This is a genomic window from Clostridium sp. DFI.1.208 (assembly GCF_024463855.1).
In the GTDB taxonomy this organism is placed as follows: Bacteria; Bacillota_I; Bacilli_A; order Erysipelotrichales; family Erysipelotrichaceae; genus Clostridium_AQ.
In genome coordinates this window covers 1-40,699 of record NZ_JANGCA010000044.1, presented here as the reverse complement: position 1 = coordinate 40,699, position 40,699 = coordinate 1, and the positions used below count along the sequence as shown (strand labels likewise).

Below are 40,699 nucleotides of genomic sequence, written 5' to 3'. Positions count from 1 at the left end.
CATCAAAAAATTCAATATATCCTTCAAAATATACAAAAAAAGACAATTTCATTTCGAAAATTGCCTATATACAATAAAAAGCCTATGTCCTTACGAAAAGGTATAGGCTTTTGTCAACAATCTGAAGCAGGATAATCAATAAAATTATCCTGCTTTTTTTCGATGAATGGATTCTGTTTGATCATTGTTCTTTCATTTACTTCTTGATTGCGTCTATCGGACGCTGACGGGCAATTCTTGTTACCGGAAGGATACAGGCGATAAAGGTTACTGCCGCAACGATTACCAGCATCAGCAGCGGCTGACGCAATGTAATGATGACCGGTGAAATCAGAACACCGATTTCCTCCTTTGCGAACGTATTGGTGATCAGTGACACCAGCTGCAGACCTATCATGGTTATCACATAGGAGATCACCGCCAGCATGACTCCTTCCCAGATAAAGATTTTCAAAACATCTGTGCTTCTTGCACCGATGGCACGAAGGATTCCGATATCCTTTTTACGATAGGAAATCGACACAATGATGAAATTCATCATCAGCACTGCCGCAAAGATGAACAGGGCAATGCTTGCATAGAAGAATACCTTCGTAGCAAAGCTCGCAAAATCCTTGATGCTCTTGACATCCTGCGTAGCTACCGTGTTGGCATACAGATTGTTGCCGATATCGTATTGTTCAAGAAACGGCTTCAATGTGGTATCATCAAAGCTTCCCAGCAGCTCACTGACATACAGCGTATCCGGAATGTAAGCGGCAATCAGCTCCTGATTGACCATATTATCATTGATCTGATAAACATCCTCCATACTGAACTTTCCCTCCGGCATCACTACACCGGCAATGCGTACCTGCTGCTTCAAAAGCTCACCGCTGTTTCCAAAGCCCTCCTGTACATGCAGCTCCACACTTCTTCCAATCAACCGTTTTACACTGTCCTGCAGAACCTTGCGAATCTCTTCTGTAGATTTCTTCGCCATGGCATCACTATAGAAGCTCTCCGATTTCCCGAGAATCTGCATCAGCATATCCGGCGTAAGAAGGATTTCATCTTTTTTCACGCTCTTAGTGGAAACCATTTCCGTACCATTGAAATAGGTAACCGTCTGCGCAGGATAAGCCAGTGAGGACATGCCCATATCCTGCTCATTCACACGCAGATATAATGTATGCTTACTGCTGTCCAGAACCGTTCCCTTCTGCTGCTTCACTGTGTTTACAAAGCCCTCTTTCACATACAGCTTATTACAGCTTATGCTTGCTATATTTCGGAATTCACGAACCAGCTTGTACGTTTCACTGTCGATATTATTCGCACTGACCTTCTTCAGGGATTCATATTTGCCGGTATCCTTGACTACAATCCCACTGATGCGCATCCATGTATCTCCGATTGGAAGCTTTACGTTTTGTAGAATATCATCATATGTCTTCGGAAACTGCAGCTTTCCTTTCTCATCTGCGATTCCCTGTGAAAGGATGATATCCGCCAGATAGGAGGAAATTGCCATTTCCCTGTAATCCTTGGGAAAGGATCCCTTGATATCCTTGTAGCCCAGAGTATCAAAGCTGCCCATTTCCGTCAGCTTATACTGGTCGACGGCAGCGGAATACGCCGTGCTGTCCAGCTCTTCGATTCCCAAATCTCCCAGACGCAGCGGCATCGTGTCCCAGGAATAGACCTTTGCGAACTTCTGCTTTTCATTCTCCTTTAAAACAGCATGGATATCCGAATCCTTTATCTGCGTATCCATGCCGGTATAGATGGTATTTCCATTCTCATCCAGGTACTGATAACGAACACCGGCATACGGTTCCTGTAATTCCTCAGCTGCCTTATACTGGGCATTGACCGAGCTGAAATTTCCAACAGCATCCGAAAGTGCCAGAAGCAGCAGTGCGAAGCTGGTCAGCAGAATGGTGAATACCATTCGGATCTTTTTGTGTCCAAGACAGGAAAATCCAAGCCGGAAGCTGTCTTTGAACGGCAGATGGGAATGAATAGCTTCAAATACCTCATGCTGCTCATCGACATCGGGTGCTGTATCACATTCCACAACACCGTCCTTGAACTCAATGATTCGATCCGCATAGGCTTGTGCAGATTCACGGTCATGACTGACAACGATGACCAGCTTTTCTCTACTCAATTCCTTTAGTGTATCGAAAATTTCTTTCCCTGTCGCAGAATCCAAGGCCCCCGTCGGTTCATCCGCCATCAGGATTTGCGGTTCCTTGATCAAGGCACGCGCGATGGCAACGCGCTGCTTCTGTCCTCCGGATAATTCATTCGGATATCTCGTCGCATAGCCGCTCAGACCCAGACGTTCCAGCAGCTGCTCGATTTGTGCAGAAGACGCTTCCTTCTGCTGCAGCTGCAGCGCCATGGCGATATTTTTCTCGATGGTGTATTCCTCCATCAGATTGAATTCCTGAAAGATAAATCCCACATACGTATTGCGGTAGGAATCATAATCCGATTGCTTGAAATCCGCAGAGCTTTTTCCGTTGATGATGATTTCCCCTGTATCTGCCTGATCCAGCCCGCCGATGATATTCAGCAGGGTGGATTTCCCAGACCCTGATTTTCCTAATACGAACACCATCCCGCGCTGTGGAAAGCGCAGATTGATATCCTTCAAAGCCTCAGTCCTCACTCCCTTTGTTGTTTTATACGTCTTTGCTATATGTTTAAGCTCCAGCATAGTATTCTCCTCCCTGTACAAAACGATAACTGTACTACTGTATCTATTACACTAATACACTATAAGAAATAGCTGGATTTGTCAATATATTCATAGAAATGTGACCATTTTGTAAGGTTCAGAGCTTTCCTTTACATTCTCATTAAGGAAGACTGCACATGTATACCCGTAAACGATCACACACAGCAGGAAATTTCGTACAGCTATTGTTTATCCTATTTGCAAATTCGTAAGCTTTCTTCTAAAAAAAAGACTTATCAGCCGCAGATGTGTAACTACTTCGCTCTGCTTTGATAAATCCTGATGTGTGCTTCCGATTCTGTACCATTTGGCGATTATTTATAGATTTCAGATATGCTTTAATCAAACTGATCCACATCCTTTTTCCGATATAGTCTGCGGGAAACAATAAATCCCTTGTGACTTTTAAACTGCTTGTTTAAAAAATCATAATACGCTCCCGGAGATATAATACCGCTGAGGTCAAACAGATTCAAGCCGATGGAGCTCAGCAGGTTTCCCAGAAAAAATACGCAGTTGCTCGAAACGACAAAAAAGGTTTTCAGCTTTCCTTCCCGTATCTTATAAAATCTGGCATCCGGTGATGTTCTGGTTACACGGCTCAGATAGTCATCACACGCTCCCTTGCAGGGAAGTCCTTTCTGTTTCAGCTGCTCGTCACACTCGAAATCGCAAAAGGTCTCAAATACCTCCAGAATGCGGTCATTCAGCCTTTTTTTCTGTTCCTCATTCAGAGATACACCAAAGCCGATCAGTGTCTTATTCTCATTCTCCAGACAGTTTCGGATATAGGTATCCTTTGGTGCGATAATGACGACACCATCTCCCAGTGTTCCAAACAAATGTCGATTATGCGGATCATAGCAGCCATAGGATATGACCAGTCCGCGATACACGACATCCGCATGTCCAAACATAGCGGGTCCACTTGGCGCTAAATGTATCAGTACCTCCATATCAACGGGAATATCCTCTTTTATGGCATCAAAGCGTTCCTTGATTTCATCCTCTTTATCCTTGTTCAAAAGGGTACTCATCAAATGCGGAGGGATAACGGCAGATAATACCGGAGGTACCGAGAGCTGAATTTTCTGATCCAGCTTATCCCCGCTGCCGCTCGGAAGAATTTCCCGTATCAGATCAAGCAGGGTGTTTCCTCCGTAAATAAGGAAATAGGCACCCAGAAAAAAGCTGATTACATCCTCATGTGCGCCCGGATTTACAATCAGAAAAAAGGCTATGATCAAATCGCCGCATAGAAAAATCACCTTCATAAACGGAATCGGCAGCCGATCCTTGATTTTGATATAGAAGACAATGATTTTGATAATGGCATGCAGCAGAATCCAGCAGCCGATCAAACGCGGAAAGATGGCGAAAAAGGTTTCCGGTATCGCCAGTGATATGATAATCGCAATCAGCCACACGATGATATCCAGAAACTGTCCGCCCTTGTGCTTCAGCTTGCGGTAATTCAGAATCATATTGAAAATACGAATAACACCGGCGACGGATATACCGATAACAAGCGTTGTATACAGCCAGTTCCAGACAGCAAGAGAATCGAAGATAAAGGAAAAACCGAGCACACAGAAAAACAGCCCGGTCGCAAACATAGTAAAATAATTAAAATTTTTCTTCAGCATGCCCTCATCTCCCTACTTCCTATAATTATAGCGAAAAGAAAAAATTCCGCAATCTATTTTTCTGGATAATACAAAGAAAGAACCATAGCGGACATGTGTTGGATACATATTCATGCAGCATAAAAAAATATACATACGTTATATGCCTGGTCTGTGCTTCAATAGATATTCCCTGTTCTCCTGAAATTGGTACCGCCTGTCCACGTTAGACCGTTTCCAAGCTTACGTAATACTCAAATGCTTACCCTTTCAGAAATACAGGCAGTATGATCAACAGCTGCTTTTGCACGCATTGTCGAAATGGATATGAATTTCTGTTTCCCCAAGTATGAAATCAGAATCAGGTATGCCTTTGCTATGTGAGCCTTTTTCACCACAAGATCCATCAGCCAGTTTAGAGAAAAACGTAGTTATGTTATCCTGCAACGTCTAGCCACAGCCTTGTAATGGATAACGCAGACTGCTGCAGGAGTCAGATAGAAATTATTTTTGTCTGGATCCAAAGTCATTGGAATGGATACCGTGGCTCCTATTGGAAGCAGGGAGTGCCAATAGCCTTAACCATCATTTCAAATGGAAGGTTTTCGGCGCCAGACGATATACCAGAAGAAGCGCAATCGGGATATATAGAAGTGTAGAAGCCAAAACACCGCTGACAAACAACAGACTTCCCTCCAGCTGCATGCAGAAATAGCAAAAAAGATACACAAGACCGTTGAGGATGGACATAAACGGGTTTTTCATATCAAACTGCTCATTATACGGCTGAAAGATATAGTAGACAAACAGATAATGAACACTGAAAAACACAGCCAGACAAAGCAAAGCAAAATCAAACAGAAGAAGCGTGGAGAGAGTATAGGGCAATCCAACAAGCACAACGGTGCTATTCATATACAGGCAAAGCACCATGATCAGCAGGAGATTATAGAAGCAAAGCTTTTTTAAGCGAAGTCGGAAATTCACCAGCACCGCCTCCCTGCTACGATAATAGCTGTAATGCAGCAGCGATACATCACAGTTCATAAACATCGCCTTACAGACACGCTGTGAGATGCTGAGAATATAGGAAAGGAATACAAATGGCGGAAGCAGCTCCAGAATATCCTTCGTGAGTTTCATTTCATCCTTCAGCACGATCAGCAAACATGTACCTGCAAGCCAGAGCACTGTCATGACAGCCAGACGAAACCTTACCGGCTTATAAATCAGATGCTTATGACGGCGGAAGAATAGTTCATTTAAAAAGGCATAGCCCGTATTCTTTGTTCGATATTGCAGCTCCTCACTGGTATAGCTATTTTCATCCACCGCTACCTCCATCTGCTTCATCTGGCTGCTGTCCAGCTTCAGTATTTCATAATTCTCCACAAGCAGGCATGTCAGCAGCTCACTGTAAGCATGATAGCTGTTTTCAAAACGCCGATAGGGAATAATGGCTGCTGCACACACAAACGAAGTGATGCAGAACAGCCATGGAGCAAAGCTGAAATCCACATTCAGCCAGTATAGCGCATACAGCAGGAGCAAGGAGCCAAGTGGAATGAGAAGCTTCCATGTATTCGCATGCAGATAAAAGCTGTTTTTCCTTTGAAAGTGCCGCATCTGCAGCATGTCCATACACTGATGGGAGCCCAGATAGCCAAAGCCGGCCATACCTGCATACCAGAAGGGAAACGAAAACATAAAGGACAAAAGCAGGCATGCCAGAAAGAGTCCGATGGCATTCATGCTATAGCTGTACCAGCTGCGGGAGCACAGACAGCGTCTGGCCTCCATATGCATCTGGCGGCTGAGAATAAAGGTTTCATCATCCGCTGTAAGAAGCTTGCTGTTGCTTATACTTCCTGCTACAAGGCTTAACAGCACAAAGCCAAACAGAAACCCATTTGTAATCTGCCCATCATCAGCATGCTTTTGCAGATTGATCAGCGGTACAGCAATCACCACAAACAGATACAGCAGATTTTTCAACAGGTTCATCAGGATATCCACAAGGAAGGAGAAGACACTCAGCACTCCCTTTAGATTTACAGCAGCATAACAGGATTCCTTCAATAGCCTGCCAATCAGGGGGAGTCGTTTCACATAATAGAAAAATCCGTTCACCTTTCTGGTCATCCGAATCCGAAACAGCAGCAGAATATCACCCAGCATGCTTTACTTCCTCCTGCAGCAGCGAAACGATGCGATCCTCAAAATCATTCTGTTGCAGCAAAGCATGATCGAGCTGTTCCAGTATCCCGTTATGCAATAGCACGATTTCATCACAGAGATCACTTGCCAGCTGCAGAATATGGGTAGAGAATATGAGAATGTGTTCCGCCTTCATTTCCAGCAGCAGATGCTTCATTTCATTTGCCACAACAACATCAAAGGAAGTCAGCGGTTCATCCAGTAAAATGACCTTCGGCCGTGAAATCAGAAAGCCCAGCATCTGCAGCTTGTTCTTCATACCGTGGCTGTATCCCTTAATCAGACGATGCCGGTCCTTTGGAACGATGCGCATCAGATCAAAATAGGAATCTATAGTCTTCGCAGGATCAATTTCCTTTGCATGAATATCCATATAAAAGCGTATATATTCAAAACCAGTCATAAATTCAGGCAGAATCGGGCTGGAGTAAGCATACCCAATATCTCTGTCCTCTACCTTTCGCAATTCCCCGTGCTCCTCAATCAGAACATCCCCCTCACAGGGGATCTCATGGGAAATACAGTTAAACAGCGTCGTTTTGCCGCTTCCGTTTCTCCCCAGCAGTCCATAAATCTTTCCCTGTTCAAAAACAGCACTGCTATTTTTCAGCACTTCCTTCTCATCATAGGTCTTCTTCACATTCTGTATATGCAGTTTCATAGGTATCCTCCCGGTAGTTCTTCTCTTATGCAGACGCTGTATGCGTGGTTTAAACACTTGTTGCCACAGAAGCACCACATCAATCATGCAGTCGTCCTTGGTAGCTGTAAGTTCAGAATACCTGTACGAAAATCATTTGTCAATGAAAATCAGGGATTTGCGACATGATATTGTCATCCTGCAGGACACTTACTATAATGAAGATAGAAGAACAGGAGGCGATTGTATGCGCAATCATGAGGTTACACAGCGTCATCCTCTGCTGGATGAGCATGGCAGGCTGAAAGAGGCAGGCTGGTCCCGTTCCTTGCTGCAGGAATATCGCAGAGAGGATATCAAAGCAAAGCGCTGGAGAATCAAGGAATGGGATTATTATCTGATACTCAACGATCATTACGGTGTCGCCTTCACGATTTCCGATGACGGCTACATTGGACTGCAATCCGTTTCCCTTCTTGATTTTAAAAGAGGCTGGGAGCATACCGAAACCATTCTGAACGCATTCCCAATGGGAAAGCTGAAGCTGCCGACCAGCTCAGAAAGCGGCTCCTGTAAATACAGGGATAAGCGACTCGATATGGAATTTCAGGTCATGAAGGGCAAACGCATCCTTCGCTGTGATTTTCAGAGCTTCTATGAAGGAAAACCATTTCATTGTGAAATCACGCTGCATCAGCCGGATATGGACAGTATGGTAATTGCGACACCGTGGAAAGAAAAAAAGACCGCGTTTTACTACAATCAGAAAATCAACTGCATGCGTGCTGAGGGAAGTGTCAGCTTTGACGGTAACACGATACGCTTTGATCCACAGAATGCCTTCGGAACACTGGATTGGGGGCGTGGGGTATGGACCTATGACAACACCTGGTACTGGGGGAATGGAAACGGCCTTGTAGAGGGAAAACCGTTTGGCTTCAATGTCGGCTACGGCTTTGGCGATACGACAGCGGCCAGCGAAAATTTACTGCTGTATGATGGTGTTGCCCACAAGCTGGAGGATGTCACCTTTCACATACCGCCGGACAGCTATCTCAAGCCTTGGCGTATTACATCCAGCGACGCACGTTTTGAAATGTCCTTTCAACCGATTCTTGATCGTTGTGCGAAAACAAGTGCGCTCATCATTGTAACGGATCAGCATCAGGTTTTCGGCTACCTCAGCGGAACAGCGGTATTGGATGATGGAAGAGTATTAAAGGTTAAGGATATGCTTTGCTTTTTTGAGAAGGTTCACAACCGCTATTAAATTGAAAAGCCCAAAGGATGTAAGCACTGTATATATCCATAGAAAGGTAATGGAAGGGGGACAGCCATACCTATCAAGCTCAGAATGAAATCACATGCGCTTCTATGACGATATCAATACGAGTGCATGGATGGAAGCTGCCGCACTGCACCATGCATGATATATACCATCCCATATGTGCGGGAAAAGCTGTGTAAGACTTATAAATCATGATGTTCAATGCTTATGTTATATGCATACAGCAGTAAATTTCAAGAAACCATTCGTTCTGAAAGCTGGATAGGTCATGTATATATTACGGGAGATAAGAAAATGAAAGCAAAAATAAGGTTGCTATTTATAATCGCCTGCACAATCATGTTGTCTGCATGTAATTTCAATAAGGATACGGTTGATCCAAAGGATTATATGGACAATACTTATAAAAATCATGAGCAATTAAATGTTATAGAAGATAAGCAAAGCTTACTATATTTATTAAAACAAAGGGACACCTATCATGTGTTGATATTCAAGAAGGAGGGATCCTCCTATTCCTATGAAGGTGGCGTAGAATCTACTGTACCTTTCGGCTATATGAAGGTTGGAACGCCCGATAATATCCATATCGTCGTCTTTATCGATAACAGTATCGTGAAAGCAGAGCGCTATGAATTTGATTTGCGTGCTTCCAAGAATGATAAAGATAAGCTCACTATATCGCTGGATGGATTATCAGAGCTGGATACCTATCTTATCAAAAGTTATGACTTCCTTCCGCCTTATTCAAGTATTTCGCAATTACGTTTTTATGATAAGCATGGAAAACGCATAGATGAAACAGTGTTTATGGATTGAAAAATGCCCCGGTGCGATAGCCGGGAATTTTCCTATATAGAAAAGGATTTCTACTGTGTCATAAGGCATCCATCGAATGAAAGACGCCGATTCATGGGTGAGAAAAAGACGCCACAGTACGTGACGTCTTTTATATTTGTATGACTTAATAAATAACCTTACTGCTCCATCCCTGATATTCACCATGATGCAGCTTCGCTTCTCCGGCAATATACAGAATATTTCCCATCAGCTTGACATCATCAATCGGTGTGATATGCAATACGATCAGCTCCAGGTCTTCATCCCCTCTTGTGATGACGAAGCCCTTATTGATAACCTCATTTTTAAAGCTGTCCATATCCTCGGCCGTTTTGAATACCACGCTGTGCTGAACCGGACGCTCGTTTTCATGCACGTCACCTTCCTGCAGCATGTCATCCATCAATTTCTTTGCCTGCTCCTTCAGAGCTGCCGTTTCACTCTTCAGGAGAGACGGAAAATCCGTATCAAATTCCTCTGCAGCATCCACTACAATATCCTTTGCTTCTGCTGCTTTATCCTTGACAGCATCCGCAAAATCCTCCGCTGCTTCTTTTCCTTCTTCTACAGCATCCATTGCCAAATCCTTTACATCCTCTGCAGCAGCTGCCGCCTCTTCTTTCACAGACTCCATACAGGAAGCAGGATCACTAATCGGACCTTCTTCTATTTCATCGTCCAAATCCATTTCATTCAGATCTTCCTCATCCGCAAGAAGTCCCTGATCCAGATCAACGATCTGTTTTTCCTCATCCTTTTTCAGCTTGTAGGCAACCAGTGCCGCAGCTCCGGCAATTACCGCCAGTGCAGGTATTATCTTTTTCATAGTATCACCACTTTCTTGTTTCTATTGTATCACAAAACATGCAAAATGATACATGAAATAGCTTAATTTCAGGAATAGTTTCCTTCCTGATTCCACAGGCTATGCCGTTTCCTTCTGCTACATACTCACACTTTTTTCCTGCTGATTCCCACACCGTCTCCAAAATCATAAAATTGTGTATCATAATCCTCACGCTGCTTCAGATACTCGACAAAATTTCCGATTTTACGTACCAGACTTCGCAGATTGCGGCTTTTAATCGTTTCCGGATGCTCCACTAGACCATGAAAATTCAGATTATCCGTTATTACATATCCGTCCTTTTTCAGCAACGGCTCATAGCGCTCAAAAAACTTAGTATACTGTGCCTTTGCCGCATCGATGAACAGCATATCGTAGCTGCCCGCAACGACAGTCTCCAGTGCATCGCCAAACAGCAGTGTAATCTGATCCTGCAGGCCGCTTCGCTGTACATATTCCACTGCCTGATCATAGCGCTCTTTGTCCCGCTCGATTGTCGTAATATGCATATCCGTATCCAGCATTGCCATACGGATTGCCGAATAACCGATGGCACTTCCGATTTCCAGAACATGCTTCAGATTATGCTCCCGCAGAAAGGAACACATGAAATCTATCCCCTCCTTCTGCATAATCGGCACATCATGCTCCTGTGCATAAATCTCCATTTCTTCAATCAGTGTCATTTCGCATCCCCTTTTCCTATAACAGGTATTTCCGTAATCACCTTTTTCGTACGTGCGTACAGATCCTCAAGGCGAACCCGTTGTCCGTCCACCCCATTTAATCCATGCTTCTCAGCCAGCTCCTCGCTGTAATCACGCAGCTTATAAACGGTGAAATTCTTTCTCGTATTCATGATATCCGCAGCATCCCCTGTATAATGCGTTATCAGCGGCTCCCATTTCACATTTTGAATAGAAATCTCCTTGCTTTTTGCATCCCTGACAAAATCGAAACGGATCATACCGCCCAGTACATTGTTCACATCCAGCATACCATTTAAAAAATTTCCGAGTGAATAGATCACCAGCGTCTTATTCCCCTCTTTTCCTTCCATCCATGTGACCGGCTGTATTACATGCGGATGCTCACCGACAACGACATCTACCCCCAAGTCTGCAAACAGCTTCGCATATTTCTTTTGAAACTCCGTAGGGGCTGAAACATTCTCATCTCCCCAATGCGCAGATACGATCACGACATCACTGAGCTTCTTTGCCTTTTTCACATCCTCACGGATCTGGTCCTCATCGAAATAGGCAACGCTATAGGGGTTGGGCGGCTCGATTCCGTTTGTTCCATAGGTATAGGCAAGGAAGGAAAATGTGATTCCCTTACGTTTGATTGTCCGTATTGTATCCCGATCCTTCTGGGAGGTATAGGTTCCCGCCGTAATAATTCCCTTTTGCTTTCCCCAGATTTCATGGGAATAATCAATTCCCTCCTGATATTTATCCAGACAGTGGTTGTTTGCCGTGTTCACGATATCAAATCCGGTATCTGCAACATTCTTTGCGATATCAGCAGGCGTATTGAATGTTGGATAGCCACTGATGCCAAGCGCATCTCCTCCGACAATGGACTCCTGATCGATATAGGCAAGATCGGCTTCCTGAATATCCTTCTTTACATGCGTATACATTTCCGTAAAATCATATGTTCCATCATTCATCTCACCGGCAGCAGCATCTGCCTGCTTGTAGATCATTTCATGAATCAGATTATCTCCGACTCCGACAAAGGATACCGTTGTATGTTCATTTTCCGGATCCTTTTCCGGTGTTTCTTTTTTCTTATTCTCTGATGTACTGCATGCACACAGCAGCAGGCTCAGCATTACAACCATAAGTTTTTTCATTTCTGCACATCCTTTCTGGCGATATATTCATCCAGTGTAAGCCCCTGCTTCACGATTTCCTTTGCGACATCCTTTCCAACATAGCGCAGATGCCAGGATTCATACTGATATCCGGTCACATCCACTTTATCCTCCGGATATCGCAGGATAAAGCCATACTCTGCCATATGCTGAAGCAGCCAGTCATAATGCTCTGATTTTTCAATTTCATTGAAATTTTCATCATTGATCGTCACATCTACGGCAAGGGCACTGTTATGCTCACTCTGTCCCGGACGGGCATAGTATTTGTCCGCATACTCCGTTCCCTGACTCTGTGCATAATAATCGTACAGATTTTTCTGATAGGCAAAGCTGCGATAGCTCGCAATTGCCTTAATGTGAATTTGCTCTGCTTCCCCTGCCTTCACCAGCTCGGAAAATGCGTCCGCAACCTCCTTACGCAAATACTGAGGCTCACTCTGACAGGAGAAATCCTTTCCTATCACACAGGCATTTGGTGTTTTCACTAGATTTTTCGGCTCATAATCATCAGGCAGCCGGTGATATTTGTTAATCAGCAGGAGGATATCATCAGTATCCCGGATAATATCAACATTGGTGAAATACGGCTGATCCAGACCGATATTGACATAGGTCACAATATCCTGTACATCCTTTTTCCCGTCATCATATGCAATATAGCGCTTGGTCAGCTCCTTGTGATAGTATGGAAGCTTTAAAAATGCAGTGATCCGCTTTGCATCATAATCCTTTTTCACAAAGGCAGTCGCCTGGTCGAGATTCTTATCCGTTGTGATGGCGCAGTAGACACTTCCCTTGTCCTTGACAAGCTCGTCACCTGCCTGCTTCACAGCCGCAAGATTGTCACAGCTCTTTGTATCTTCTACCCCATACTGTTTTAGGGCGTCCTCTTCTTCATTGGAATTACAGCCGGCAAGCAGAAGCCCTGCCGTCAAAAGTATCATTAGTTGTTTTTTCATATGTACATCCCTCGCTCCTCAATATTATAACAGTTTCTGTTTATTCGTACAGTGACATTCGCAAAAAGCAGGTGAATCTTCCCTGTTTCTTAAGATTATATATGGATAGCATGCTGTTCCTCCCAGAAGTACGGATGCTTTATGAAGCCATTGGATATACGCAAAAAAAGCGAACTCTATGCTGGCAATAGAGCCCACCTGTTTTCTATGCTTATATATCTCCCAGATATTCCTCCAGCGTGATTCCCTGCGCCATGATCTGAGATGCAATTTCTTTACCAACGTAGCGGACATGCCATGGCTCATACTGGTAGCCTGTCATGCTTTCCTTACCTGCCGGATAGCGAATAATAAAGCCGTAGTCTGCACAATGGGCATGCAGCCATCTTCCATCCGGCGTATTGCCATACCCGTTATCCAAGGCGCCAATGTCAAAGGCAAGTCCGCTTTGATGCTCGGAATGTCCCGGTCTTGCTGAATAGGTATCAGCAAGCGCCTGTCCATCCTGTGCGACATAGCTGTTATACAAGGAAGCCTGATATGCATAGGAACGATAGCCACTAATCAGCGGCATGGAATAACCTGCTGCCTCAGCTCCCGCCTGAAGCTGCTGCAGAGCTGCGTAAGCGTTGGAATCCATTCCTCCGTAATTCTGTGGCAGTGCATGCTTTTTATTCACTAGAAGCACTCCATTGACGTAATACGGCTCAACCGATGCGGCTGTGGCCCCCCCTGACTGTGATGGTGATGACGGTTCATCAGAAGGAGTATTTACCTTCTTCGGCTTCTGCTCCACTTTTTCTTTTACCGTTACCGTAAACTTTTGGTCTGCACGGTTTCCATTTCGATCCTGCGCATGTATGGTGATGGTGTAGCTCCCTGCCTTCAACGTATTCAGCCTGCCATCTATCCAATAGCTTCCGGCTGCTGTTTTCTTTGCTTTCTTCAAGGGTCCGTCGATCGGATCACGAACGCTTTTTATATTATCTGCGACATCGTACGTTTGCCCATATTCCAGAGTAACATGGTTCTCCTTCAGTTTGATTTCCGGTTTCTTTGTATCCTGTACGTCAATCGTATACGGTATGTTTTTCGTCTGCCCTTCATAGCTCAATACATAGGTGATTGTCTGGATACCTGTTTTCTTTGTATGAACGCTCGGATAGGTTTTCACTTCACCAACTGAATGCTTTACGAAGGAGCTGCTGTCTATCTTTTCCCCATATTCCAGAATCTGACGATCCTTATGGAACGTTATCTCCATCTTTGCATAATCCTGTTCCTTTTTTTGGTTTTGTGACCAGATATATCCAACAGTGCCGGAAGCTGCGAGTATCATTGCAATACCGGCAATGAGAACCGTTTTCTTAATTCGCATAAGCTAACCACTCCCTTTACTACACTATAATACTACAATGCAGGTAAAAAGAATACATGTAGCCCTTCTATTCAATGTAAAAGAAATTGCTAGAGTATACCATAAAGCTAGGTTTGTTTCCACGTTCCTCTTTCCCTCCACCTTAGTTTAAGATTATTTGTTTTCTCTGCGTGCATGATTCCTTCTCAAATCTGAAACCGAAGGAACCCCATTGCCGCTTGCACAGCTACGCTTGCAATCAATTCCAGTAGGGGAAGCAGCCAATCTTTGTGGATATCTAAATTATCGCAGGCATAAAAAAAACTGCAGCGTTATTGATTTGCGTTGCAGTTCTCCTGTTATTTATTTAACTAATTCAATGATAGCCATAGGTGCTGCGTCTCCGCGACGTACTCTTGTCTTAACAACACGAGTATATCCACCCTTACGGTCTGCATAAGCAGGTCCGATTTCTTCAAACAGCTTCTGCAGAGCAGTCTGTCCTGTCTCTTCATTGACAACAACATCACGTACAAAGCTTGCAGCCTGACGACGAGCGTGCAGGTCTCCACGTTTTGCCAGTGTGATCAGTTCATCAACAACGGAACGAAGTTCCTTTGCTTTCATTTCAGTAGTTTCAATCTGACCGTAAGCGATCACGGATGTAGCCATGTTACGTAATAAAGCTTTACGGTGGTCAGCTTTACGTCCTAATTTACGATTCCACATTGGTCCATTAACCTCCCTTGCGAATATTTATTCGTATGATTTGAAACTCAGTCCCAAATCATAGATCTTATCTTTAACTTCTTTCAATGATTTCTTACCAAGGTTTCTTACACGCATCATTTCATCCTCTGTTCTCTGTGTCAGTTCCTCCACGGTCTGGATTCCTGCACGCTTCAAACAGTTGTAGGAACGTACGGATAAGTCAAGGTCTTCAATCATCATGACAAGTCCCTTGTTCTGTACCTCGCCCTGTGCTTCCTTCATCACGGATTCCATATCATTTACTGCTTCATGAACATTTGTCAGCAGCTCCAGATGGTCGATTAGAATTTTGCTTGCCAGTGCAACGGACTCTGCCGGACTCAGTGAAGAGTCTGTCCAGATTTCCAGTGCAACCTTGTCATAGTGAGCATCCTGTCCAACACGAGTCGGCTCTACATTATAGGATACCTTCTCGATTGGTGTATAAATTGAATCTGTGTAAATGATTCCCAGAGGCTGATTTGGTGTCTGGTACAGCTGCTTGTTCGTGTCAGCACTTACGTACCCGCGGCCAATACGAGCCTGCAGTTCCATTTCCAGCATTCCGCCCTCTTCCAGTGTACAGATGTGTAAGTCCTTGCTTATTACCTCCACACCTTCCGGGCAAATAATATCAGCACCGGTTACTGCGCCTGGACCCTGTTTTGAGATACGCAGAGTATAAATTTCATCATCCTGAATACTCATCACAAGGGTTTTGATATTTAAAATGATTGCCGTTACGTCCTCTACAATTCCAGGAATTGAAGTGAACTCGTGGTAAACACCATCAACTTTAATTGAAAATACGGCAGCTCCCGGTAAAGAGGAGAGCAAAACACGTCTTAGTGCATTTCCAATGGTTGTACCAAAACCTCTTTCCAAAGGTTCAAACACAAACTTCCCGTAATGTTGAGATTCATCATATTCTTTTACTTCAAAATGTGCACGTTCGAATTTTTGCATAGTTTACCTCCTCAATTACAGTTAATCATTAACCACGTGGTCGTTTAGGTGGACGACAACCGTTGTGCGGGATCGGTGTCACATCGTTGATCAATGTGATTTCCAGTCCTGCTACCTGCAGAGCTCTTACAGCTGCTTCACGTCCTGGTCCCGGCCCCTTTACGCTAACTGCAATCGTCTTCATACCATTCTCTATTGCTGCTTTTCCTGCAGCTTCTCCAGCCATCTGTGCTGCGAAAGGAGTGGATTTACGAGATCCCTTGAATCCTAAAGCACCAGCACTAGACCATGCTACAGCATTTCCGTTTTCATCAGTAATAGTAACGATGGTATTGTTAAATGTTGAGTGGACATGTGCAACTCCACGAGCAATATTCTTGCGTGCCTTACGTTTACCACGTGAGTTCGCTTTTACGTTCTTTGCCATTATTTACTTCCTCCTATCGTCCTATTTCTTTTTGTTTGCTACCGTACGTACTGGACCTTTACGTGTACGAGCATTCGTTTTTGTACGCTGTCCGCGTACCGGTAATCCTCTTCTGTGACGGATTCCGCGATAGCATCCGATTTCCATTAAACGTTTGATGTTTAACTGAACCTCACGACGCAGGTCACCTTCAACCTTGATTGCATCGATTTCGTTACGGATTGCATTTACCTGATCTTCTGTTAAGTCTTTTACACGGATATCTTCGCTGATTCCAGTTTTTGCCAGAATTTTTTCTGATGTGGAGCGACCGATACCGTAAATATACGTTAATGATACTACTACGCGCTTATCGCGTGGTAAGTCTACACCTGCAATACGAGCCATTACATTACACCTCCGTTAGTTTCCCTGTCTCTGTTTGTGTTTTGGATTTTCGCAAATAACCATGACGCGGCCTTTACGTTTGATAATGCGGCACTTATCGCATATTGGTTTGACAGATGGTCTTACTTTCATGCGTTTTCCTCCTTAATTCACGACTTACTTGTGTCGGAATGTTATACGCCCACGTGTTAAATCATACGGTGAAATCTCTACGGTAACACGGTCCCCTGGTAAAATGCGAATGTAGTGCATGCGGATTTTACCAGAAACGTGAGCCAGAATTTCGTGTCCGTTGGCCAGTTTCACCTTAAACATTGCATTTGGCAGAGTGTCTACAACAACTCCGTCAATTTCAATAACATCTTGTTTACCCATTATCTGGACGTTCCTCCTTATTCAGTGTTGTGAGTATTTCATACCCACCGTTTGTAATCACAATCGTGTGTTCAAAATGAGCTGCCTTACTGCCGTCTCTTGTGACGACACCCCAGCCATCCTTCAACATTCTTGTCTGTGGTTTGCCCGCGTGAACCATCGGCTCCACTGCCAGCGTCATGCCCTCCTGCAGAAGGATGCCGCGGCCTGCCGGGCCAAAATTTGGAACTGTCGGATCTTCATGGACAGAAGTTCCAATACCATGTCCTGCATAGTCTCTTGGAATCGAATACCCGTGCGTAAACACATATTCTCCGATTGCATGAGAAATATCAGTTAAATGATTCCCCGCTCTGGCCATGTTTAAACCTTCATACAAAGATTCTTCACTGACGCGCATCAGTCGTTGATCTTCCTCACTGAGCTTGCCAATTCCATAGGTCCAGGCAGAGTCTCCATGGTACCCCTGATAACAGGCACCGATATCTACTGAAACAATGTCTCCATCGCATAAAACGGTATCGCCTGGGATACCATGTACTACGACAGAATTTATAGAAATACAGGCTGCTGCCGGAAAGCCGTACAGACCCTTGAATGACGGTGTTGCACCGTTTTCCAGAATCACATTTTCAATGATTCTATCCAATTCCTGTGTGGTAATTCCGGGCTGCATTGCTGCACTTGCTGCACGATGTGCAAGCGCAACAATTATACCCGCTTTTCTCATCTTTGTCAACTCCTGATTTGTTTTGGCTTTCACCATTCTATTTCTCCAGAGCTGTCAATGTATCATTCCATACGCTGTCAATCGGCTGACTCGCATCAATTCTTGTAACGATTCCCTTGCTATCGTAATAGTCAAGCACCGGAGCCGTCTGCGAGCTGTACTCCTCCAGACGCACAGTTAAGCTTTCCACTGTATCATCCTTACGCTGGAATAATTCTCCACCACATACGTCGCAAACCTTGTCGACTTTGCTCGGCTTGGATTTGATGTGATAGATTTCTCCACATTCTTTGCAAATGCGGCGTCCGGTTACACGGTCTGCCAGCTTTTCAAAGTCAATTTCAAGTGCGATGACTTTGTCAATGGCAAGCTCGCTGCCTTCTGCCAGTGCATCGAATGCTTTGGCCTGGTCAAGTGTTCTCGGATAGCCATCCAGCAGGAAACCGTTTTTCTTGTCTTCCAGCTTTTCCAGATAACTCTTCACCATATTGTTAACGACTTCGTCGGGAACCAGCAGTCCTTTATCCATGAAGCTTTTCGCCTCCATGCCAAGAGCTGTTCCCTTTCCGATTTCACTGCGGAAGATATCTCCCGTAGAAATGTGGTTAACGTTAAACTTCTCGACGATTTTGGCAGACATCGTACCTTTTCCGGCACCAGGTCCTCCCATAATCAGGATATTCATAGGTTCACCTTCTATCGTTTTATCTCTGCAGGAATCCGCGGTAGGATTTCTGTGTCAGGCGTCCCTCGATCTGTTTTACCGTTTCCATTGCCACACCGACAACGATGATGATTCCGGTTCCACCAATACCCATTGACTGTGGAAGATTGATGCCTGGAATCAGAGGCAGTGCATGCGGCAGAACAGCGATAAAGGCAAGCCCGATTGCTCCCAGAACCGTGATTCTGCACAATACTTTATTAACATATTCTTTTGTTTCCGTACCCGGACGGATTCCCGGGATATACGTACCGGATTTTCCAAGGTTTTCTGCAATCTTTTCCGGATCCACCTGCAGCTTCGTATAGAAGAAGGTGAATAGCAGAATCAGAATTACATAGATTACAAGGCTGACCGGAGTCTGCATTCCCATATAGGTTTCCAGTGTTTTGACCCAGCCTGCTGCAGGCCAGACCATTTTGCAGATCTGCAGCGGCGCCACCATGATGGCGGATGCGAAGATAACAGGAATTACGCTGGCAGAATTGATTTTCAGCGGCAGGTAAGTCATATCCTTCTTACGAGTCGTTACGGTACTGGATGTATACTGAATCGGAATCTTACGCTCTGCAGTCTGCATGAAGACAACGAATACGATAATCAGCAGATAGCATACAATATAGAGTCCGTAGGTCAGAATACCATTGAAGGTTGCACTGCTGTTGCTTGGATCAACCAGCGTCTGCCATGCCGTTGTAAACTGATACGGCAGTCTGGCGATGATACCGGCAGCAATGATCATGGAAACACCGTTTCCGATTCCCTTCATGCTGATACGATCTCCAATCCACAGAATGAACATGCTGCCTGCGGTCAGCAGGGTCGCAACGTACAAAATAGAAGCCCATCCGCTTCCATTTACCAGCAGTGAATCGTACTGTGTAGAGAAACTGTAAACCAGTGTAGATGCCTGGAAAAAGCTCAATACGACTGCCAGATAGCGTGTGTAGCGGTCGATCTGCTTCTTTCCGGTTGCTCCGCCCTTTGCCAGTTCGGTAAGTGCCGGAACCACATCCATGGATAACAGCTGAATAATAATGGAGGCAGTAATGTATGGACCAACACCCATTGCAAAAATGGAAAGCTGCTCCAGACCACCACCGCCTAGCATATTGATCATCGCAAACAGTGAGCTGTCCTGTATACCTTTTATCAATTCGGTTACATCTACGCCCGGTACAGTGATTGCTGAACCAAAGCGAAAGACGAACAACATGGCAAGAGTAAAGAATATTCTGTTACGAATATCTTTATTCTTGAACATGTCTGCAAAGGTCCTAAACATGATTAGATAACCTCTGCTTTTCCGCCTGCCTGCTCAATGGTAGCGATTGCTGATTTAGAGAATTTGTTTGCTTTAACGCTCAGCTTCTTCTCCAATTCACCTTCGCCCAGGATTTTAATACCATCCAGTTCTTTCTTTACTAATCCACATTCAATCAGCAGTTCCGGAGTTACTTCCGTACCGTCCTCAAACCCGTTCAGGGATGCAACGTTTACGATAGCATATTCCTTGCGATTGAAGTTTGTAAATCCACGTTTTGGTAAACGTCTAGCAAGTGGTGTCTGACCACCTTCAAAACCTAAACGAACGCCTCCGCCAGATCTTGCTTTCTGTCCTTTGTGACCCTTTCCTGCTGTTTTACCATTTCCAGAGCCATGACCGCGACCAACACGGTAGCTTTTCTGTCTAGCTCCTTCAGTATATTTCATTTCATGTAATTTCATGTTCTAATCCTCCTATTAACCGCGAATTTCTTCTGGTTTTTTACCACGGAGACGAGCAACTTCCTCGATCGTTTTCAGATCTTTCAGGGCAGAGATCGTAGCACGAACCATGTTGATTGGTGTACGGCTTCCCAGACACTTGGAAAGGATATCGTTGATACCAGCCAGCTCCAGGACTGCACGAACAGGACCACCGGCGATAACTCCGGTACCTTCAGAAGCAGGACGCAGGAATACTTCTCCAGCTCCGTATCTTCCAGTGATTGCATGAGGAATTGTAGTTCCTACAACAGGTACTGTGAAGACATTCTTCTTAGCATCTTCGATTGCTTTCTTAATTGCATCAGGTACTTCGTTGGCTTTACCTGTACCAAAGCCGACGCGGCCCTTCTTGTCACCGATAACAACCAGAGCTGCAAAGCGGAAACGACGTCCACCCTTGACTACTTTTGTTACACGGTTAATGGTAACTACGCGTTCTTCAAATTCTTTTTCAGCATCGCGATTTCTTCTTGGTCTACGTTCCATTCGCATAACCTCCTAAAATTTCAAGCCAGCAACTCTTGCTGCTTCGGCCAATGCCTTTACACGCCCTGTGTAAACATATCCACCACGGTCAAATACAACACCTGTGATGTTCTTTTCAATTGCACGTTTTGCAATTTCTGTTCCTACAGTTTTAGCGGCTTCAACATTTCCACCGTTTTCTAACTTTAATTCTACACTACTTGCAGATGCCAGGGTCACACCGTTAACATCATCAATGATCTGCGCGTGAATGTTGCTGTTTGAACGGAAAACGTTCAGGCGGGGACATTCAGGAGTACCGCTGATTTTGGTACGAACACGCACGTGACGGCGTACTCGCTCGTCATTTCTAGAAACTTTCTTAAGCATTGTTCAATTTCTCCTTTCCCACTATTTCTTACCTGCTGTTTTACCTTCCTTACGACGAACATATTCACCTTTATAGCGAATACCTTTTCCTTTGTAAGGTTCTGGTTTTCTCACAGCACGAATGTTTGCAGCGAATTCACCAACGCGTTGTTTGTCAATTCCTGATACTTTGATATCCGTAGCAGAAGAGCATTCTACCTTCAGACCGTCTTCTACAGCGAACTCAACCGGGTGGGAATACCCAACGTTTAAGGTCAGTTTGCTTCCGCTTACAGCAGCACGGAAACCGATACCTACCAGTTCCAGCTCCTTTGTAAAGCCTTCAGACACACCTTCCACCATGTTAGCCAGCAGTGCACGCGTTGTACCATGCAGCTGTTTTACATGCTTTTCGTCGTTAGGACGAGTTACTGTCAATACATTTTCTTCTACCTTGATTCCCAAAGCAGGGTTAAACTGACGAGTTAAAGTTCCCTTGGAGCCTTTAACAGTCACCTCATTCCCGGCAGCGATGGTTACTTCAACGCCGGCAGGAATGGTAATCGCTTTATTACCGATACGTGACATTTTCTTACCTCCGTTAAGCTCTTACCAAACGTAAGCGATGACTTCACCGCCAACATGTTTAGCTTTTGCTTCTTTATCTGTTATCACACCGTGAGATGTAGAGATGATCGCAATACCCAGACCGTTCATTACGCGAGGAATGGAATCCACCTTTGCGTAAACACGTAAACCTGGTTTAGAGATTCTCTTCAGCCCATTGATTACTTTTTCGTTGTTAGGACCATATTTCAGAGTAACTGTGATGGTTTTCTTAACATCACCATCTACTGTGTAGTCTGTGATGAATCCTTCATTCTTTAAAATCTTAGCGATTTCAACTTTTTCTTTGTTTGCAGGAATTTCCACTGTTTCGTGACGAGCCTGAAGCGCGTTACGAACTCTAGTAAGCATATCTGCAATCGGATCTGTCATAATCATGACTGTATTCCTCCTATCTGACTACCAACTTGCCTTTTTCACACCCGGGATCTGACCTTTGTAAGCCAGCTCACGGAAGCAAATACGGCAGAGTTTGTATTTACGTAAAACTGAGTGAGGACGTCCACAACGCTCACATCTAGTGTACTCGCGCACTTTGTACTTCTGAGGACGTTTTGATTTGTTAACCATTGCTTTTTTTGCCATATACGTCTAAGTCCTCCTATTTCTTGAAAGGCATGCCCATTTCTTCCAGCAGTGCCTTTGCTTCTTCGTTCGTGTTTGCTGTCGTAACGATGACGATATCCATACCACGAACCTTGTTGATCTTATCGTAATCGATTTCCGGGAAGATCAGCTGTTCCTTTACACCCAGCGTGTAGTTTCCACGACCGTCAAAGGAAGTGGCACTGACACCGCGGAAGTCACGTACACGTGGCAAAGAGATGTTCATCAGCTTATCCATGAAATCATACATTTTTTCTTTTCTCAGAGTAACCTTACATCCGATCGGCATTCCTTCACGAAGTTTGAAGTTTGCGATAGACTTCTTAGCTTTTGTGATTACCGGAGCCTGTCCAGTGATCTGTGCCAGCTCAGCAACTGCTTCATCCAGCACTTTTGGGTTTGAAATAGCTTCACCGATACCCATATTGATAACGATTTTATCTACGTGAGGTACTTCCATGACTGATTTGTAGTTGAATTTCTTCATCAGGCTTGGTGTTACGACCTCTTTATATTTCTGTTCTAGGCGATTCATCCTTTAGCCTCCCTACTTAACTTCAGCGCCGGTTTTTTTGTAGACGCGTACCTTTTCTGTGTTACCTTTTTTGTCAGTCTTTGTTTCATAACCGACACGGCTTGCCTTCTTCGCTTTGGAATCGTAAGCCATAACGTTTGATACATGGATTGGAGCTTCCTTCTCGATGATTCCTCCATCTGGATTCGCCTGTGTAGGTTTCAGATGTTTCTTCACCAGGTTAACGCCTTCCACAATCACTTTGTCTTCTTTTGGGAAGACTTTGGTTACTTCACCGATCGTGCCCTTGTAAGCACCTGTAATAACCTGAACCTTATCACCTTTTTTGATTTTCACAAAGACACCTCCTTACAGTACTTCTGGTGCCAAAGACACAATTTTCATGAAGTCTTTGTCACGCAGCTCACGTGCAACAGGTCCGAAAATACGAGTTCCACGCGGTGTTTTGTCGTCCTTAATCAGGACAACAGCATTGTCATCAAATTTGATGTATGTTCCGTTGTCACGGCGTACTCCACGTTTTGTACGTACGATTACACCCTTGACTACGTCACCCTTTTTTACAGTTCCACCAGGAGCAGCCTGCTTTACAGCACAGACAACGATATCCCCGATGTTTGAAAACTTACGAACGCTTCCGCCTAAGCAACGGATAACCAGAACTTCCTTGGCTCCCGTGTTGTCAGCGACGCGTAATCTACTTTCATTCTGGATCATGAATGTCTACCTCCTGATTACAGCTGTACAGCTTTTTCGACGATTTTCACCAGACGGAATCTCTTGGTAGCAGATAATGGACGTGTTTCCATGATTTCTACCTTATCTCCCATTCTAGCTTCATTGTTTTCGTCATGCGCTTTGAATTTCTTAGAATATTTTACACGTTTTCCGTATAACGGGTGTGTTTTCTTTGTTTCAACAATAACGGTAATTGTCTTATCCATCTTGTCGGAAACTACAGTCCCGCGATATACTTTACGGTTAGATCTTTCCATAACTTAGTGATCCTCCTTAATCCTGACTACCAAGCTCGCGCTCAGTCATCACAGTTTTGATACGGGCAATTGTCTTTTTCACTGTCTTTAAACGTGCAGTGTTTGTCAACTGACCTGTAGCTTGTTGGAAACGAAGATTAAAAAGTTCATCTTTAAGCGTTTCGATCTCTTGTAATAATTCAGTGTTGCTTTTTTCTCTGATCTCTTTCGCTGTCATAATTACTTCTCTCCTTTTCTAACAACAAATTTTGTCTTCACCGGCAGCTTGTGAGCAGCAAGACGGAATGCCTCACGTGCTACTTCTTCAGGTACACCAGCGATTTCAAACATAACACGGCCCGGTTTTACAACTGCTACCCATCCTTCAGGAGCACCCTTACCAGAACCCATACGTACTTCAAGAGGTTTTTTCGTTCTTGCCATGTGAGGGAAGATACGGATCCAAACCTTACCACCACGCTTCATGTAACGAGTCATGGCAATACGAGCGGCCTCGATCTGACGGTTGCTGACGTAAGCACCAGTGTCAGCCATTAGACCATATTCACCAAAAGATACTTCACGACCGGCTTTTGCACGTCCCTCGTAGCTTAAACGGTGAGGTCTTCTATATTTAGTTCTCTTAGGCATTAACATAAATTATTTTCCTCCTTCCGCTTTTCTAGGAGCATTTCCACCAGCAGAGTTTCTGTTGTTATTGTTTCTCTGGCTGTTGTTTCTGTTTCCACCACGATTACCACGGCGATTGCGGCGTCTGTCGTTCATGTTGTTCTTCGGAGCTTCCGGTTCCTGAACCATCTGTCCTGGCAGAACTTCACCACGGCAAATCCAAACCTTTACACCTAAACGACCGTAAGTCGTAGATGCTTCTTCCCAAGCGTAATCGATATCTGCACGCAGTGTGTGCAGAGGTACAACACCTTCGCTGTAGCCTTCGGTACGAGCCATATCAGCTCCGCCCAAACGACCGGATACAGCAGTCTTGATACCTTTTGCACCGGCACGCATTGTTCTCTGGATTGCTTTCTTCTGTGCAGTACGGAAGGAAGCACGCTGTTCCAGCTGATCCGCGATGCTGCGGGCAACCAGTTTTGCGTCCAAATCAGGGTTTGCAATTTCCAGAACCTTCAGGTAGATGTTCTTTCCACCAGTCAGCTTCTCAACTTTTTTCTTCAGCATTTCAACGTTTTCACCGTTTGTCCCGATGATCACACCTGGACGAGCGGTACGGATCATGATTTCCACACGGTTTTTAGAACGTTCGATTTCAACTCTGGACACTGATGCATTCTTGCACTCAGCGAACAGGAATTCACGAATCTTTACATCTTCTAATAATAAATCGGCATAATCCTTGTCAGCGTACCATCTGGACTCCCAGTCACGGATGACACCGACACGTAATCCGATCGGACTAACTTTCTGTCCCATGAGCTACCTCCTTAATCACGCTCGTCAACCACAACAGTAATGTGGCTGGTGCGTTTGTGGATCGCACTAGCAGATCCTTTTGCACGTGGCATGAAACGTTTCAGAGTTACACCCTCGTTTGCATAGCATGCCTTTACGTACAGCTTTTCTTCATCCATATCATGGTTATTCACTGCATTGGATACTGCAGATTTCAATACCTTACCAACTGCTTCTGCTGCAACGTTCGGTGTGAACTTTAAGATTGCAGCTGCTTCAGCAGCGTCTTTCCCACGAATTAAATCGATAACAATACGAGCTTTTCTAGGTGGGATACGTAATGTTTTCGCTGTTGCTTTTACTTCCATTATAACGTTTCCTCCTTATCTTTTAGCTTTCTTGTCATTATCGCCGTGACCACCGTATTTACGGGTTGGCACGAATTCACCAAGCTTGTGTCCTACCATGTCTTCTGTAACGTAAACAGGCAGGTGTTCCTTACCGTTGTAAACGGCAAATGTATGTTCCACAAACTGAGGGAATATAGTTGAACGACGTGACCAGGTTTTAATAACTTGTTTTTTACCGGCTTTGTTCAGCTCATCCACTTTTTTCATTAAGTGGTCATCACAGAACGGGCCTTTTTTAAGACTACGACTCATTTTTCATTTCCTCCTTTGCCTATTTGCCATTACGACGACGAACGATCAGTTTCGTTGACGCTTTTTTCGCTTTACGTGTTTTCACACCCATAGCTTTTTTGCCCCAAGGTGTCATTGGAGATTTACGTCCTACTGGAGTACGTCCTTCACCACCACCATGAGGGTGATCATTAGGGTTCATAACGGAACCACGAACAGTCGGGCGAACACCCTTCCATCTCATACGTCCGGCTTTACCGTAGTTTACCAGACTGTGGTCTTCGTTACCAACCTGACCGATTGTAGCACGGCAATTAGACAGAATTCTACGAACTTCACCAGAAGCCAAACGAACCGTTGTGTATTTTTCTTCAATACCAAGGATCTGAGCAGATGTTCCAGCGGAACGAGCCATCTGGCCACCCTTACCTGGCTTTAATTCAATATTGTGAATGAAAGTACCTTCTGGGATATCTTTCAGCTCCATTGCGTTACCAACCTTGATGTCGGCACCTTCACCGGAAACGACTGTCATTCCAACAGTTAATCCCTTAGGAGCAATGATGTAACGCTTTTCACCATCTGCATAGTTCAGCAGAGCGATGTTAGCGGAACGGTTTGGATCGTATTCAATCGTAGCCACACGAGCAGGAACACCGTCTTTGTTTCTCTTAAAATCGATAACACGGTAAGCTCTCTTGTGTCCACCACCCTGATGACGGGTTGTGATACGTCCGTTGTTGTTACGTCCACCTTTGCTTTTTAACGGCTCCAGCAGACTTTTTTCAGGCTTGTCTGTAGTGATTTCTTCATAAGACAGACTTGTCATACCACGACGACCTGGAGTGGTCGGCTTATACTTCTTAATTGGCATAGTGTCAATTTCCTCCTTACGCAATATTTAGTCAGGAAATAGCGTGCTTCTTCCTGAACTTATTCAGCCTCTTCGCCGAATAAGTTGATGTCCTGACCTTCCTTGATTTTCACATAGGCTTTACGGACATTCTTTGTAGTACCAACATATTTTCCCATTCTCTTGGTTTTAGGTTTTACATTTACGATGTTCACTTTCTCAACATCGACACCGAAGATTGCTTCCACGGCCTGTTTTACCTGTGTTTTGTTGGTTCCCTTTTTAACTTCAAACGTTACTTTGTTATCTGCGTCCATGTATCTCATCGTTTTTTCAGTGATGATTGGACGGATGATGATATCCTTGTAGTTTTCCATTATGCAAGTGCCTCCTCAACATCTTTCACAGCAGCTTCTGTAAAGACGATTTTGTTAGCATTTACGATATCGTAAACATTTAATCCATCAGCAGTAAGCATCATCATAGTAGGGATGTTTCTCATGCTCAGGAATGCGTTTTCAAAATCTTCACCTTCAGATACTACGAATAAGGTTTTCTTAGGTGCGTTGATATCAGCGATAATCTGATTGAAAGCTTTTGTTTTTGGCGCTTCCAGTTCAAATTTATCTACAACGCTCATTGCGTTTTCCAGCACCTTTTCAGACAGAGCTGATTTCAGAGCCAGACGACGAACTTTTTTGTTTAGCTTGTAGCCATAGTTTCTAGGAGTCGGACCGAATACGATTCCGCCGCCTCTCCACTGTGTAGCACGAATGGAACCCTGACGAGCACGTCCAGTTCCCTTCTGACGCCAAGGCTTACGTCCGCCACCGCGTACTTCTGTACGGTTTTTGGTATCGTGAGTACCCTGACGCATGGATGCTCTCTGCATAATGACAGCATCGAAGATACATTGCTGATTTGGCTCGATGCCAAATACTGTATCTGCAAGAGTGATTTCATTCAGCTCTTTACCAGTTTGGCTTAATACGACCATCTTAGGCATCTTTTATTCCTCCTCTTTCGTGTAATCTACTAATGTTACAGGTTCTGTGTTTCCCTTGGAACATTTAGCAGTGCGTACCATAACCATTCCACGTTTTGGTCCAGGCACGTTTCCTTTGATCAATAAGTAATTGTTTTCAACATCAACCTTAATCACTGTCAGGTTCTGGTTCGTAGTTCTGTAACCACCTTCCTGACCGGCCATGATGGTTCCCTTGATAATTTTACCCTGACGTGAGGTAATACCGTTGGTAGCCAGTGAACCGATGTGTCTGTGGTGTCCGGAACCATGGCTCTTAGGACCGATTTTCGCATTGTTACGAACGATCGTACCATTGAATCCCTTACCCTTTGATGTACCGATTACATCTACTGTTTCTCCGGCACTGAAGATTCCTACGTTTACCTCAGCACCCAGCTCCAGCTCAGCAAATTCGCTATCGCGAACTTCCTTAACGAATCTTTTTGGAGCAGTATTTGCTTTTGCAGCATGTCCGGCTTCGCCCTTCGTACTGCGTGCTTCTTTAACATCCTCAAAACCTAACTGTACAGCTTCGTATCCGTCGTTTTCCACTGTTTTCTTCTGTAATACAACATTTGGACAAGCCTCTACTACAGTTACAGGAATCAGTGTTCCATCTTCTGTGAAGACCTGTGTCATCCCAAGTTTACGTCCTAGAATACCTTTCATGATGTCACCTCCATTACAGCTTAATTTCGATGTCAACACCACTAGGCAGTTCCAGACGACTCAGTGAGTCGATTGTTTCTGCTGTAGGTCCGACAATCTCAATTAAACGTTTGTGAGTTCTGATCTCGAACTGCTCGCGAGAATCTTTGTATTTGTGTACCGCACGCAGGATTGTTACTACCTGCTTTTCAGTTGGAAGAGGTACTGGTCCAACAATTTTTTTAGCACCGTGAGCTTGTGCTGCCTGCACGATCTTTTCTGCGGAAGCATCCAAGATTCTGTGCTCATAAGCTTTTAAGCGAATTCTTACGCTATTTTTTGCCATGAATATATCTCCTTTCGCCTATATGGACTATAGACTCGCTCGATGCGAATTCCCCGACCTCGCCGTCCATGACAACGTTTCTCAGTGGGTCGGCAACCTCGCATGTCCTTGCGGTCGTGATAATATTCTAACACATCCAAATATTGATTACAAGCGTTAATTACGGCTTTTTTTAGTTTTTTTCATAAATTTTTCAGAACCTCCACACTCCTCGAAATATACTGTTTATGATAGCGTTTTCATCGTTTTCCTGGTAAAAAACATGTAAAAAAACTTCTAAATCAATAGAAGTTTCTACATGTAAAGCAATGTGTTCTGCAGGAAGGCTTCACAGTTTTTCTGCATCTGCTGCTCGAGCTGATGATACGGAATATTCCGCATTTCTGATATTTGAGCCATGCTGCGCTTCAATATCGCTCCATGCTCATCCGGCAAAACCTCACGCTGTTCACACCACGTACAGGCGGAAATCCCATCCGTTTCCACAAGCAGACGTTTTAAAGGAACTGCGGCAGCCACTTGCTGAACCGTTTCATCGAACGGCAGCGAAGGACCTATGGTAAACCAGCAGCCCATATCAATATACTCCTGCAACCAGCTTCCACAGGAATACCAATGCACCAGATAGCGGTTCTCATAACGACGCAAAAGCTCCAGCGCTTCTTTCTCCATCCCCTTCAGATGCAGAATAACCGGCAGTCTATGCTCCTGTGCAAATGAGAGCTGCTGCTCAAACACAGCGTATTGCAAGGCTTTATCCGTCTTACACCAGACACTATCCAGACCGATTTCTCCTAGGATCCTCGTCTCCTTCAGAAACGGCAGCATCTCTTCCCAGCTAACCTGCTCCACCTTCCATGGATGGATACCGGCACTGATCCATATCGCAGGATTATCACTTTGAAGCTTCTTCAGCTCCTCGTATTCCTTCGGCGTTGCTGCATTGGCAATGCAGGTGATGCCCTGCTGTCTCAAAATTTTAGGTGTCAATGCAGTATCCATATGCATATGCGCATCAATGATCATGAGCGCCCTCCTTTAGAAGCTGATAAATTTCCTTCTTCAGCTGCCCCTGCTCATACAGCCACTCCCGACTTTTTTTACAGTCCTTTAAAGAAATTTCCCGGCAAATGGAAGCCGGCGAGCCCTGCAGTATAAGAATGCGGTCCGCCAGATACAGAGCCTCCTCAATATCATGGGTTACCAGCAGCATGGTTCTGTTCAGCTCGCTTCTCAGCTTCAGCAGCCAGTCCTGCATATCATTGCGGGTGATGACATCCAGAGCACCAAAGGGTTCATCCAGCAATAGGATATCCGCACTGCAAAGTGCTGTCCGCAAAAATGCAGCCCGCTGGCGCATACCGCCGGACAGTTCAAACGGGTATGCGCGCTCATACCCCTTTAAACCAAAGGTCTCAAATTCCTGCAATGCTTTTTCTCTGGCCTCGTTTATATGCCCGTGAAGCTTCCCATACAGACACACATTGTCCAAAATATTCTTCCAAGGCAGAAGAAGATCATCCTGCGGCATATAGGCAAAGTGGGAGGATACCCCTGTCACCTGCACATCATCTACATAAAAGATTCCTTCTTCACAGTGCAAAAGACCTGCCAGAATATTCAGAAGCGTGGATTTTCCACAGCCACTTGGACCAATCAGCGCTGTAAATTCCCCTTCTTCCACATGAAAGCCGACATGCTCCAGTATCCTCCTGTTATCAAAAGAAATCGCCATATCCTCAACTCGTAATTTCATGATGACCTCCTGTGCATCTGCATTATTTCACAAATTCATTCGTATATTGTTCGCTGGCCTTGATGCTTTCCGTAATCAGCTTGTTTTCATACATGAAGGCTGTATAGTTATCCCAGACGGAATCCTTCATAACACCCCAGCTCTTTGCATCCTTCGCATATTCGCTGCTCAGATACTTCTGACTTTCCTTGAGAAACTTCAAATCATAATCCGGCGCATAGTTGCTTAATATTTCAGCTGACTCCTCCGGATGCTCGATTGCATACGTATACCCCTTCTTTACAGCATTCATAAATTTCTGAACCGTTTTTGGGTCTTCCTTTATCATCCGTTCACTGCTGATAATGACAGGCGTATAATAATCCAGGCGCTCATCCAGATCGCGTAATGGTATGTAATTCAGGTCATAGCCCTCCATTCTTCCCTTGGTTACCGCCCAGCCTTCAAATTCCCACTGGATATCAACGTTTTTACCTAATGCTGCAAAGCCGCTTCCATCAGCGCCAACCATCGTCAGCTTGGAGAAATCCGCCTTTGCGGCCTTCATCACCGCTTTGATGACTGCCTCCTCGCTCGGTGCCTGCCATCCGGCATAGACCTTACCCTCAAAATCCTTGGGAGACTTGATGTTTTCCTTTTTCAGGGATACAAAGCCGCTTGTATTATGCTGGATGATGGCTGCAATCGCCCGAATGGGCAGCGGCACCTCTGCTGTTCGCGCATAGGTGACATCCTCCTGATAGCTGACACCAAATTCCCCCTTGTTTGCCGCAACCAGCGTAGCGCTTGTCGCATCATCTCCCGGCTCTATGATATCCACATCCAAGCCTTCTTCCTTAAAATACCCCTTATCCTTCGCCACATAAAAGCCGGTATGGTTGGTATTCGGAAGATAATCCAGAATCAGCGTAACCTTCTTAGTCGTTTCCTTATCTTTTGATGCTTCCTTATTATCAGAGCATCCGCTCACCGCAACAGCCATCAGCATGGCCATCAGCATACAGCCTAATTTCTTCATGTCGTTTTCCCTCTTTTCTTTCTTGCATATGGAAACAGTACCGCCTCCAGCAACACCACCGCCCCGTGCAGCAGAAGACTCAGGACAATCACAACGACTACACAGGCAAACACCTTATCCAGCATATAGCCGTTTTTCACTCGAATCATGTAATACCCAAGGCCTGCGGAAGCGCTCAGCCACTCTCCAACGATAGCTCCGCCGATACAGTAGGTCGCAGCTACCTTCAAGCCGGAAAACAATGCAGTGGAGGCTGCCGGTATTTTCACATATGCATATATCTGCCATTTCTTCGCTCCGAAGCTTTTCAGCAAACTGATCTGATGCTCATCTACTTTCCCCAGCGCATCACAGAAGGCGATTGCCACCGGAAAAAAGCACATGAAGATGACCATTAGAATCTTCGGCGCCATACCAAAGCCCAGCCATATGGAAAACAGCGGTCCCAGCACCATGACCGGTACGGTCTGTGTGACAACCAGATGGGGAAATATGCTGTGCTTAAACAGCTGGGAAAGATCCATGCCGATAGCGATAACGATCGCGAGCAGTGTGGCAATCAATAAGCCGATGACAGCCTCCTGCAGCGTAACCAGCGAATGCATCCATAGTACATCACGATTTACAAACAGCGCCTGTATAATTTTTGAGGGCGCCGGCAGGATATACAAATCGATATCAAATACATGAACACAGCCTTCCCATACCGCCAGCACCAGAAGCAGTGTGAGAAGCGGCATGCCGAATCTTTTAAAACGCTTCATCCTATGTTTCTCCTTTCCATTAAAAAAACACCTCTGTGAGGCGTAAGTGAACCAATCTAATACTCAAGATAGATATGACTCCCTACGCTAGCATTAACTAGATCAGGTCATAAGGGACTGTCTCAGCCTTACGGCACCCCTGTCATGACAGTATCATTATACACGCATCGTGTAAAAAAGAAAAGAAAAAAGCAGACAAGCTGCTTTTACAGAAAGGTTACCGCTGTACCATAGGCAATGACCTCTGCGGCTCCCCCCATGATTGCACTGGACGCATAGCGAATATTCACAATAGCATCGGCACCAAGGGCCTCTGCTTCCTCCACCATACGCTTCGTTGCCAGTGCACGTGCCTCATTCATCATTTCATTGTATGCCTTCAGCTCACCACCAACCAGTGTCTTAAAGCCCTGCGAAATATCCTTACCGATATTCTTTGTCTGAATTGTACTTCCCTTTACAAGCCCCAGCATATTCAGTGTTTTTCCGGTAATGTAATCAGTATTTACTAAGATCATCTTCTTCTCCACTCCTTATCTCGTCAAGTCGTTCCTTGACAACATGTATCCACAGAAAAAGCAGTGCCAGCATAGGAACACCAAACAGGATTATGATAATCTTTGGTGCATCCAGAAAAAACAGAGAGCTGATCCAAATCATCATATAGCATGCGATGATGGCTCCAATTACGATGGGTGCCAGCATTTTTCTGTTCATACCGCCCACTCCCTTCTGTCATTACCTGTATTATACTACAAAAAAGTACAACATACAGAAAAAAGAGCACATTCGTGCTCTTTTCCGTGTTTTTTATAAATTACTCGATGATTTCTGTAACGTTACCGGAACCTACAGTACGTCCACCCTCACGGATAGAGAACTTTGTATTGTTTTCGATAGCGATTGGAGCAATCAGCTCAACGTTCATTTCAACGTTATCACCAGGCATAACCATTTCAGTTCCTTCTGGTAATGTAATAACACCAGTTACGTCAGTTGTACGGAAGTAGAACTGAGGACGGTAGTTAGATACGAATGGAGTGTGACGTCCACCCTCTTCTTTTGTTAATACATAAACCTGAGCCTTGAATTTTGTGTGTGGGTGTACGGATCCTGGTTTAGCAAGAACCTGTCCACGCTGGATCTGGTCACGGTTGATACCACGCAGCAGAGCACCGATGTTATCTCCGGATTCTGCGAAGTCCAGCTGCTTACGGAACATTTCCAGTCCAGTAACAACAGTTTTCTGAGTATCCTTGATACCAACGATTTCAACTTCTTCTCCCAGTTTCACTACACCACGCTCAACACGTCCGGTAGCAACTGTTCCACGTCCTGTGATTGTCATAACGTCTTCTACAGACATCAGGAATGGTTTGTCAGTTTCACGAGTTGGATCTGGAATGAATTCATCAACAGCATCCATCAGCTCTTTGATAGCGCCAACGTATTTGTCATCGCCTTCCAGAGCCTTCAGAGCAGAACCACGGATAACTGGAGCATTGTCTCCGTCGAATCCGTACTCGCTTAACAGCTCACGTACTTCCATTTCAACAAGGTCGATCAGTTCTTCGTCATCAACCATGTCACATTTGTTCAGGAATACAACGATGTAAGGAACACCTACCTGACGAGCAAGCAGGATGTGCTCACGAGTCTGAGGCATAGGACCATCAGATGCAGCAACAACCAGGATAGCACCATCCATCTGTGCAGCACCAGTAATCATGTTCTTAACGTAGTCAGCGTGACCTGGGCAGTCAACGTGTGCATAGTGACGCTTGTCAGTCTGATATTCAACGTGTGCAGTGTTGATTGTGATTCCACGTTCTTTTTCTTCAGGTGCACCATCGATCTGGTCATAAGCCTGTGCCTGTGCCATACCGTCTTTTGCAAGAACGTTTGTAATAGCAGCAGTTAACGTAGTTTTACCGTGGTCAACGTGTCCGATAGTTCCAATGTTAACATGTGTTTTGGAACGGTCAAATTTTTCTTTTGCCATTTTAATTTTCCTCCTAATTTATTAGTTTCCAAGTATATTCTAATTCAAAGTTTTTATAAAAGCAACAGTTAATTTTCAGAACTATTGTTTTTAATGATTTTTTCTGCAATACTCTTCGGTACTTCGGCATAATGGTCGAATTTCATAGAGTAATTTCCACGTCCCTGAGTGAAGGAACGCAGGTCTGTAACGTAACCGAACATCTCTGACAGCGGAATGTGAGCCTTAACGATAATCGCGTTTCCTCTCTCTTCCTGGTCAACGATTGCACCACGACGGGAGCTTACGTCACCCATAACGGATCCAAGATATTCATTTGGTGCAGTTACCTCAACCATCATGATTGGCTCCAGAATAACCGGGTTACATTTCTTGGCAGCAGCCTTTAAAGCCATACTAGCCGCGATTTTGTACGCCATCTCACTGGAATCGACATCGTGGTAAGAACCGTCAAACAGCGTTGCTTTGATATCGATTACCTGATATCCGGCCACAATACCGTTTGCCAGTGCATCTCTTAAACCTTCTTCTGTAGGCTTGATGTATTCACGAGGTACGCTTCCTCCGACAGTAGCGTCCACGAATTCAAATCCTTTTCCCTCTTCCTGAGGCTCGAATTTGATCCATACATGACCATACTGTCCACGTCCACCGGACTGTTTGATATATTTACCTTCACAATCAGCAGTACCGCGGATGGTTTCACGGTAAGCAACCATTGGCTGTCCAACATTTGCTTCTACCTTGAATTCACGGCGCAGACGGTCAACGATGATGTCCAGGTGAAGCTCACCAACACCGGCGATGATTGTCTGACCTGTTTCCTGGTCTGTATAGGTTTTGAAGGTAGGATCCTCTTCTGCAAGCTTTGCAAGAGCAAGACCCATCTTATCCTGGTCAGCCTTGGTCTTCGGTTCCAGAGACAGTTCGATAACTGGTTCCGGGAATTCCATGGATTCCAGAATGATTGGAGAATCCTCTGCACATAAGCTGTCTCCGGTTGTTGTAACCTTCAGACCTACGGCAGCAGCGATATCTCCTGCATATACCTGATCGATTTCCTTACGAGCGTTGGCATGCATCTGAACGATACGTCCGAAACGCTCTCTTTTTCCCTTAGTGGAGTTCAGAACGTAGCTTCCTGCTTTGGCTGTACCGGAGTACACACGGAAGAAGGAAAGCTTTCCAACAAATGGGTCTGTTGCGATTTTGAATGCCAATGCAGCAAATGGTTCTTCATCGCTGGAATGACGCTCGGATTCGCTTCCGTCCTCCAGCGTTCCCTTGATTGCAGGAACATCCAGTGGAGAAGGCAGATATTCAACAACAGCATCCAGAACCATCTGAACACCCTTGTTCTTATATGCGGAACCGCATAATACCGGGAAGAAATCACCAGCACAAACTGCAATACGCAGAACGCGCTTGATGTCTTCGATGCTTGGCTCTTCGCCTTCCAGTACTTGCATCATGAAGTCTTCATCATAATCAGCAAGGTAATCAATCAGCTTGGAACGATATTCCTCGCACAGATCCTTCAGATCTTCCGGAACGTCACCCTCCTGAATATCTGTACCTAAGTCATTGGTATAGATTTCAGATTTTCTTTCAATGATATCTACGATACCAGTGAAAGTGGATTCCGCACCGATTGGCAGCTGAATCGGGCAGGATTTAGCACCCAGACGATCTACGATCGTTTTACAGGACATCAGGAAGTCAGCTCCTGTTGCATCCATTTTGTTACAGAATACGATACGAGGAACACCATATGTAGTAGCCTGACGCCAAACAGTTTCTGTCTGAGGCTCTACACCGGCTTTTGCATCCAGTACCGTTACGGCACCATCAAGTACACGCAGGGAACGTTCAACCTCAACCGTGAAGTCAACGTGGCCTGGAGTATCGATAATGTTGATACGGGTACCCTTCCATGCTGCAGTAGTTGCTGCAGAGGTGATGGTGATACCACGTTCCTGCTCCTGTGCCATCCAGTCCATCGTAGAAGCTCCATCGTGAGTTTCTCCGATTTTGTGGTTAACACCTGTATAATACAGAATACGTTCTGTAGTTGTTGTTTTACCAGCATCGATATGAGCCATGATACCAATGTTACGTGTGTTTTCTAATGAATACTGACGTGGCATAATGGATCTCCTTTCTTACCAGCGGTAATGAGCAAATGCTTTGTTTGCTTCTGCCATCTTGTGAGTGTCCTCACGTTTCTTGACAGATGCACCACTTCCGTTTGCTGCATCCATGATTTCAGCAGCAAGTCTCTGCTCCATCGTTTTCTCGTTTCTTAAACGAGCATAGTTTACGATCCAACGCAGACCAAGTGTCAAACGTCTTTCAGCGGATACTTCCACCGGGACCTGGTAGTTAGAACCACCAACACGGCGAACCTTAAGTTCCAGTAATGGCATTACGTTTTCCAGAGCTTTCTCGAAAACTTCCATTGGTTTTTCATTTGTTTTTACTTCAATAATATCGAACGCATTGTACAGAATCTTCTGTGCAACCCCTCTTTTACCATCAATCATGATCTTGTTGATTAAACGAGTAACCAGCTTGGAGTTGTAAATTGGATCTACTAATACATCACGTTTTGCTACATGTCCTTTTCTAGGCATTCGAATTTCCTCCTTTCACAATTGATTATTTCTTAGCTTCTTTTGGTTTTTTAGCTCCGTACAGAGAACGGCTCTGGTTACGGTTCGCTACTCCGGCGCAGTCCAGTGTACCACGGATGATGTGGTAACGAACACCTGGAAGATCCTTAACACGTCCTCCACGGATCATTACAACACTATGCTCCTGCAGGTTGTGTCCAATACCAGGAATGTAGGCAGTAACCTCCATACCGTTGCTCAGACGAACACGGGCATATTTACGCAGCGCTGAGTTTGGTTTCTTTGGTGTCATTGTTCCGACACGAGTACAAACTCCACGTTTCTGAGGTGCACTTAAGTTTGTAGGACGTTTCTTGATTGAGTTATATCCTCTATTCAGAGCTGGTGACTTAGAAAGCTTCACGCTCTGTTCACGACCTTTACGAATTAATTGGTTAATTGTTGGCATAATATCCTCCTTTCACTAACACACATTTCCGGGTGTGTCATTTTGAAGTGTAAATGTAGTTCCCGCTGAACGGGAACCTCAAAAATCCACTTGCCTAATAATCATAAAGCAACTGGAATAGCTTGTCAACACCTTTTTTTATTTTTCTTTGTAAAAAATTAGAGATTCTAGTATAATAGGGAACGAATAGACGTAGAGGGAAAGTAGAGGTTTCAAATATGGCTTATAAAATCGTGTTTTTTGATATGGATGGTACCTTGTATCAGACAGAAAATGACATCATTCAGGAGTCCAGTCTTCAGGCGATTCAAGCATTGAAGGAACAGGGCTATATCGTATGTGCCGCAACAGGACGTCCGCTGAATCAAATGAACCTGATTCTGGAGCGCGTACAGTTTGATTATATGGTAATGATCAACGGCGGCTATGTTCTGGATCGGGAACAGCGTCTGCTGTTTGAAAATCCGCTTGACAGACAGACGACACAGGATATCGTTGACTGGTGTGAGCAGCAGGAAAACGGGCTGATGTTCCATTTCGGTGATACATCCTATATATATGATAAGTTTTATCCGTTTTATTATTTCTGCCGCGATCATCATGTTTTGAATTATCTGTTTTATGATGAACAACGCTCCTATCATAAACGGCATAATGCCTATAACGCAGTTTTGATGACAAAGGATCAGCGCTCTCTGGAGGAATTTCTCGCAAAGCATCCGTTACTGCGCAGCGATTTGATCGAGGTTGCACAGGATCATTTCTGTTTCGATGTATTCAATGCAAATAACGATAAGTTTGTGGGAATCAATCAGGTGCTGCAAAAGGAGGGTATTTCCTGGGAGGAATGCATCTGCTTTGGCGATAGTACCAATGATATCAAGATGCTGGAGATGGCAGGCATGGGAGTTGCCATGGGAAGTGCCACAGATTATGTAAAAACCTTCGCTAATATGGTGACGGCCTCTGTATATGACAATGGCGTTGCCCGTGCGCTGCAGGAAATTTTAAAGCTTTAGATCAAGCTGTAAATGAAACAAGTCTCAATAAGCATAACGACCACATAAAAAGGAAGACGTTTTAGCGATCATGCACAAAGAACGTTCTTCCTTTTCTTATTCCTGAATTTTTGTTGGCCGGGGTCTTCTTTGATTCATTGGCCACAATGGCAGAAGTCCGATCAATGCCCCTATCACCGCTGGCAGAATCCAGCCGATACTCAGCTCATAAAAGGGCAGCCTTGCAAACCATTCGCTGATGATCCCCAGCGTAACCCCTGCACTTTCCATTCCGTTAACAAAGGATACTGCAAAGGTAAACAGCATTGCCATGACATACACCATACGCCGTGATCCGATACGCTGCTTTAGAAAAGACAGAAGCATCAGTACAACAGTTACTGGATATATCATAATCAAAATCGGAAGCGATACGCTGATGAGCTGACTCAAGCCAATATTGGAAATCACAAAGCTGAACAAACAGACTGCAGCTGCGATTTTTTTATAGGTCCAGCGCTTTGGCAGAATGGTTTGAAAATAATCCGCAAAGGATGTTGTCAGACCAATCGAGGTTGTAAGGCAGGCAAACAAAACAGCAATTCCCAGGATGATACCACCGATACCGCCAAACAGATGATTGGTAACTGCATGCAGAAGTGCCCCGCCATTGGTGAAGGGTGTATTCGTAATGGCACCGACATAGGTTAGCATGAAATAGACAACTGCCAGAAAGCCTGCCGCCCCCAGACCGCAGAGAATCGTATAACGTGCAATGGATTTTTTATCTGTAATACCGTAACCGCGAATTGCCGTTATAACAATAATTGCAAATGCCAGACCTGCCGGACCATCCAGTGCGTTATAGCCCTCGATCATGCCCTTAAAGAACGGGATATCAGCATATGCAGGGGACGGTGCCATCATGGTGCCAAACGAGAATGCCCCATTGCTTGTATCCTGTAAAAAGGAGGCGATAAAGATAGCAAGTATACTGATTAACAAAACCGGCGTCAAATATTTACCAACAACATCTACAATTCTTCTTGGGTTACTGCTGAGATAGTAGGTGAGCGCAAAGAAGGCCGCTGTAAACAGCAAGGACCACAGCATAGAGTTTTGTTTCCCTATATAAGGAAGTAATGCTATCTCAAAGGAAACACTTCCGGTTCTTGGCAATGCGAACAGCGGACCGATCAGCAGGTATACGCCAACTGACAGAAACAAGGCAAACCTTTGGCTGACCAGATTTCCAAGATCACTCATGGAAGATCCTGCCAGTACGACAGCCGTTACTCCGAGTATGGCAATACCGGCATCGGTCAGAATAAAGCCTGCAAGGGCGCTGATAAAGCTCGTTCCAGCCAGTTGTCCCATAGCTGGAGGAAATATCATGTTTCCGGCACCAAAAAAGATTGCGAAAAGCATCATGGATACCGATATGATTTGAACAAATGTTAATTTCTTCATATAAAAACTCCTTACATACATGCCTATACATCATAGCGGAAAACACGCAGATGCGCAATCACTTTTTCACTGTTTTAACAAAGGCTGTACATCCTGCTTTTCAGCTGTCCTCTATTACTTTTGTAGCTTATACAATATAGCAGAATACGACCCAGCTGCTGGTAACGACACACCTCAGCTTCGCTCATCGATTTTCGTTATATCCCTTATTGCTGGCTCGTAAGACTTGAAGGACATGCAGTGCGGCTCACTGGATTCCTGAACATAAAATCAAGTAAGGCTCAAAACAGCTGTGCTACATTCTACGCGGGATTCTGACAGGAGAAACGACCGTATTGTAAAGGCATGCTCCTCCTATTTAGGCGCCTCTATTACTCTTTCGATGGAATTGTTAATAAGAAAAAGGAATCATCAGAATCGTAAAGGCTTTGTACCGCCTTGATCGATTTGCTTATAAGTAAAAAAAAGACCCATCAGATGATGAGTCAGATTACCTGGCAGCGTGCTATCTTTACTGGAGCCAGTCCAGCTATTGTCGCCGCTGATATGCTTAACTTCTGTGTTCGGGATGAG

52 protein-coding genes and 1 riboswitch are annotated in these 40,699 nt (G+C 44.7%); of the genes, 3 read left to right on the top strand and 49 right to left on the bottom strand.

What is annotated here, in order from left to right; translation table 11 throughout:
- Positions 1-196: 196 nt before the first annotated feature.
- The 4 genes from NE665_RS18300 to NE665_RS18285 form a co-directional block, all read right to left on the bottom strand.
- Positions 197-2,707: an ABC transporter ATP-binding protein/permease gene (locus NE665_RS18300; protein WP_117443720.1), complete on the bottom strand. Its 2,511-nt coding sequence runs from the start codon at positions 2,705-2,707 to the stop codon at positions 197-199.
- A 359-nt stretch (positions 2,708-3,066) separates the two neighbouring features.
- Positions 3,067-4,374, bottom strand: coding sequence for a hypothetical protein (locus tag NE665_RS18295; protein WP_117443719.1), 1,308 nt, complete (start codon positions 4,372-4,374; stop codon positions 3,067-3,069).
- 564 nt (positions 4,375-4,938) lie between these two features.
- Positions 4,939-6,531 carry a hypothetical protein gene (locus NE665_RS18290; protein WP_117443718.1) on the bottom strand — a complete coding sequence of 531 codons (1,593 nt, stop codon included), beginning with the start codon at positions 6,529-6,531 and terminating at the stop codon, positions 4,939-4,941.
- Positions 6,521-7,231 carry an ABC transporter ATP-binding protein gene (locus tag NE665_RS18285; protein WP_117443717.1) on the bottom strand — a complete coding sequence of 237 codons (711 nt, stop codon included), beginning with the start codon at positions 7,229-7,231 and terminating at the stop codon, positions 6,521-6,523. Before NE665_RS18285 ends, NE665_RS18290 begins: the two co-directional genes overlap by 11 nt.
- Positions 7,232-7,457: 226 nt before the next feature.
- Between NE665_RS18285 and NE665_RS18280 the strand changes: the two genes are divergently transcribed.
- Both NE665_RS18280 and NE665_RS18275 read left to right on the top strand, forming a co-directional pair.
- Complete coding sequence (locus NE665_RS18280; RefSeq protein WP_117443716.1) at positions 7,458-8,480, top strand: DUF2804 domain-containing protein; 1,023 nt, start codon at positions 7,458-7,460, stop codon at positions 8,478-8,480.
- Between the two features lie 312 nt (positions 8,481-8,792).
- On the top strand, positions 8,793-9,317 hold the full coding sequence (locus tag NE665_RS18275; RefSeq protein WP_178759800.1) for a hypothetical protein: 525 nt from the start codon (positions 8,793-8,795) through the stop codon (positions 9,315-9,317).
- Between the two features lie 145 nt (positions 9,318-9,462).
- Here the strand turns inward: NE665_RS18275 and NE665_RS18270 are convergent, their stop codons facing one another.
- The 44 genes from NE665_RS18270 to rpsL all read right to left on the bottom strand — a co-directional run bounded on the left by NE665_RS18270 (position 9,463) and on the right by rpsL (position 37,658).
- Entirely contained in the window at positions 9,463-10,164 is a 702-nt protein-coding gene (locus NE665_RS18270; RefSeq protein WP_117443715.1) for a ribonuclease E inhibitor RraB, read from the bottom strand.
- A 125-nt stretch (positions 10,165-10,289) separates the two neighbouring features.
- On the bottom strand, positions 10,290-10,871 hold the full coding sequence (locus tag NE665_RS18265) for an O-methyltransferase (protein WP_117443714.1): 582 nt from the start codon (positions 10,869-10,871) through the stop codon (positions 10,290-10,292).
- On the bottom strand, positions 10,868-12,046 hold the full coding sequence (locus NE665_RS18260; RefSeq protein ID WP_117443713.1) for a CapA family protein: 1,179 nt from the start codon (positions 12,044-12,046) through the stop codon (positions 10,868-10,870). Before NE665_RS18260 ends, NE665_RS18265 begins: the two co-directional genes overlap by 4 nt.
- On the bottom strand, positions 12,043-13,029 hold the full coding sequence (locus tag NE665_RS18255) for a M15 family metallopeptidase (protein WP_117443712.1): 987 nt from the start codon (positions 13,027-13,029) through the stop codon (positions 12,043-12,045). The genes NE665_RS18260 and NE665_RS18255 overlap by 4 nt, the downstream gene beginning before the upstream one ends.
- A gap of 211 nt (positions 13,030-13,240) precedes the next feature.
- A complete protein-coding gene (locus NE665_RS18250; protein ID WP_117443711.1) occupies positions 13,241-14,407 on the bottom strand; it encodes a D-alanyl-D-alanine carboxypeptidase family protein in 1,167 nt (388 codons plus the stop codon).
- A 342-nt stretch (positions 14,408-14,749) separates the two neighbouring features.
- Positions 14,750-15,115 (bottom strand): 50S ribosomal protein L17, encoded by a 366-nt coding sequence (gene rplQ, locus NE665_RS18245; protein WP_002607442.1) that lies wholly within the window; start codon positions 15,113-15,115, stop codon positions 14,750-14,752.
- A gap of 27 nt (positions 15,116-15,142) precedes the next feature.
- Positions 15,143-16,102, bottom strand: a complete 960-nt coding sequence (locus tag NE665_RS18240; RefSeq protein ID WP_117443710.1) for a DNA-directed RNA polymerase subunit alpha — start codon at positions 16,100-16,102, stop codon at positions 15,143-15,145.
- Between the two features lie 28 nt (positions 16,103-16,130).
- Positions 16,131-16,529: a 30S ribosomal protein S11 gene (gene rpsK / locus NE665_RS18235; RefSeq protein ID WP_117443709.1), complete on the bottom strand. Its 399-nt coding sequence runs from the start codon at positions 16,527-16,529 to the stop codon at positions 16,131-16,133.
- Between the two features lie 21 nt (positions 16,530-16,550).
- Complete coding sequence (gene rpsM / locus NE665_RS18230) at positions 16,551-16,916, bottom strand: 30S ribosomal protein S13 (protein WP_117443708.1); 366 nt, start codon at positions 16,914-16,916, stop codon at positions 16,551-16,553.
- A gap of 15 nt (positions 16,917-16,931) precedes the next feature.
- The gene (gene rpmJ, locus NE665_RS18225; RefSeq protein WP_008979808.1) at positions 16,932-17,048 is read right to left on the bottom strand and encodes a 50S ribosomal protein L36; all 117 of its coding nucleotides are present in this window, start codon (positions 17,046-17,048) and stop codon (positions 16,932-16,934) included.
- Between the two features lie 24 nt (positions 17,049-17,072).
- Positions 17,073-17,291 (bottom strand): translation initiation factor IF-1, encoded by a 219-nt coding sequence (gene infA, locus NE665_RS18220; RefSeq protein ID WP_002607438.1) that lies wholly within the window; start codon positions 17,289-17,291, stop codon positions 17,073-17,075.
- Entirely contained in the window at positions 17,284-18,057 is a 774-nt protein-coding gene (gene map, locus NE665_RS18215) for a type I methionyl aminopeptidase (RefSeq protein ID WP_117443707.1), read from the bottom strand. Before map ends, infA begins: the two co-directional genes overlap by 8 nt.
- 1 nt (position 18,058) lies before the next feature.
- A complete protein-coding gene (locus NE665_RS18210) occupies positions 18,059-18,706 on the bottom strand; it encodes an adenylate kinase (RefSeq protein WP_117443706.1) in 648 nt (215 codons plus the stop codon).
- Between the two features lie 19 nt (positions 18,707-18,725).
- The gene (gene secY / locus NE665_RS18205) at positions 18,726-20,009 is read right to left on the bottom strand and encodes a preprotein translocase subunit SecY (protein ID WP_256302593.1); all 1,284 of its coding nucleotides are present in this window, start codon (positions 20,007-20,009) and stop codon (positions 18,726-18,728) included.
- 23 nt (positions 20,010-20,032) lie between these two features.
- On the bottom strand, positions 20,033-20,473 hold the full coding sequence (gene rplO / locus NE665_RS18200; protein WP_002607434.1) for a 50S ribosomal protein L15: 441 nt from the start codon (positions 20,471-20,473) through the stop codon (positions 20,033-20,035).
- Positions 20,474-20,488: 15 nt separating this feature from the next.
- Positions 20,489-21,007 carry a 30S ribosomal protein S5 gene (gene rpsE / locus NE665_RS18195; RefSeq protein WP_065530650.1) on the bottom strand — a complete coding sequence of 173 codons (519 nt, stop codon included), beginning with the start codon at positions 21,005-21,007 and terminating at the stop codon, positions 20,489-20,491.
- A gap of 6 nt (positions 21,008-21,013) precedes the next feature.
- Positions 21,014-21,370, bottom strand: a complete 357-nt coding sequence (rplR, locus tag NE665_RS18190; protein WP_117443704.1) for a 50S ribosomal protein L18 — start codon at positions 21,368-21,370, stop codon at positions 21,014-21,016.
- 21 nt (positions 21,371-21,391) lie between these two features.
- Positions 21,392-21,937: a 50S ribosomal protein L6 gene (gene rplF / locus NE665_RS18185; RefSeq protein ID WP_002607431.1), complete on the bottom strand. Its 546-nt coding sequence runs from the start codon at positions 21,935-21,937 to the stop codon at positions 21,392-21,394.
- A 21-nt stretch (positions 21,938-21,958) separates the two neighbouring features.
- On the bottom strand, positions 21,959-22,354 hold the full coding sequence (rpsH, locus tag NE665_RS18180; protein WP_002607430.1) for a 30S ribosomal protein S8: 396 nt from the start codon (positions 22,352-22,354) through the stop codon (positions 21,959-21,961).
- Between the two features lie 21 nt (positions 22,355-22,375).
- Positions 22,376-22,561: a type Z 30S ribosomal protein S14 gene (locus NE665_RS18175; protein WP_002607429.1), complete on the bottom strand. Its 186-nt coding sequence runs from the start codon at positions 22,559-22,561 to the stop codon at positions 22,376-22,378.
- 16 nt (positions 22,562-22,577) lie between these two features.
- Positions 22,578-23,117, bottom strand: a complete 540-nt coding sequence (gene rplE / locus NE665_RS18170) for a 50S ribosomal protein L5 (protein WP_002607428.1) — start codon at positions 23,115-23,117, stop codon at positions 22,578-22,580.
- Between the two features lie 12 nt (positions 23,118-23,129).
- Positions 23,130-23,453: a 50S ribosomal protein L24 gene (rplX, locus tag NE665_RS18165; RefSeq protein ID WP_002607427.1), complete on the bottom strand. Its 324-nt coding sequence runs from the start codon at positions 23,451-23,453 to the stop codon at positions 23,130-23,132.
- Between the two features lie 12 nt (positions 23,454-23,465).
- Positions 23,466-23,834 carry a 50S ribosomal protein L14 gene (gene rplN, locus NE665_RS18160; RefSeq protein WP_117443703.1) on the bottom strand — a complete coding sequence of 123 codons (369 nt, stop codon included), beginning with the start codon at positions 23,832-23,834 and terminating at the stop codon, positions 23,466-23,468.
- A gap of 17 nt (positions 23,835-23,851) precedes the next feature.
- Positions 23,852-24,112, bottom strand: a complete 261-nt coding sequence (rpsQ, locus tag NE665_RS18155) for a 30S ribosomal protein S17 (RefSeq protein ID WP_002607425.1) — start codon at positions 24,110-24,112, stop codon at positions 23,852-23,854.
- 16 nt (positions 24,113-24,128) lie between these two features.
- Positions 24,129-24,329 carry a 50S ribosomal protein L29 gene (rpmC, locus tag NE665_RS18150; RefSeq protein WP_009273536.1) on the bottom strand — a complete coding sequence of 67 codons (201 nt, stop codon included), beginning with the start codon at positions 24,327-24,329 and terminating at the stop codon, positions 24,129-24,131.
- A gap of 2 nt (positions 24,330-24,331) precedes the next feature.
- Positions 24,332-24,748, bottom strand: a complete 417-nt coding sequence (rplP, locus tag NE665_RS18145; RefSeq protein WP_002607423.1) for a 50S ribosomal protein L16 — start codon at positions 24,746-24,748, stop codon at positions 24,332-24,334.
- 3 nt (positions 24,749-24,751) lie between these two features.
- On the bottom strand, positions 24,752-25,543 hold the full coding sequence (gene rpsC / locus NE665_RS18140) for a 30S ribosomal protein S3 (protein WP_002607422.1): 792 nt from the start codon (positions 25,541-25,543) through the stop codon (positions 24,752-24,754).
- An 11-nt stretch (positions 25,544-25,554) separates the two neighbouring features.
- On the bottom strand, positions 25,555-25,890 hold the full coding sequence (rplV, locus tag NE665_RS18135) for a 50S ribosomal protein L22 (protein ID WP_117443702.1): 336 nt from the start codon (positions 25,888-25,890) through the stop codon (positions 25,555-25,557).
- 15 nt (positions 25,891-25,905) lie between these two features.
- Positions 25,906-26,184 carry a 30S ribosomal protein S19 gene (gene rpsS / locus NE665_RS18130; protein ID WP_002607420.1) on the bottom strand — a complete coding sequence of 93 codons (279 nt, stop codon included), beginning with the start codon at positions 26,182-26,184 and terminating at the stop codon, positions 25,906-25,908.
- Between the two features lie 19 nt (positions 26,185-26,203).
- Positions 26,204-27,037: a 50S ribosomal protein L2 gene (rplB, locus tag NE665_RS18125; protein ID WP_002607419.1), complete on the bottom strand. Its 834-nt coding sequence runs from the start codon at positions 27,035-27,037 to the stop codon at positions 26,204-26,206.
- A gap of 59 nt (positions 27,038-27,096) precedes the next feature.
- Positions 27,097-27,393 (bottom strand): 50S ribosomal protein L23, encoded by a 297-nt coding sequence (gene rplW, locus NE665_RS18120; RefSeq protein WP_002607418.1) that lies wholly within the window; start codon positions 27,391-27,393, stop codon positions 27,097-27,099.
- Positions 27,393-28,022: a 50S ribosomal protein L4 gene (gene rplD, locus NE665_RS18115; RefSeq protein ID WP_008818595.1), complete on the bottom strand. Its 630-nt coding sequence runs from the start codon at positions 28,020-28,022 to the stop codon at positions 27,393-27,395. Before rplD ends, rplW begins: the two co-directional genes overlap by 1 nt.
- 3 nt (positions 28,023-28,025) lie before the next feature.
- Positions 28,026-28,715, bottom strand: a complete 690-nt coding sequence (gene rplC, locus NE665_RS18110) for a 50S ribosomal protein L3 (RefSeq protein WP_347285932.1) — start codon at positions 28,713-28,715, stop codon at positions 28,026-28,028.
- A 10-nt stretch (positions 28,716-28,725) separates the two neighbouring features.
- Positions 28,726-29,037, bottom strand: coding sequence for a 30S ribosomal protein S10 (gene rpsJ / locus NE665_RS18105; RefSeq protein ID WP_002607415.1), 312 nt, complete (start codon positions 29,035-29,037; stop codon positions 28,726-28,728).
- Between the two features lie 294 nt (positions 29,038-29,331).
- Complete coding sequence (locus NE665_RS18100; protein ID WP_117443700.1) at positions 29,332-30,063, bottom strand: TatD family hydrolase; 732 nt, start codon at positions 30,061-30,063, stop codon at positions 29,332-29,334.
- Positions 30,053-30,793 (bottom strand): ABC transporter ATP-binding protein, encoded by a 741-nt coding sequence (locus tag NE665_RS18095; protein WP_117443699.1) that lies wholly within the window; start codon positions 30,791-30,793, stop codon positions 30,053-30,055. The genes NE665_RS18100 and NE665_RS18095 overlap by 11 nt, the downstream gene beginning before the upstream one ends.
- A gap of 22 nt (positions 30,794-30,815) precedes the next feature.
- On the bottom strand, positions 30,816-31,811 hold the full coding sequence (locus tag NE665_RS18090; protein ID WP_117443698.1) for an ABC transporter substrate-binding protein: 996 nt from the start codon (positions 31,809-31,811) through the stop codon (positions 30,816-30,818).
- On the bottom strand, positions 31,808-32,575 hold the full coding sequence (locus tag NE665_RS18085) for an ABC transporter permease (protein ID WP_117443697.1): 768 nt from the start codon (positions 32,573-32,575) through the stop codon (positions 31,808-31,810). Before NE665_RS18085 ends, NE665_RS18090 begins: the two co-directional genes overlap by 4 nt.
- Positions 32,576-32,637: 62 nt before the next feature.
- Positions 32,638-32,726: riboswitch (TPP riboswitch) on the bottom strand.
- 55 nt (positions 32,727-32,781) lie between these two features.
- A complete protein-coding gene (locus tag NE665_RS18080) occupies positions 32,782-33,093 on the bottom strand; it encodes a YbjQ family protein (RefSeq protein WP_009587352.1) in 312 nt (103 codons plus the stop codon).
- Entirely contained in the window at positions 33,074-33,292 is a 219-nt protein-coding gene (locus NE665_RS18075) for a hypothetical protein (RefSeq protein WP_117443696.1), read from the bottom strand. Before NE665_RS18075 ends, NE665_RS18080 begins: the two co-directional genes overlap by 20 nt.
- A 100-nt stretch (positions 33,293-33,392) precedes the next feature.
- A complete protein-coding gene (tuf, locus tag NE665_RS18070; protein ID WP_002607408.1) occupies positions 33,393-34,577 on the bottom strand; it encodes an elongation factor Tu in 1,185 nt (394 codons plus the stop codon).
- Positions 34,578-34,645: 68 nt separating this feature from the next.
- The gene (gene fusA / locus NE665_RS18065) at positions 34,646-36,724 is read right to left on the bottom strand and encodes an elongation factor G (RefSeq protein ID WP_117443695.1); all 2,079 of its coding nucleotides are present in this window, start codon (positions 36,722-36,724) and stop codon (positions 34,646-34,648) included.
- 15 nt (positions 36,725-36,739) lie between these two features.
- A complete protein-coding gene (gene rpsG, locus NE665_RS18060) occupies positions 36,740-37,210 on the bottom strand; it encodes a 30S ribosomal protein S7 (protein WP_117443694.1) in 471 nt (156 codons plus the stop codon).
- A 25-nt stretch (positions 37,211-37,235) separates the two neighbouring features.
- Positions 37,236-37,658: a 30S ribosomal protein S12 gene (gene rpsL / locus NE665_RS18055; RefSeq protein ID WP_009273525.1), complete on the bottom strand. Its 423-nt coding sequence runs from the start codon at positions 37,656-37,658 to the stop codon at positions 37,236-37,238.
- Between the two features lie 218 nt (positions 37,659-37,876).
- On the opposite strand from rpsL, the gene NE665_RS18050 reads away from it, so the two are divergent.
- Positions 37,877-38,677: an HAD family hydrolase gene (locus tag NE665_RS18050; RefSeq protein WP_117443693.1), complete on the top strand. Its 801-nt coding sequence runs from the start codon at positions 37,877-37,879 to the stop codon at positions 38,675-38,677.
- 96 nt (positions 38,678-38,773) lie between these two features.
- Here the strand turns inward: NE665_RS18050 and brnQ are convergent, their stop codons facing one another.
- A complete protein-coding gene (brnQ, locus tag NE665_RS18045; RefSeq protein WP_117443692.1) occupies positions 38,774-40,126 on the bottom strand; it encodes a branched-chain amino acid transport system II carrier protein in 1,353 nt (450 codons plus the stop codon).
- Positions 40,127-40,699 lie beyond the last annotated feature (573 nt).

Bases quoted from the DNA above. Each gene is read 5' to 3' on its own strand.
- NE665_RS18300 (WP_117443720.1), bottom strand. From the start codon at position 2,707: ATGCTGGAGCTTAAACATATAGCAAAGACGTATAAAACAACAAAGGGA.
- NE665_RS18295 (WP_117443719.1), bottom strand. From the start codon at position 4,374: ATGCTGAAGAAAAATTTTAATTATTTTACTATGTTTGCGACCGGGCTG.
- NE665_RS18290 (WP_117443718.1), bottom strand. From the start codon at position 6,531: ATGCTGGGTGATATTCTGCTGCTGTTTCGGATTCGGATGACCAGAAAG.
- NE665_RS18285 (WP_117443717.1), bottom strand. From the start codon at position 7,231: ATGAAACTGCATATACAGAATGTGAAGAAGACCTATGATGAGAAGGAA.
- NE665_RS18280 (WP_117443716.1), top strand. From the start codon at position 7,458: ATGCGCAATCATGAGGTTACACAGCGTCATCCTCTGCTGGATGAGCAT.
- NE665_RS18275 (WP_178759800.1), top strand. From the start codon at position 8,793: ATGAAAGCAAAAATAAGGTTGCTATTTATAATCGCCTGCACAATCATG.
- NE665_RS18270 (WP_117443715.1), bottom strand. From the start codon at position 10,164: ATGAAAAAGATAATACCTGCACTGGCGGTAATTGCCGGAGCTGCGGCA.
- NE665_RS18265 (WP_117443714.1), bottom strand. From the start codon at position 10,871: ATGACACTGATTGAAGAAATGGAGATTTATGCACAGGAGCATGATGTG.
- NE665_RS18260 (WP_117443713.1), bottom strand. From the start codon at position 12,046: ATGAAAAAACTTATGGTTGTAATGCTGAGCCTGCTGCTGTGTGCATGC.
- NE665_RS18255 (WP_117443712.1), bottom strand. From the start codon at position 13,029: ATGAAAAAACAACTAATGATACTTTTGACGGCAGGGCTTCTGCTTGCC.
- NE665_RS18250 (WP_117443711.1), bottom strand. From the start codon at position 14,407: ATGCGAATTAAGAAAACGGTTCTCATTGCCGGTATTGCAATGATACTC.
- rplQ (WP_002607442.1), bottom strand. From the start codon at position 15,115: ATGTGGAATCGTAAATTAGGACGTAAAGCTGACCACCGTAAAGCTTTA.
- NE665_RS18240 (WP_117443710.1), bottom strand. From the start codon at position 16,102: ATGCAAAAATTCGAACGTGCACATTTTGAAGTAAAAGAATATGATGAA.
- rpsK (WP_117443709.1), bottom strand. From the start codon at position 16,529: ATGGCAAAGAACGTAAAAGCGAACTCACGTGGTAAACGTAAGGCACGC.
- rpsM (WP_117443708.1), bottom strand. From the start codon at position 16,916: ATGGCTCGTATTGCAGGTGTAGACTTACCACGCGATAAGCGCGTAGTA.
- rpmJ (WP_008979808.1), bottom strand. From the start codon at position 17,048: ATGAAAGTAAGACCATCTGTCAAACCAATATGCGATAAGTGCCGCATT.
- infA (WP_002607438.1), bottom strand. From the start codon at position 17,291: ATGGGTAAACAAGATGTTATTGAAATTGACGGAGTTGTTGTAGACACT.
- map (WP_117443707.1), bottom strand. From the start codon at position 18,057: ATGGTGAAAGCCAAAACAAATCAGGAGTTGACAAAGATGAGAAAAGCG.
- NE665_RS18210 (WP_117443706.1), bottom strand. From the start codon at position 18,706: ATGAATATCCTGATTATGGGAGGACCTGGTGCCGGAAAAGGTACGATG.
- secY (WP_256302593.1), bottom strand. From the start codon at position 20,009: ATGTTCAAGAATAAAGATATTCGTAACAGAATATTCTTTACTCTTGCC.
- rplO (WP_002607434.1), bottom strand. From the start codon at position 20,473: ATGAAATTACATGAAATGAAATATACTGAAGGAGCTAGACAGAAAAGC.
- rpsE (WP_065530650.1), bottom strand. From the start codon at position 21,007: ATGCGAATGGAACGTAGACCAAGAAGAAATCGCGATGCTGAAAAAGAA.
- rplR (WP_117443704.1), bottom strand. From the start codon at position 21,370: ATGCTTAAGAAAGTTTCTAGAAATGACGAGCGAGTACGCCGTCACGTG.
- rplF (WP_002607431.1), bottom strand. From the start codon at position 21,937: ATGTCACGTATCGGTAATAAAGCGATTACCATTCCTGCCGGCGTTGAA.
- rpsH (WP_002607430.1), bottom strand. From the start codon at position 22,354: ATGATTATGACAGATCCGATTGCAGATATGCTTACTAGAGTTCGTAAC.
- NE665_RS18175 (WP_002607429.1), bottom strand. From the start codon at position 22,561: ATGGCAAAAAAAGCAATGGTTAACAAATCAAAACGTCCTCAGAAGTAC.
- rplE (WP_002607428.1), bottom strand. From the start codon at position 23,117: ATGAATCGCCTAGAACAGAAATATAAAGAGGTCGTAACACCAAGCCTG.
- rplN (WP_117443703.1), bottom strand. From the start codon at position 23,834: ATGATCCAGAATGAAAGTAGATTACGCGTCGCTGACAACACGGGAGCC.
- rpsQ (WP_002607425.1), bottom strand. From the start codon at position 24,112: ATGGAAAGATCTAACCGTAAAGTATATCGCGGGACTGTAGTTTCCGAC.
- rpmC (WP_009273536.1), bottom strand. From the start codon at position 24,329: ATGACAGCGAAAGAGATCAGAGAAAAAAGCAACACTGAATTATTACAA.
- rplP (WP_002607423.1), bottom strand. From the start codon at position 24,748: ATGTTAATGCCTAAGAGAACTAAATATAGAAGACCTCACCGTTTAAGC.
- rpsC (WP_002607422.1), bottom strand. From the start codon at position 25,543: ATGGGACAGAAAGTTAGTCCGATCGGATTACGTGTCGGTGTCATCCGT.
- rplV (WP_117443702.1), bottom strand. From the start codon at position 25,890: ATGGAAGTAAAAGCAACAGCGAAAACATTACGTATCCCACCTAGAAAA.
- rpsS (WP_002607420.1), bottom strand. From the start codon at position 26,184: ATGAGTCGTAGTCTTAAAAAAGGCCCGTTCTGTGATGACCACTTAATG.
- rplB (WP_002607419.1), bottom strand. From the start codon at position 27,037: ATGCCAATTAAGAAGTATAAGCCGACCACTCCAGGTCGTCGTGGTATG.
- rplW (WP_002607418.1), bottom strand. From the start codon at position 27,393: ATGGAAAACTACAAGGATATCATCATCCGTCCAATCATCACTGAAAAA.
- rplD (WP_008818595.1), bottom strand. From the start codon at position 28,022: ATGCCTAAGATGGTCGTATTAAGCCAAACTGGTAAAGAGCTGAATGAA.
- rpsJ (WP_002607415.1), bottom strand. From the start codon at position 29,037: ATGGCAAAAAATAGCGTAAGAATTCGCTTAAAAGCTTATGAGCACAGA.
- NE665_RS18100 (WP_117443700.1), bottom strand. From the start codon at position 30,063: ATGATCATTGATGCGCATATGCATATGGATACTGCATTGACACCTAAA.
- NE665_RS18095 (WP_117443699.1), bottom strand. From the start codon at position 30,793: ATGAAATTACGAGTTGAGGATATGGCGATTTCTTTTGATAACAGGAGG.
- NE665_RS18090 (WP_117443698.1), bottom strand. From the start codon at position 31,811: ATGAAGAAATTAGGCTGTATGCTGATGGCCATGCTGATGGCTGTTGCG.
- NE665_RS18085 (WP_117443697.1), bottom strand. From the start codon at position 32,575: ATGAAGCGTTTTAAAAGATTCGGCATGCCGCTTCTCACACTGCTTCTG.
- NE665_RS18080 (WP_009587352.1), bottom strand. From the start codon at position 33,093: ATGATCTTAGTAAATACTGATTACATTACCGGAAAAACACTGAATATG.
- NE665_RS18075 (WP_117443696.1), bottom strand. From the start codon at position 33,292: ATGAACAGAAAAATGCTGGCACCCATCGTAATTGGAGCCATCATCGCA.
- tuf (WP_002607408.1), bottom strand. From the start codon at position 34,577: ATGGCAAAAGAAAAATTTGACCGTTCCAAAACACATGTTAACATTGGA.
- fusA (WP_117443695.1), bottom strand. From the start codon at position 36,724: ATGCCACGTCAGTATTCATTAGAAAACACACGTAACATTGGTATCATG.
- rpsG (WP_117443694.1), bottom strand. From the start codon at position 37,210: ATGCCTAGAAAAGGACATGTAGCAAAACGTGATGTATTAGTAGATCCA.
- rpsL (WP_009273525.1), bottom strand. From the start codon at position 37,658: ATGCCAACAATTAACCAATTAATTCGTAAAGGTCGTGAACAGAGCGTG.
- NE665_RS18050 (WP_117443693.1), top strand. From the start codon at position 37,877: ATGGCTTATAAAATCGTGTTTTTTGATATGGATGGTACCTTGTATCAG.
- brnQ (WP_117443692.1), bottom strand. From the start codon at position 40,126: ATGAAGAAATTAACATTTGTTCAAATCATATCGGTATCCATGATGCTT.